Raw genomic sequence first — 57,671 nt, forward strand, 5'->3', positions numbered from 1 at the left:
CATAGGAGGATATATTCGATGAAAGCAAAAAAGGGGATTATGACAGTAACCGGTTCATTGCTTTTGCTATCAAGTGTGCTTAGCGGTTGTGGAAGCAGTTCAACCACTTCGCCAGCTTCAACCAATAATTCTTCGACTCCGGCTCCGGCAACGACAACCGGTGCGGCAAGCACATCGGCAGCAGCCCAGCCGCTATCGCTGACCTGGATGAGGTATGAACACCCTTCTCAAGCGATTGTAGCTAATTCAAAAGCTATTCAGGAAATTGCCAAGCGCAAAAATGTCAAACTCAATCTCCAAAGTGTTCCTCAGAGCAACTACGATGATAAAAAGAAAACGCTGATCGCAACGAATACCCTGCCGGATATCATGCTCGTCAAACAAGACGATATTCAGAACTTTGCCGACACGGGAACCTTTCTTGATCTGACGCCTTATTTGGACAAAATGCCTAATCTGAAGAAAGTCATTTCCCAACAGCCGGAAATCAATAAAAACAAAATTGACGGGAAGCTGTATGGATTTCCTCTCGTAGCCAATTGGCAGGGGGTTGGCGGCCAGCTTTCGATGATCCGTATGGATGTGCTTGACAAGTTAGGTTTGAAAAAGCCGACAACTTACGATGAACTATATCAAGTGATGAAGAAAATGAAAGAAGCGAATCCGGATTCCTATCCGTTCACAGCCCGTGCCGCCAATGGACTTACAGGGACAGAAAATTTAATCAATCCCATTTCGTTCGCATTTGGTAGCGGATACACAACGTTTAACGGTACGAAGGTATACTACGAGCCAAAAGATAAAACTTACAAATTCGGTCCGGCGATGCCAGAGTTTAAAGAGGCTATTACCTGGTTGAATAAACTGTACAAAGAAAAGCTTCTTGATCCGGATTATGCTACGGCTACATCGCAAATTTGGCAAGAAAAGCTAAACTCGGGTAAATCCTTCTATTTCCAAGATAATAACGGTTTCGCAAGCACATTTAACATCAATCTGCAGAAAAAGGATCCGAATGCGAAGTTTGATATGTTGGATACCATGACGACGCCAAGCGGTGCAAAACGGAACCTGATCTACGCACTTGGTCACTTGTCGGAATCCTACGTTGTTAATGCGAAAGTTAAGAATCCGGAACAGGTTGTTCAATTCATGGATTGGTTCTATTCCCAAGAGGGTATCGAAGTTACCAACTTCGGTGTCAAAGGGGAAGATTTCACCGGTGAAAATGGCGATTACAAATTGACGGACGCTGTTGTGAATAAATACAAGGACAGACAGCCGAGCGCGTTTTATGCGCTGCAATCGGAGTATGGCACAGGCTACCTGGGACTTGGTTTGAATAATGATGATCATGCCGGATTGCCGTTCAATACGAAAGAATGGGTAGATTGGAACAACAAAGCATCCAAAGGTTTGGCTGCAGGCGAGAATGTTCAATTCGTTAATGACCCGCCATTTACCAAGGAAGAACGCGAGAAGCTCAAGCAAATCCGCACACAGCTGGATGCTTACCTGGCTCAAAACATGGATAAATTCATTGTGACAGACGGTGCGCTCAAGGATTGGGATAACTTCGTGAAACAACTCAAATCGAAGGGTGCAGACGATATCGTCAAAATCTATAACGATGCCTTGGCGCGCGTGAAATAAGAAGCCCAAAGTTCAATTCATATTGTGAGAGGGTAGGTTGCTAAGGCATACCTGGCAGCCTGTCCCTTTATTTTCCGGGAAGGAGTGAAGATATTGACGCCAGCTGTTGAGATTAAAAAGAATATCCGCAAGAGCATGCCCTTATATCTCATGTTTTTATTACCGTTTGCCTATTTTGTCATTTTTCATTATGCGCCAATGGTTGGGAATCTGATGGCATTTGAAGATTATTCGATCGTCAAAGGCTTCTTTCACAGCCCATGGGCAGGGACGAAGTATTTCCGCCAATTTCTGACGGATCCGTATTTTTGGCAAGTGGTGCGCAATACTGTACTTATCAATTTGTATTCTCTCATTTTTTATTTCCCATCATCCCTTATTTTCGCCTTATTGCTGAACGAGCTGCAGCAAAAAGTTTTCAAAAAGTTTATTCAAAGCATCACGTATATTCCACATTTTTTATCGACTGTCGTAGTCGTAGGGATGTTGGTTAACTTTCTCTCCATCGACGGACTTATTAATGAAGTCGTGAAGCTTTTTGGCGGGGAAGCGAAGACATTTATGTCTATGCCGCAATGGTTCCGAACGATTTATGTAGGCTCTGAAATCTGGCAAGGGATCGGTTGGAACTCCATTATTTATTTGGCGGCATTGACTACGATCGATCCACAACTCTATGAGGCGGCAACGATGGACGGAGCAAACAGATGGCGTAAATTGCTGCACATAACACTGCCTGGAATTTCAACGGTCGTTACGATTATGCTGCTTTTAACGTTGGGCAAAATGCTTTCCGTCGGATTCGAGAAAATTTTATTACTGTACAGTGGTCCCACGTATGAGACGGCCGACGTTATCCAAACATTTGTTTATCGCCGTGGGTTGATTGACAGTGACTTTAGTTTCGCTGCAGCCGTAGGCATTTTCCAATCGGTGTTGGCTTTTGCGCTTGTCATATCAGCGAATCAGATATCTAAAAAATTGAATGGATCCCGGTTGTTCTAGCAGGAGGAATTGAGATGCGACTTCGTAACTTTTCTGTTTTCGATACGATTAACTTGGTTTTTATGTTGGCTATGATCTTTATTACGCTTTATCCACTTTACTACATGGGAATAATTTCCATTAGTTCGGGGTCATCCGTTAGCAGCGGCGAAGTATTTTGGCGACCTATAGAGATTAATTTTAAAGCCTACAATGTTATTTTTAATGATCCCGCGATTTTACGTTCCTACGGAAATACCATTTTCTATACGGCTGCCGGTGTGCTTATTAACTTGGCGATGACGGCTCTTTGCGCCTATCCTTTGTCCCGTAAGCATATGTATGGACGTTCTGTTCTTGCCTTGTTCGTGGTATTCACCATGTTCTTCGATGGTGGTCTTATCCCGCGGTATATGGTGGTTCATGCGTTAGGAATGGTCAATACGGTATGGGCGATATTAATTCCGACTGCGATCAATGTTTTCAATATGATTCTCATGAGAACATTTTTTGAAGATATTCCAGAAGCGCTGCACGAGTCTGCCATTATGGACGGCGCTGGAGAGTTTCGAGTTTTCACCAAAATTGTGCTGCCGCTTTCTTTGCCTGTTATGGCCACTATGTTTCTTTTTTACGCGGTGGCGCACTGGAACAGCTTTTTTCCTGCCCTTATTTATTTAAATGAGAAAAATCTGTACCCGATGCAAATCATCTTGCGCAATATCGTCATATCGGGAGATATGGCTACACAATCCGCACAGCTTGGGGCAGCAGAGGCAGGGATGGCTGTCATGACGGAAAATATCAAGTATGCCTGCGTGTTCGTTGCGATCTTGCCCGTGCTTGTCATATATCCGTTTGTGCAAAAATACTTTGTACAGGGGGCAATGCTTGGTTCTGTAAAAGGTTAAAGTCTACTCATTTAGGGGGATAACATGGCTGTCGAAACGAAGCTTCATTTAATAGGTAACGCTCATTTGGATCCGGTTTGGCTATGGCGCTGGCAAGAGGGATATGCAGAAATCAAGGCGACTTTTCGTTCTGCGTTGGATCGATTGAATGAATACCCTGATTTTGTGTTTACTTGTGCTTGCGCGGCGTACTACAAATGGGTGGAAGAGAATGCCCCGGGGATGTTTGCCGAAATTAAGCTGCGTGTTGCCGAAGGAAGATGGGTCATCACAGGTGGGTGGTGGATACAACCGGATTGCAATTTGCCGTCGGGTGAATCGTTTGCGCGGCACAGTTTATACGGACAACGATATTTTATGGAAAAATTCGGGGTGATGGCGCGGGTCGGGTACAACGTGGATTCGTTCGGCCACCACGGCATGATGCCGCAGCTATTGAAGTTAGGCGGGATGGATTCCTACGTATTTATGCGTCCAGGCGCCCATGAGAAGACGCTGCCGCACGATTTATTTTGGTGGGAATCGGAAGATGGCAGCCGCGTGATGACGTTCAGGCTAGCCGACAGTTACGGGAATTGGGCGAGCAATGGCATGGAAGATAAGATTCGCAATCACAGAGCTGTGGCAGCTGCAAGCGGGCATGCTTTCATGTCCTTCTACGGAGTTGGCAACCATGGCGGTGGACCGACCATTCATAATCTTGAACTCATCCATGAGCTTCAAGAACGACCTGACATGGACGGCATCCAGTTAAGTTCTCCGAATCGATATTTCTCAGAAATGAAGCAGATGAATCCGGATATTCCCGTCATTAAGGATGAAATGCAGATGCATGCCGTCGGCTGTTATTCCACGCACTCTGAATCCAAAGCCGCGAACCGCAGAGTCGAGCACCAGATGCTTACGGCTGAGAAAATGTCTTCCTTGGCTAATTTGATGCGAGGTTTGCCGTATCCTATGGAAGCGCTTAATCGAGCGTGGGAAAACGTGATGTTTAATCATTTTCACGACATTATGGGCGGCTGCAGTATTAAGGAAGCTTTTGACGATGTTCGGGATTTTTACGGCGAGGCATCCAGTATAGGAGCAAAAGCAATAAACGCCGCCCTTCAAAAGATATCTTGGTCCATTCATACGATGAAACCAGGCGTAAAATCGTTAAGCAAAGAGAAGGACTGGCAGCTCTGGGAGCAAGATGATCTAGGTTCGCCTCTTGTGGTGTTTAACCCTTTATCGTGGGAGGTGGAGGCACCCATTGTCATAAATAAGAAGGTGGCCGGTGTGACAGATGCTGCAGGCATTCCTCTGCCTTTTCAAACGGTCAGGGCCTCACGGACCAATACCAGTGATAAATGGGATACCTTCATTAAGGGGAAAGTTCCGGCTTTTGGCTATCAAGTATTTTGGGTCTATCGGGATAAAGCCTTCTACGTTGTAGAGCCAACGGATGCCGTCAGGGCAGAGGGATGTTTGCTGGAGAATAGTCAAATATGCCTTGAACTTGATCCAGCTACGGGGTATATCCGTCGTTGGATTGACAAGCGGAATGGCGGCAGAGACGTACTAGTCGGCGACGGAGCAGTGCCAATTGTCTTGGATGAGAGTCACAGCGATACCTGGGGACACGGTCTTACGCACTATCGCGATGAGCTGGGACAATTCGGAGGCGCTGAATTAAAGGTGCTGGAGCATGGACCGCTGCGAGCGACGATAAGAGTAACTAGCTATTATGGAAATTCTGTACTTCGCCAGGATATCAGCTTGCAGCCTGACAGCTCTGATGTGCATGTCAAGGTAAGGCTGGACTGGAGAGAACAGCATAAAATGCTGAAGCTTGCTTTCCCTGTTCATGTGGAGCAGCCTCATGCCGTGTTTGAAATTCCGTATGGATACATCGAACGCCCTGCTAATGGAGATGAAGTGCCTGGACAAATGTGGGTGAATCTATCCGGCGATGAGCCAGGTACAACGGACAGTACGGAGTCAACTACGTTCGGTCTTTCATTAATTAATAATGCAAAATACGGATACGACGTGCAGGACAATGAGCTAAGGATGACAGTGGTACGAAGTCCGATCTATGCCGACCATTTCGGCGAACGAGATGAAGAAGTGGAATTTATGGATCAAGGTGTACAGGAATTTGTATATGTCCTTTCGCCACATAGCGGATCATGGCAAAATAGCGGAGTTGTTCGTAAAGCCTACGAATTGCATAATCCGCTGCTGCAAGTTTGGGAAACGTATCACGATGGGGATTTGCCTCAGATTTCGGAGGGGATTTCCATATCGTCAGACCATGTGATGGCAGTAGCCTTCAAGCCAGCCGAGGACGGGAATGGATGGATTCTCCGCTGCCAGGAGATTTATGGAAGGGAAGTAGAGACGGAATTGAGCATGCCCTCCTTGAACCGCAGTTGGCGAAGCACGTTTGGAAGATGTGAGATTAAAACGTTTTTCCTGCCTTCCGTACTGCATGAGCCGGTTGTGGAAGTGAATTTTATAGAAATGAAACATACGGAGGAGAGATAGAACCAATGAAGATTAACAACCCGAGTGGCGTATGGCCGACAATGATAACTTTGTACAAGGAGTCAGGCGAAATAGATTTTGATGCGATGGGACGTATGGTTGAATGGTTTATTCAAAACAAAGTTGACGGATTATTTGCTGTCTGTCAGTCCAGTGAGATGTTTTTCTTGAGCTTGGAAGAGCGCGTGAAGCTTGCCGCTTTTGTCGTGGAGAAGGCAGCGGGAAGGGTTCCCGTCATTGCGTCGGGACACACCGCTGACTCGATTGAAGATCAAGTTCGAGAAGTGACGGCGATGTCAGAAACAGGTGTAGAGGCGGTAATCCTGATCTCGAACCGATTGGCGGACGAAGATGAGTCGGATGAAGTGTGGAAGGATAATGCTCGGAAGCTGATCGAACGACTGCCGGAGCATATTGCGCTTGGGATCTATGAATGTCCATTTCCTTATAAGCGGCTATTGACGCCATCGACATTGAAGTGGTGTGCGGATACCGGAAGATTTTTCTTCTTAAAGGATACTTCTTGTGATGTGGAGATGATCAAAGAAAAGCTGGAAGTGATCAAAGGAACTTCATTGAAGTTATTCAATGCCAATACCGCTACGCTTTTGGATACATTGAAGCTGGGCGTTGACGGTTACAGCGGGGTTATGGCCAACTTTCATCCGGATCTATATGCTTGGCTTTTGCATCATTGGGAGGAGCGGCCTGAAGAAGCGCAGTATTTGAGCGATTTGCTGAGTGTAGCTTCATTTATTGAACGGCAGTTATATCCAATTAATGCGAAATATTATCAAATGAAGGAAGGTATCAGCTCGAACTATCACTCGCGCGCGAGAAATCATGATGAGTTTACAGCCACGAATAAACTCGAAGTGGATGAGTTGTACCGTCTCTCCAAGAAGTTATCGCAGCAATTTTCTATCCATCATTGACGCATAGGCAGGCAGCACACTATCGTGCTTCCTGCCTATCCTTTTATTTTGCTAGTAGAAGAAGGATTCATGTAGAAAGATTAGAATACTAATAATTGAAACCGCTTACCATAAATAGAGAGCAATCATAATGGGGGAGTAAACTTGAATTGGAGACACCTGAAGCAAACGTTGAATAAAAATAGATTGTTTTTTAAGATCCTTCTTTATTTCCTTTCTTTGCTGATCCCTATTGTCATCCTCGGAGTCATCGCCTATTTGAATGCGGATCAATTAATTAAGAAGGATGTCTCCGGAAAGCTTACGGATAATTTGGCTGCCTCCTCCAAAACCATTGATATCTATTTAGGTATGGCACAATCAACCAACAATAGCTTGCTTCTCAGTGATACCATTCAACAATATTTACGACCTTATCCATTACTGACAGACGAAGAGAAAATTAAGTTGCCTTCGATTGTGAGATCCATTGCGGGGAATCGCAATACGATAAGCCACTTTGTCGACAATATCTTTCTATTTGTGGATGATCAGCGTGTTTATTTTAGTGATGGCATGGTTGACTTCGATGTTTTCTTTGACACTTTCTATAAATTTGATGGTTACAATAAAGATTTCTGGCGACAACAATTACACGAAAGCAGCTTGTTCGAACTTTTGACACCGACGAGAGTGGCTAACCCGAATATGAATACAAATCGTGATGTCATTCCGAGTGTTACGACCCAATATTTGAATGGTCATTTGGCAACGATGGTGACGACCATTTCTATCCCTACAATTGTAGATACGATGCAAAACAACTCCATTTTCTCGACCACCCAATATATCGTCATGGATAAAAATAATCAGATCATTTTGCAAAGCAGCGGTTTGGATGCAAGGGATGTGGAGCTTATTGTTGCTGGTTTTTCGAAGGAAAAAGCAAGTAGCGGAGCCCTTAACATCGGTCAAGAGCAGAACTGGATTGTTCAAACCACCTCCGAATATGGATGGAAGTATTATTCGATTACGCCGGTGAGTTCTTTTAACCAGGAGTCTTCGAGCATTTTTAGTTTGATCATCTGGATCTGTATCAGTTTAATCATCATTGGCATCGCTTTTTCTGCCATATTCAGCGTTCGGCTGTATAACCCGATCAAAAATATCAGAGATATTTTACAAAAAACAGAACGCATTGAGGAAGGCAACCAAGAAACCCCACGCAGCGGCGAACTTCAACGGATTGGGAATAGCGTCAGCCAATTGATCCAGCAGCATAAGGATGCAAATATGAAAATTCATACCTTTTCAGAGGAAATTCTTGAGCAGTTTTTCACGAATCTAATTAAAGGGGTTCGAGGGGGACAGCCCTATGCGGTTAACCAGATTTTAAAAGAAATTGATTTTCATACAGGTACCTATTTATGCTGCTGCTTTGTGTTTATGTTCAGGGATCAATTCTATCATGACATTCTGGAAGCGGATCGCTTATTAATTTTCGAGAAGATGAAAAATGTGCTATGGGGCATTATGAAAAAGTACGTGAATTGTTACTTGGTGGAATATGAGCCCTACTTATATGTTTGCATGGTCAATTTGAAGAGCGAAGCAGACCGTGAACAGCTGGAACAAGCTTTAGAAATGATTAAAATGACCTTTGCTTACGACACCATGTACTGTGAATTAGTTATTGGCTTAGGAAAAAGATACGACAAGATTGAGGACTATTCCAAATCTTATAGTGATGCTATTACGGCTATAGATAAGCGGACAGATTCATCCAAGACGGTCATCGTCGATGCAGCGCATTTGGATATCGATCAGAACTACTATTATTCCTTCCTGGATGAGACCAAAATCGTGAATAAGCTGAAATCAGGCGATCGGGAAGGCTTAAGGGGAGAACTGGAAGGGATTATTGCTTTGAACAAAGCAAGAGGGGTTTCTTATCACTTTCTTGGGGCTTTGCTCGTGGAATTTTTCCATACAGGCAACCGTTATTTGACCGAAAAAGGACTTCGTATGAATGACTTTTTGGAGGCTAATGAGCATGATTTTTTGAGTCAAAAGGAGCTATTGCCGACAGAGTTTGATGCAAGGTTGAAAATGATATTTGAGTTCTACGATAAAATGATCACAGAAACGTTGTATAAACCCGAAAGCAAATCGGGTACGATCGTATCGCTTATTACCGCCTATATTGAGAAGCATTATGAAAAAGATTTATATCTGGAAGTGATCGCAAACGAGATAGGTCTGTCCGCCAAGTATGTGTCCAGGATGTTCAAAGAGACGACGGGGACGAATATTTCGGACTATATCAGCCTGATTCGGATTGCAAAAGCGAAAGAACTGTTGGCCCATACGGATATGAAGATTAGTGATATTGCAGATCAGATCGGCATTTTCAGCCGCACAACCTTTTTGCGTTTATTCAAAAAACATGAAGGCATCTCACCGAATGAATATCGGCATATACACGGCAGTAAGCAGAAATAGCGTGGAAGTGGACGATTCAAGCAGGGTAGAAGAATGAATCATCGAGACTCAAGTGGAAGAATGGTTCATCGTAGGCTGATTTGGTTCTTTTAAAGCGGGGCAAGTCGCTTATACAATAAAAATGGCCAGAATAAATCCAGGTTATTGAGGGGGAACACCATGGATTTCAGAAACAGGAGATTGTTAACTGCCTGCTGTTCGCTGGTTGTAGTTAGCGAAACTTCATTTAAAAGCGCCTACTACGTACGAAGAGCTATATCAGGTACTCAAGAAGTTTAAAGAAGCTTATCCGGCATCTTATCCTTTTACAAGTAGAGCGGCGAATGGCAAAACGGGAACAGAAAATTTGATCAACCCTGTTGCTTTCGGCTTTGGGAGTGGCTATACGAATATTACGGGTACTAAAATTTACTATGAACCGCAGACGCAGCAATATAAATTTGGTCCTTTTGCCCCCGAATTCAAAGAGGCTATCGCCTATCTTCATAAACTTTATAAAGAAAAACTGCTTGATCCAGATTATGCCGTAGCGACCTCTCAAATATGGCAAGAGAAATTAAGCTCAGGCAAGTCATTCTTTTTTCAAGATAACAATGGATTCGGAGCAAATTTTAATAAAGCACTTCAGGTTAAAGAACCGGAAGCCAAATTCGAATTGTTACCTGCTCTGGCGAGTAATAAAGGAGTTAAGCGCAATACCATTTATCAGCTGGATCACCTCGGTGAAATGTACGCGATAAGTGCTAAAGTTAAAAATCCGGAAGAAGTAATTAAGCTGATCGACTGGATGTATGGAGAAGAGGGGACGAATTTAACCAGTTTCGGGGTAGAAAATGTGGATTACACGCTTGTTGGAGGCGAATATCAAATATCGGATGCAACGAAATTGAAGTTCAAAGATAAACAAGATCCTTTCCGCGCGATGCAATCTGCCCTTGGTACCGGCTATCTTGGCTTAGCGTTTCAATCCGATGACCATCCGATCCTGTTATCTTCTGCACCGGAATTGCTGAAGTGGTCGGAAAAGGCAAACCAGGATCTGGCTGACGGGATTAATTACCGAGAGGTCAATGATCCTCCATTTAATAAACAGGAACGGGATCGGCTTAAACAGCTACGCACACAATTAGATGCCTATTTAACTCAAAACATGGATAAATTCATTGTCAGTGAAGGGGCATTAAACGATTGGGATACTTTTATCAAGCAATGCAAAGACAAAGGGGCAACCGAGATTGAAAAGATATACAATACGGCACTTGCACGAGTGATGAAGTAACTTGATCAAGGGGGTACTACGGAATGAACGCTATTTTGAGTTCAATGACGACACGTTATCCTGAATTGATAGGCTGTTTACCAGATATCGAATTGGGTTTTGAGCTGTTAAACCATTCGTTTCATCAAGGAAACAAGCTGTTATTGTGCGGTAATGGTGGAAGTGCCGCAGATTGTGAGCATGTTGTAGGCGAGCTGATGAAGGGATTTATCTCCAAAAGACCTTTATCCGCAACCATAAGCGACCGTTTTGAACGTGAATTCCCGGGAGAAGGATTGGATCTTGCCGATAAGCTCCAAGGGGCGCTGCCGGCGATTTCACTCGTTAGTCACTCAGCTTTGATAAGCGCTTATGCTAATGATGTGGATCCAGAAATGATTTTTGCCCAACAAGTGTATGGCTATGGCCGTTCAGGGGATGTATTGATTGCATTTAGTACATCAGGCAACTCCACGAATATCTTGCGGGCTTTGCAGGTTGCCAAGGTGCAAGGTTTGAAAACCATTGGTTTTACAGGGGATAGCGGCGGTAAATTAAAGTCTTTATGTGATGTGACGATATGTGTGCCTTGGGAGAAAACCCTCGACATTCAAGAGAGGCATCTGCCGATCTATCATGCGTTATGCCTGATGTTGGAGGAGGCGTTTTTCCCAAAATGACGCTAGTTGCAGCAGTCGATATTGGTGGAACAAAATGCGCAGTAAGCTTGGCTGTTGTCGAGAAGGATAGCGTCGTATTCGTGGATAAAATAAGCTTTCCGACCCCATCTGGGCCAGAAATGGCAATTGGTGAAATCTGCGCATCTCTTGATACGATGTTATTGCGTTATCCAGATCGGACACCTGAAGCCATAGGTATCAGTTGTGGAGGTCCGCTTAACAGTCAAGCGGGCATCATTCTCTCTCCTCCAAATCTTCCCGGCTGGGATCAGATTGATGTCGTATCTCCTTTGCGTGAACGTTATGGTGTTCCAGTCGGATTACAGAATGATGCGAATGCCTGTGCCTTAGCCGAATGGCGTTTTGGAGCGGGAAAAGGTTGCCGCCATATGGTTTTCCTTACTTTCGGCACAGGCATGGGAGCGGGACTGATCCTTAATGGGCAGCTATATATAGGTGTGAATGATATGGCAGGTGAAGTAGGGCATGTTCGTTTGGAAGCCGATGGCCCCTGGGGATACGGCAAGGCGGGTTCATTTGAGGGCTTCTGCAGTGGCGGCGGTATTGCGAAGCTTGCTCGCACGATGTCGCTTCAAGCCATTCAGGAGGGGAAACCACCTTCTTATTGCCAAACAATGGACGATCTGAGCAGTCTGACTGCGGAAACGGTAGGAAAAGCTGCGGAAGCAGGGGATTCCATGGCGATTCAAGTTTATGAGACGGTAGGTCGCCGCTTGGGGCAAGGGCTTGCTATGTTAATTGATGTGCTTAATCCGGAGAAAATTGTAATTGGCAGTATCTATGGACGACAGCATAAGCTGCTGGAGCCTCTGGTAATGGAAACATTAAGGGAGGAAGCGCTAACGTTCTCCTTAGATGTTTGTGAGATCGTGCCCGCCGGGTTGGGGGAGCAGGTTGGGGATTATGCAGGGGTATCTGTTGCAATGGAGATGTTGAGTAACAGTTAAGCGTGGACAATAAAACCAAATTTTAACTTATTATACTTTAAAAGTATTTGTTGAATGAGGGGGAAATCATGATGGAGAGTGGGGGCAAAAAGTACGCCCTTGGCGTCGATTATGGTACGGAAAGCGGCCGGGCTGTCTTGGTGGATGTGCAGACCGGTGAGGAAATAGCGGCAAATGTAACGGTTTATGCACATGGTGTAATAGATCGTCACCTGCCTGATTCAGAGGTGATGCTCGCGAAGGATTGGGCTCTGCAGCATCCAGGGGATTATCTGGATGTGCTTCGCCAATCGGTGCCCGCAGTGCTTCAGCAAGCCGGAATTCCGCCGGAGTCCGTGATCGGCATCGGTATTGACTTCACCGCTTGCACGGTGCTGCCTGTGAATGCGGATGGCGTTCCATTATGCTTTTTCGAGGAGTACTGGAACGATCCGCACAGCTGGACCAAGCTCTGGAAGCATCATGCGGCGGCCCCGCAGGCGGAACGTATAAACCATTTGGCCAAAGAGAGGGGCGAAGATTTCCTTCCCCGTTACGGAGGCAGCATCTCTTCCGAATGGCTTCTGCCCAAGCTGCTGGAGACGGCCGAACAGTCACCGGCTGTATTCGAGGCGGCCGATCGCTTCGTGGAGGCGGCGGACTGGGTCGTATGGCAGCTTTGCGGCGAGCTGGCCAGGAGCAGCTGCTGTGCAGGCTACAAGGGAATATGGCACAAGCTGGAAGGGTACCCGTCCACGGAGTTCCTGAAGCAGCTGGATCCGCGGTTCGAGAGTTTGTACCATACCAAGCTGGCTGGTGCTGTAGTACCCGTCGGCTCCCGTGCAGGAGGTTTGGAACCACGGATGGCCAAAGAGCTCGGTTTGCTTCCAGGCACAGCCGTTTCTACTGCCATCATCGATGCACATGCGGCCGTACTCGGATGTGGTGTCACTGAGCCAGGCAGTATGGTTCTGGCTATGGGAACTTCGCTCTGCCACATGGTTCTCGGCGATGAAGAACATCTCATTCAAGGAGTTAATGGTGTGGTAGAGGACGGCATAGTGCCAGGCATGTTCGGCTATGAAGCGGGTCAGCCGGCCGTTGGCGACATGTTTGCATGGTTCGTCAACACATCGGTATCCGAAGAGATAACGCGTCAAGCTGCCGCCGACGGAATAGGCGTTCATAACTGGTTGGAGCGTGAAGCCGGTAAGCTAAGTCCGGGTCAGTCCGGTCTGCTCGCGCTCGATTGGTGGAACGGAGGGCGTTCGCCCATCTTGGACGAAGCGTTATCCGGACTCCTTGTCGGGTTGACGTTGAGCACAACACCGGCTGAGATCTATCGCGCGTTGCTGGAGTCAGCAGCTTTCGGGACAAGACGGATCATCGAAACCTTTGAAGATAGCGGAGTGCAGATAGCTTCTCTCTATGCGTGCGGCGGGTTGCCGCAAAAAAATAAGCTGCTGATGCAAATCTTTGCCGATGTTCTGGGGTTGGACATCAAGGTGGCGAAATCGACTCAACCTGTCGCGCTTGGCGCAGCTATCTGCGGAGCGGCCGCAGCGGGCAGCCAAGCAGGCGGCTACGACAGCCTGAGTGACGGTATTCGGGCGATGGGGCAAACGAAAGAGCAGTCCATTCGACCGAATCGTGAGCACAAGGCTGCTTACGACAGGTTATACGCCCAGTATCGTGTGATGCATGAGGCGTTCGGAGTACCTTCCGGTCCAGTAGGGAAGGTAATGCGTGAGCTGAAGCGTATGCGAACTGGGATTTAGAGCGTCAAGTCATGCATGGCCTGACGGCCACGACCAAAAAGTACTCGGCCTGTGAATCTGCTTGTTCCTTTGGAACTGCGGGTGACAGGCCGTTTTTTTTGGTAGGAAATGCTCTGAGTCACAAACCAGCTGACTGTATTCCGAGGGAGCATCTTCTATTTGAACTTTTGGGAGCGCTGCCTAAGATTAACGGGAAATAATACCGCAATTTTAGTGGCGTAATCAGGCTATAGCATGAATAGATGGCATTTCTCCAGTTAATGGGGGCGACTGAGCTAGGAAGCAGGGGTGTTGGGGTGAATTAACGGCGTTTTTTCCAGTTATTGGAATTATAGTTGAAAAATGCTTTGAATAACTGGAGTTTTTCCTGTTAATGGATGCAGATCCATAAAAATCAGGCTGTCAAAGGTCATCTGTGAGGTAAAGGGATTATGAGGGAAACCTAGAAATTAGTATGGAAGAAAAAGATAAGAAAGGTGCTGTGATGGCGTATGTTCTTAGTTAATTCTCGTGCGATCATTGAAAGAATACAAGATGGAACAATCGAAATTGTAGTTCAGACACGAAATAAACCTGGTGAACCTCAAAGGATTGAACTACCTGGCGGGAGAATAGAGCAATACGAATCGTTACTAATAGCACTTATAAGAGAAGTAAAGGAAGAGACTGGCCTTGATATTGTAGAAATTGAAGGTGAAGATACAAGGATTGATACAGTTGGTATCGATCCGAGTTTTGAAGTGGAGTGTCTAAAACCCTTCGGGGCTTATCAGACCCTTAACGGGCCCTTTGATTCGGTTGGAGTCTACTTCCGTTGTAAAGTGCAAGGGGAGTTAGTGCAATCAGGTGATGAAACTAAGAACCCAAGATGGATTGCCGTAGATGAATTAAGACAACAAATGAAGGACGATCCCCATCAATTTTCCAGTGTAGACAGGGCTGGAGTTATGTTTTATTTGAAGTATCTGGAGAAACAGAAACTAACGGATTAAAAGACTTTGTAAATCTATTGTCTTTTTACTAGATTCAATAGATAATAATGGTAATTTACTGGATAGTGAAATTTGGGGGAAGAGCAACATGCTTGGGATCTGCTTGCGAACAATGATTTTGATTGCTTTTATTTCCTTATGCGCTTTGAACTATGGCACATATACGACTTTCGCTTCAGTAGCGAATGACAAAACCGTCATTAAGCTTAAATTAGATGACATCCAAGCTTCAGATAACGGCAAGTCGGTTTTACTTGGAATGGCTCCTCACTTGGTGAATAACACGACGATGGTTCCGCTGAGATTTGTAACGGAGGCTCTGGGCGCCGAGGTCATATGGGATGGGAACACGCAGAGTGTGCAATTAACGTTTGCTTCACAACACATTACCATGAAAATCGGAAGTACATCAGCAAAAGTTAATGACACTGCAATTAATTTGGAACAACCGCCTGTAATAGAAAATGATACAACATTAGTGCCAATTCGGTTTATCGCGGAAAATTTCCATCAGTCCGTTTCTTTCGACGATCAAACACATGAGATTAGCATTGTAAACGTACCCGCGGTATTAACAATCCCAGATAACGTAGCGCCAGCTGCAGAGCGTTTGGAAAAGCCGACAGTTGATAATTTGACGAACATAACCATCACAAGAATTCCTCAGTTCACTGATCGTACTAAGTATGCATTTAGAGCCCCTTACGCTGAAGGCGTAGTTATGACTACGGATGGCCAAAACAATTTGTACCTTTTAGGTGAAAGCTCTCCACAAAGTTTTAACATTCAGAAAATGAGCTTAAATAAAGGTGAAGAATTAGAAATACAATTTTTGGTATCCTTCAGTAAAAAAGAATTTAATTTTGATTATAAGGACCCTAATGGAATCATGAGGGATTTTAATTACGATCAATTCATCCCGAACTCTTTATATTATGATCGCAATTCGGATAAAATCTTTGTCATGGGAAACGACTTTAATCAAGAATTGACGGTATTTTATCAAGTTTATCCTAGCGTGAAACTAATTGCCTACGATAGATCTAGCGACTTGAAAAGTAAATTTGACTTCATACAGCCGTCCGATGATGGGCAAACCTATTATATCAGCAACTCTTTCAAAGGTAGTATCTATACGGCACATGAAGGAGAGGCTCTATCAACCCATACCAATATTGATAGTATACGTACGCACCACTTAACTTCACTCGTGGATAAAGGTCATTTGTACGTACTTGATCAGGACAACAAAACGATTCAATTGGTAACTCCTGGTGTAGGTGCGAGCGTAGTTGCAACCCTTAACGTAGGTGATATTAAATCTGCAATAGCGCACGAAGGCAATTTCTACTTAATGGGGGGCAAGCAATTCTACCGTGTTGATGTGAAAGGGAAACTTGAAGAATATGCTGATTTAGACAAGGCCGAATATCATAAGGGTCTTTATAATTTCAAGACCAATACGTTTGATCCTACACCCAATCCAAATGTTTTTGTTCATCCTGAAGAAGAAGAGGATAAAATTGAGCCCAAACGAATTGTGCTTGGTCTTGCCCCGCAACGATTTATCATCGATCCAAAAGGTAACATTATCATTTATGATGATATGTATAAGATTCTCAGAAGAATTAATTTGTATAAGTAAAGACGACAAGGTGATAGGAAACTAGAATAGACGTATACGTAAAAACAAAAGCTGCCGGAATCATCCGGCGGCTTTATTCATAGTTCTGGGGTAAGTGAAGCTTCCCTGCACACCGGCCCATCATATTTGCTGCTATTGCTTGAGCGCTTCCCCCAGGCCAGGGGAACTACAGGGCACTATTTCATAGAAATAGGCCCATTTTCGCGCGGAAGGGAACTGTAGGCCGTTATTTGTCCGTTTTCCTTAAAGAAAACGGGATTCGGTGATCAAATAACGCCCTGTAGTTCCGCTGAAAGCGGAAACGGGCTGAATTTGCTAGAATAGTGGCCTGTAGTTCCTCAATGGCGCATCGTTGACCAACTTAACGCTAGTATGAGGTTACCCCCTCCGCCAATTGTCTCAGTAACTGAATTTGTAGCGGCGCTGGGTGTTCTCCACCCCAAAAATTCGCTCCTACCTGGCTCTTAACAAGCTAAGCGACGGAGGAGAAGTTAACTCCTCCAACGGTCCCTTCCTCCCCAGGCACTATTTCACCGAAATAGGCCCTTTTTCTCGTTTTAGCAGGATTCGTTGGCAATGAACCGATGCTCCAAAGCATGCACAATTCCTCGAATTGAGACATTTTTGCATTAACACTTTCTTGTTCCCACTCTCAAATCCTGGAAAAATGTGAAAATCGCGGATCGGTTCATCCCATAGAGGATTGAACGATTGTCATGGCATCTCCCTAGCGGGTAAGATTGCGGTACTAGACGTGAAGGAGGCTTGCAACAGTGGCAAAGTTGTATACGGAGGCTAAGCCCGGAATCACACACAGCGATGTGAAGCATGCGAGGTTAGCGCAAAATCGATATCTCCTTAATATGCGAAAGCATTGGATGCTTTATCTCATGATCATCCCCGGGCTCGTGTATTACCTTATTTTTAAATACGTGCCGCTCATGGGGAGTGTCATCGCCTTTCAGAACTATCAAATTTTCAAAGGCATGCTGGGAAGCTCTTGGGTAGGATTGGATAATTTCAAATTCATCTTCACGTATCAAGATTTCTATCATGTTTTAAGAAACACGGCGACGATCGCCACGTATCACCTCGTGTTCGGATTTCCTGCACCTATTATTCTAGCGCTGCTGTTTAATGAGGTGAGGCTGATGCTGGTTAAAAGAGTCGTACAGAGCATGTTCTATCTTCCGCACTTCTTATCGTGGGTCGTTGTCGGAGGCATCGTCTTTGAACTATTGTCCACACAAGGCGTGGCAAACATGGTCCGGGGATGGTTCGGTCTCGAGCCGATCTTGTTTATGCAGCAGCAGAGTTATTTTCGTACCATTGTCGTCTTGTCAGGCATTTGGAAGGAAGTCGGATGGGGCACAATTATCTACCTTGCCGCAATTACCGGTATCAATCCGAACTTGTATGAGGCGGCTGTGATGGACGGGGCGAATCGTTGGAAGCAGACGCTTCATATTACACTCCCGATCCTGTTTCCTACGATTCTGGTGCTATTCCTATTGAACATCGGCAATTTCCTTGAGCTCGGTTTTGACCAGATTTATAACCTGTTGACGCCTATGACGTATTCCGTGGGTGATATTATTGAGACGTACGTGTACCGGGCAGGGGTTTTGCAGGGCCAGTACAGTGTTACGACAGCTATTGGATTATTCCAGTCCGTCATTGGTTTCGCGCTGCTGTGGATCTTTAACCGAATGGCCAGAAAGACAGAACAGGGGTTGTGGTAATGAAACAGACGTATGGAGAAAAGGTTTTCCAAGTAGTCAACTATTTGTTCCTAGCCGCAGCTGCAGGCACGATGTTGATGCCGCTTGTCCATCTCTTGGCGGTGTCGCTCAGTTCACCCATCGCGGCTGACTCGAAGACGGTATTCTTACTGCCGGTAGAATTTACCTGGGCATCGTGGGGACATATCCTGCAAAATAAGGGATTATGGAGCGCATTCGGCGTAACGCTATACATAACAGTTGTCGGGACGCTGCTGAGCATGCTGTTCTCTGTATTGACAGCGTTTCCGTTGTCCCGCAAGGAATTTCTCATTCGCAAGCCGTTCATGCTGGCTGTGATCATTACGATGATTTTTAATGCGCCGATGATCCCATTTTTCCTGACGGTTCGGGAGCTGGGCATGATGAACTCCCTATGGTCGCTTATTTTGCCAGGGTTAATTGGAACGTTTAACATGATTATTATACGAACGTTTTTTATGGGGATCCCGGCGGAGCTCGATGATTCAGCACGAATGGACGGCTGCACCGATGCAGGCATTTTGTTCCGAATCTATTTGCCTTTATCCAAGCCGGTGCTCGCGACGGTCAGTTTGTTTTATGCCGTTGGGTATTGGAATACTTTCCAGAGGGCCGTGCTGTTCATCCGTGATCCCAACAAATGGCCGTTGCAAATGAAGCTTCGCGCTTACTTGCAGTCACCGGAGGAGCTTACTGCTGTGAATCTGTTCCTTGGTGATTATGATTTCAATACGACAACATTGAAAGCGGCAACAATACTGTTCGCAACGGTGCCGATTATTTTAGTATACCCGTACTTGCAGAAGTACTTTGTAAAGGGTTCCATGCTAGGCTCGCTGAAGGAGTAAACAGAACCGATATAAAAGCCGCAATGCGACTGGCTTCATATATGATGTGCTTAAAAAAGGGAGGATACATGCATGAAGAAACGTTTATTCGGTAAAAAGGGAGCGATTACGGCAGCGGTTTCGCTGCTTGCTGTTACAGTCCTTGCGGGTTGTGCGCAAACTGGTGACAAAACCCCAGTCGCGGAAGGCGGGGCTCAGAACGACAAGCTTGTACAGGTGAAGGTGTTCAAAAGCCATATGGGCGTAGGCACCATTCCGGATGCGAATAACGCGCACGTCAAATATGTAGCGGAGAAAACAGGCGTTGAATATCAACTGACGACTACACCTCCGGGCTCAGAACCAACAGAGTTCCTCAATCTGATGATTGCTTCGAACGATTTGCCTGACATCTTACGTCCGATTGGCGGCATCGAGCAGACGTTGATCAAACAAGGCGGAGCGCTGCCGTTGGAAGATCTTCTTCCGAAGTACGCACCTAATGTATGGAAGAACATTCCCAAGGAGGCATGGGACGTCGTTCGTTCGGCCTCGCCCGATGGCCATATTTATTATGTGCCAAAGGTGTTTCTCGTTCCCGAGCGTGCACCGATGATTCGGAAGGATTGGCTGGATAAGGTCGGACTGCCTATGCCGAAGACAGCAGCTGACTATAAGGAAGTGCTGAAAGCATTTCGGGATAAAGATCCGAACGGCAACGGATTAAAAGACGAGCTGCCGACCTCGGGGCGGGAATTCGGCAAATGGATGGATCACCTGTTTGGCATGTACGGTGTCGCCATGTGGGAAGGAAGTCCGGAGTGGGACCTGTATGACGGCAAAATTCAGTATGCGGGCGTTACCCCTAACATGAAGGCGGCCATCGGTTATATCCGGGAGTTGTATGCAGAGAAGCTGCTCGATAACGAGACGTTCCTTAACAAAGGCGACGTATGGCAGGCCAAAATCAACAATAATCTGGTTGGCAGCTGGTACCATCTCCCGGCGAGTGTGCGCGATCGCTATACAGCGATGCTGAAGGGGGCGCCTGATGCTTATATCGTTGGCATGCCGATGCCTAAAGTAGATGGTTTCCAAGGTTTTGTAACGATGAAAACGATGGGTGAGCCGGAATGGATCATTCCTGCAGCAGCAAAAAATAAAGCCGAAGCATCCCTGAAACTGCTCGACTTCTTCTATGATACAAGCAACGATGAGTTCATCCGGTTTGGGATTGAAGGACTTCAGCATCAAGTCGTGAATGGCAAAAAGGTCCTGCTTCCACCGGAGGACAGCCGACCGCTTGCTCTCGGTATGCGTAACCTGACAACCAAAGAGGATATGGATATTCGCATCAAGGAAACAATTCCAGAGAACATGCAGAAAATGGTGCAAGATATTTTCACCGTCAACACAGCGGATGCCCGCCGAATCGCAGGAGACGGACTGCCGAACACGGTATACGAGGGTTTCCCGGATATTCAATCGCATAAGCTTTTCCAAGAATATTTGACCAAAATCGTGATCGGTGAGTGGCCGATGGCGAAATTCGATGAGTTTGTGGACCGTTGGAACAAATCGGGAGGCGACAAGGTCACGCAGCGCGCCCAAGAATGGTACGCAAAGGTGAAGAAGTAACAACGTATCCGGCGTATGGTGCGCCCGCAGAGGCGGTTTCGCTTCTTGCGGGCACAAACGCGCTGAGAAGATAAATAACAGCAGGCATGGAAGGGGAATGCAACTCATGAAAAAGCGATATGCCATCTGCGGGGTAAGCGGTCGGGCGCTGGGAATGTTCGCCAAGCCCATTACGTCGACATTCTCCGCTAGAAGCGAGCTCGTCGGCTTGTTGGATCGCGACCAAGCTCGCTTCGAGCTATTTCGGACGAGATTCCCGGAGCAGCAGGAGATCCGTACATACGGCGAGCATGAATTTGACCGAATGGTTAAAGAGACGCGCCCGGACGTCATCATTGTCGCTGGGCGTGACGATACACATGCGAAATATATCATAGCGGCCCTTGAGCATGATTTAGACGTAATCACGGAGAAGCCGATGGTGACAACAGGAGAGGACGCAAGGCGCGTGATGGAGGCGGAGTCAGCAAGTAAAGGGACGGTCACCGTTACTTTCAATTACCGATATGCCCCTATTCATACGAAAATTAAGGAAATGCTCCTGGAAGGCAAGCTAGGCAGGATTACTTCGATTGACTTGAATTGGTATCTCGACACCTACCATGGTTCAAGTTATTTTAAACGTTGGAATCGGGTTAGGGAGCTGTCCGGAGGGTTATCTATCCATAAATGCACGCATCATTTCGATCTGGTGAACTGGTGGATTGGACAGCAGCCTGTCGAAGTGTTCGCATATGGCGCCTTGAATTATTATGGAGCTGAAGGGGAAGCGAACCCCAAGAAGGAGGATGGCCGTTTCTGTACGACCTGTGAGCTAACGAACGAATGTGATTATTACTCACGTTGGAACACACGGAGCAAAACTATTCAAGTGCAGGACGATCATCTCGGTTCGCTGGGTGCAGTGAAAAGCAAGTTTCCTTACTCGGACTATCGGCCTGATCAATGTATCTTCGATTCCCAAATTGATATTGAGGATACCTATGCAGCAACGGTCAAATATAACGGTGGCGCACTCCTCAGTTATTCAGTTAACTTCTCCCTGCCATACGAGGGATATCGATTGGCCATTAACGGTACGAAGGGGAGACTTGAATCGGTGGAGTACCATATGCCGAGCCGCACCCCTTTTCCGACGCCGGTGCAGACCATCGATTATTACCCGTTATTTGGCTCTAAGGAAACGATCCATGTCGTGCACCGAGAAGGCGGGCATGGAGGCGGAGATCCGTTATTGTTGGAGGATTTATTTATGGGCGAAGATCGCCGGAGGCCTTATCGGATTCTATCCGGAGCTGTGGATGGCGCATTCTCCGTGGCGACTGGGGAAGCGGTATGGCGCTCTGTGAAGGAACACCGACCGGTTACCATTGAGGAAGTGCTTAGCGGAGGATTCTCTGAGAAGGCTCTCAGTTTAAGCGGGAAAGGAGTGGCAGGACAATGACGACATCGTTAACCCGCTATATAGATCCAGAGGAAAGTATGGCCGCCCAAACGGACGGTACCTACATTCCCCATGTTCTGACCGTAATGGCCCAGCGTTACATCGGCGAGCATCCCCCCCACGGTCCAGTGTACAGAGTGACACGCGCTAGTGAAATCCGCAAGTTGGAAAATCACACATATTCGTTTCCGATTGAACGTATTTTTCCGGAGATGCATACGGGACAGCGGGTATATGCCTGGGCGAAACTGTGGATCGAAGAGCCGCAAGAGTTTATCTTTCTTCTTCGCTGTCTCGGGCCTGTCCGATTGTACCACAATGGGGAGCAGCGCTTTGGCTCTGCCCCTGAGGAGGAAGCGGAAGGGACGCCACCGCTGAAGCTGAAGATTGCGCTGGTGCGGGGCTGGAACCATTTTGTAATGGAGCTTGGCAAACGTGCGGATGGGCGATGCGGAGCGGAATTTGGCTCTGGCAATCGCAAGAATAAGCCCTATACCTTTCTTGCACCTTCACTAGAGCGTGAGGGGGAAGAGGGCTGGATCTATACGTCTCCGATGGATAGTCCGCTTACACAAATGCCAGCTGCGACGATGAGGGAACAGGTAGCAAGTGCGGTGTCTTGGCTGCCAAAGCGTGCAGACAGCAGTGACTGGCAAGGCCGGTTGGAACAACTCTATGGTCTATCCCCGGGTTTGAAGGCGATCTCATGGACGTCCGTCCGAGTTGACCCGGCGATGACCGGTCCTGTAACCGTGTCGGGGGTCGCTTATGGCCCTGTAACCTTCATTTGGAATGGACATAAAGTTTATGAAGCTGCCGGGGCAGGTTCGTTCAGTTTTAATTTAGAAGCGTGCCGGCGAAGTGGAAGCCTCGTGGCATACAGCACTTGCACTGAGGAGAGTTGGGGGTTTCAGCTGTTTGGGGACTTGTCCAATGTCGTGTTGAACTCGCCGGTTAAAGTCCATGGCTATGCAGGAAAGTGGCTGCATCTGGGGCCATTCGCTGCTGACGCCGAGCTGCGAGCCAATGACTATATGAAGATGGATACGATTGCTGCCGGTTCTTCAGGTGAGGTATTCTGGATGACGAATGAGCCTGAAGCTTTCGTTAGACCCTTTCTGGAGAACGAGCTCTTCGGCCGTTGGAACTATCCGCTTGGCGTAACCTTATTCGGGCTGCTTGAGACAAGCCGTTTGCTAGCGCGCAGCGACATGACGGATTACGTAACTCGCCACGTGGAATTTGCAACGTCAACCTATGCGTACTCCCTTTGGGACCGGAAACAATTTGGAGCAGCAGGACTAAATAATCAGTTATCGCATATTGATAGCCTGGACGACTGTGGGTCCTTTGGAGCGCTCGCCATTCTAGCGAACAGGTTACGGCAGGTGAAGGGAGCGCGTGCGGTTTCAGATGACATCGCCCATTACATCATGAATGTACAGGACCGTCTGGAAGACGGAACACTTTACCGTCGTATCGGCGTATCTCCAAGCATGCATAATACGATGTGGTGCGATGATATGTATATGAGTGTGCCGTTCCTATGCCGTTATAGCGAGCTATCCGGGGATTTGCGATATGTAGAGGAAGCTTCCCGCCAACTGCTGTTATATAAAAAGTATTTATACATGCCTGAGCAGCAAATCATGTCTCATGTGTATGACGTAAGCAGCGGCAAGCCGTCATTGACGACTTGGGGACGGGGGAACGGCTGGGTCTTTTTCTCGCTCTCCGTGCTCTTGCAAGCGCTGCCTAAAGGGCACTCCAGCTACAAGGAGATTCTCCGTTTTTATCGGGAGTTGGCGGAAGGGTATCTCCGGCTGCAGGGCAAAAACGGCTTGTGGCATCAGGTACTGACAGATCCTGAGTCGTACGAGGAAGCATCGTGTACCTCTATGTTCATGTACGGCTTTGCACTCGGTGTGCGGCACGGTTGGTTGCTGGAGCCTCAAGCGTTCACTCGAGCAGTGATGTCCGGCTGGAATGGCTTGTGCGCTCGTGTCATTGATAAGCACGGGAACTTGTACGGCGTATGCAAAGGCTCTAGCTGGTCCTACTCGAATGCGTATTATAAGCATGAGCTTGGCTGGAACCTGAATGACACACACGGGATTGGCATTGTGCTTTTGGCTGGCATCGAAACGAACGCCATGATGAACAGCTTAGGTATGAAAAGCTGAGGTGTTCCAGAGTGAGAATGAGAGGCAACCGCCGGAAAGGATCGTGTCGCGAGGGAACAGATCGCGCTATAATAGTAAGATCTCCTAATAAGGTGGGAACCCTAACGTGACGCAATCCTTGAAGAAGTGGCTGAAATACAATTTAGCCCATACGCAAACCCGGTTTGTCCTCATTTTAACCATTTCGGTGTTTCTAATTATTCTTGCTGTCAGCCTGACATCCTACTATACGTCAAAGTCTGTCCTGCAGGAAGAACTCAGCGAGCCACAGCGCCAGATGCTTCAATTGAATATGAACGTCATTGATGACGCTATCAAAGAGAGTGATAAAGCCGCTATTCAGATTGCTTTGAACGCCAATATTTATAAGTTTCTGACCAGTGAGGTGCAGAATTCGTACGGCAACATATCGGACATTTATCAATTGCTGTCAACCCTAATAGGCAATTCGAAATATATCAAGAGCATCTATGTGTATGACATGACAAAAGGGAGCTTCATTGCGATTCCGCAGGGCTACAGCTCAAGCAAACTGAACTTTGACGATTCGGATTGGATTAACGTGGTGGACGAGTTCGGTGACGGGATGACGGTTATCAAAAAACGTCAGGTGCCGGAAGGCGCGGGTAGAAAAGGCTCCGAAGTTACGCTGTTTCGCAAAATTATGATTCAAGGACAGTTTAAGGGGATTGTCACTGTCAATCTCAAGGATGAGGAATTGTTTGCTAAGCTGAATCCTCCCGTCCTCAATAATTTAAATCGGATGCGCTACATCATCGACGAGCATGATGAGATTCTGTACGCGGTCTCCAACTATGATTTCGATCAGGAGTCGATTCGGCAGGCACTGGCCCAACTGCGGGAAGATGGCAGCAGTGACATTACTCATCAGAACCGCAAACTGCTGGTTAATCAGCTTGTTTCGCCAGTAACGGGCTGGAAATACGTGTCCATTGTCGTGCAGGACAGTTTGCTGGCCAAGTCCAAGAAGGTGCGCAATGTTGTATTGACCGTTTCCGTGGCTGCACTGGCGCTTGGATGCGCGACGATTTTCTATATCAATGCCGCTGCTTTCCGACCGGTCCGCAGGTTGATGCAGCTGTTTAGCAGCTACGACCGCAAGTCCATGAATCCTGAAGGCATCGATTTGGAGAAGCTGGCCGGTGAACTGCTTAGCAACCATGCCCATCTGTCTCAGCTCGTAAGAGAGACAATGTCGGAGGCGTCATCCAAGCTGCTTTACGATATGTATACGGGGAACTTGACCGGCAAGCGGGATATCGAGGAAAAGTGGCATCGTTACTTTGGCGAATGGTCATCAGAGCCTGTTACGGTAGCGGTCATTTCAATCGACCGATATGAGGATTGGTCGCGGAAGTATACGGGCGACGATCAATCGTTGCTGAAATTCGCCATGGCGAACATTGTCGCCGAGCTGTTCGAGCAAAGATGGCGGGTCGTTTGCGCTGATTTTGGCAAAGACAAGATGGCGATATTGCTGCAACCACTTGAAGCGGGGATCGTGCTTGAGCGCAAGCTGGAGGAAGCGATTGAGGTTGTTTCCAGATTGCTCAAGTTCAGCGTTTCGGTAGGTGTAAGCACCCCTCAAACGGAAGTTGCCCGGCTGCGTCAGGCGATGCTGGAAGCGGAGAATGCGCTGAATTATCGGCTTTATCAAGGATATGGGCAAGTTATTCCGTTTCATGAAGTATCAGGACATGAAGTCAGGGAGACGGTCGTGGATGAAGGAAAGCTGGAAGAGCTTTCGCAATTGATTGAATCGGGGGACGAGACCGGATCGCTGGAAGCAGTTGAACGTCTAATCTCCGATGTTCGAAGCCAATATGGGTATCCATCAGCGGCTATAACCTTTTTACGGGCCGTGCTTGAACGCATAGAGCAGTTATGGCAGGCTGATGACGAATGTGCGGAGGGCAGCGCGTTAGAGAGATACGATACTTTTCATCTAGGGGATATTCAAGAGGATCTCTGTAAGCGGGTTCAGCCGTTGGTTCAGCGGTTCCATAAACTCGTTCAAAGCAAGGATTTTATTACATGCCACCGCATGATTGATTATATGAAGCAGCATTTGAGCGAGACCATCGGGATCCCGGAGATTGCTGACGACGTTGGAATTAGCAGCAGCTTGGCGAGTCAGATTTTCAAGCAAGAAACGGGAGAAACGATCTATAACTATTTAACGCGTCTGCGTTTGGAACGTGCGGCGGACCTGCTGCTGAAGACCGAAAACAAGATTTCGGACATTGCGATCATGGTTGGCTACCAGCATGAGAACAGCTTCATTCGAAGCTTCCGCAAATTCAAGAATATAACCCCGGGTAAGTACCGGGATATGATGAGAACACGTACGGACGCGATGCTGGAATAGACAAGCGGCGTCAGTCGAATCGGATAAGCAAACCTGGGAGGTACTATGGACAGACGGCAAATCATACAACGGCATAATCCCGAATTGAATAAATGGGACCCTTTGTCCCCATTTTCCGTGGGGAACGGTGAATTCGCCTTTAGTGCGGATCTCACCGGATTACAGTCATTCCCGAATCAATATGAGGTACCGCTGGGCACACAGTCCAATTGGGGTTGGCACTATACGGGCGGACGAAATCGATTTACGGATCAGGATGTTGAATACCAAATGTTCGAAACGCATGGCAGACTAGTCGGCTACCCCATGAAACCCGGTAGTACTGCGGAGGCTTATCACTGGCTGAGGATGAACCCGCATCGTCTGCAATTAGGACGAGTTTCTTTTCGCTTTCTGCTGGAATCGGGTGATGTGGCAGAAGCGGCCGATGTGGCGCCGATCAGCCAGCAGCTTAATCTCTGGTCGGGCGTGTTGACTAGTGCGTATGCCATTCAAGGCGTCCCGGTTCATGTTACCACGGCTTGTCATCCTTCCATTGACGCGATTGCTGTGCAAGTGGAATCCGGTTTAATTGCACAAGGCCGACTGCAGGTGTTCATGCGTTTCCCGGCACCCGATATGACGAATACAGGCTGGGCGAAGACGGTATTTCCTGACTGGGATAACGATGATAGGCACAGGACGGAACTGCGCGAAGGCAGCGGCAACGAAGCCCTGTTGGAACGTACGATGGATGAAGATAAATACGAGGTGCGCTGGGCTTGGAGTGCCGGCAGCCTTACACGGACAGGAGCGCATGAGTTCACACTGCTCCCTCCTTCAAAACAAGTTGATTTGATTGAATTTTCTGTAACTTTTACTCCGGAATCTGCACATACAGCGCCGTCATTTGAAGAGACGATTGCAGCAAGCAAGCTGCACTGGGAGACATTTTGGCTCGGCGGGGCGGCAATCGATTTCTCTGGCAGCTCGGATCCCAGAGCTTACGAGCTTGAAAGACGCGTTGTTCTGTCCCAGTTCTTGTGTGCTATGCACAGTGGCGGCTCCTTGCCGCCGCAAGAGACGGGGCTTATGTATAACAGCTGGTTCGGAAAGTCCCACTTGGAGATGCATTGGTGGCATGGAGCGCATTTTCCATTGTGGGGGCGGGAAAATATTCTGCTGAAAAGCATGGATTGGTACAGCCGTATCTTACCGGTTGCTCGCGAACTCGCTCAATCGCAAGGATATGAAGGCGCCCGATGGCCCAAGATGGTCGACTTTGAAGGAAAACCGTGCCCTTCGCCTGTCGCGCCCGGGTTGATCTGGCAGCAGCCGCACCCGATGACGCTTGCGGAGCTATGTTACAAAGCTCAGCCTACAAGGGAGCTGCTGGAACGATTCCGCGATATTGTCTATGAATCGGCGGATTTCATGGTCTCTTATGCTCACTGGGACGAAGCGAAGCAAGTTTACGATTTAGGCCCGCCATTAATCCCGGCGCAGGAGTGCCACTCGCTTGCAGGCAGTAAAAATCCTCCGTACGAGCTTGAGTACTGGAAATATGGCCTGGAGATTGCGATTCGCTGGGCGGAGCTTTTGCAGGAAACACCTCATGCGAAGTGGGTGCAGGTTGCCGGGATGATGGCCAATCCTCCGCAGGCTGAAGGGGTGTATTTGGCCCATGAGCTGTGTCCGGATACCTTTACAGCTAAGAATCATGATCATCCATCGATGCTCGGTGCGCTTGGCATTTTACCTGGCACGATGATTGACCGCGAAGTGATGCTTAATACCCTGTTGAAGGTGAAAGAGGTATGGAAATGGGGTTCCGCCTGGGGCTGGGATTTCCCAATGTGTGCCATGACGGCAGCAAGACTTGGTGAACCGGATCTGGCCGTTGACTTCCTGCTTATGGATGCTGCAAAAAACACGTATTTAACCAATGGCCATAACTATCAGCGACCTGGTTTGTCTGCGTATTTGCCAGGTAACGGAGGTTTATTGACAGCTGTTGCCATGATGGCTGCCGGCTGGGAAGGCGGCTCCAACTTGAATAACCCGGGTTTTCCGCAGGATGGCAGTTGGAAGGTGAGATGGGAAGGATTAAAGCCTTGGTTGTAGGTCAACTTGCAGGTTGAATGAAATGGATAATCAGGAGGAGAGCGTATGGGAAAAGGAACAATATGGCCCTCAGAACGCAAATCGGCAAGGGACCGATTCACTGGCCTTGAAGTGATACAACTGACGGATTACAAGTCACACAGCCATCATTTATATTTTACGGAAAGCGGTTGGTATGACGAGGAACAGCGTCTTATTTTCGTCTCGGATCGTGGCAACAGCACCAATTTGTACAGCATGCATGTGGAGAGCGGGGAGATTACACAGCTGACTAATTACCCGGGAAATGATCATATCGATGCTTGTTTGCTGCCGGATGGGAGTGCTGTATACATTAAGCTAGGAACACGGATTATTCGCCTGGATTTACTCGGAGATTTGGATGAAAAAGTGGTGTATGAAGCGCCTCAGGGATATCACCTCGGTAATGTAAGCGCCAGCGCCGATGGACAGCATGTCTGTACTTGTGTTCAAGAAGACTTATCGCACCGGATTCGACTGGACCTGGGCAACGGTTATGTGGGTCATCGTGAACTCATGGAAGCTGCTCCACACAGCATGATCATACGCATTGACGCAGTGAATGGCGGCGCGGAAACCATTTATGAAGCACATCGTTTTATTACGCATATCAACGCGTCTCCCAAAGAGCCTTGGCTGATGACATTTTGTCATGAGGGACCTTGGCATTTGGTTGATCACCGCATTTGGGGACTGGATTTGCGCACCGGCAAAGCGTGGAAAATTCGTGAGCGTCTTGAGCCGGAGGAGAAGATCGGGCACGAATTTTTTTATCCCGACGGCGTAACGATTGGCTACCACGGGTTCCGTGCGAACGGAACGAATTTCTTCGGCAGCATCCGGTATAACAATACAGAGCTGGAAGAAACGGAATTTCATTTTGATACGTGGCATGGTTATGCAGACGGTTTGGGGCAAGCCATCGTTGACGGCAAAAGTGCGGTGAAGACGCTGAGCATTTGGCGAAAACAGGACGGGGTTTACGACGGACCTCGCATGCTGTGCGAGTTGCGCTGCAGCTTTCATTCGCAGAAAGTGCATGCCCATCCGCGTTTTGATGCGAAAGGCAAACGTGTGTTATTTACGAGCGATAAAAACGGGTACGGTAATTTGTATTTGGTTCATGTCCCGGAGGACTTTACGGTATTGCCGTTATTCACGCCATAACAAATGAAGCGAGAGGGGGCATAAGCCATGAAGGTTTCCATGCTGGATACGAAAATCGAACGAATGTCCGTCAAGGTCGGCGAAGCGATTTTGTCGCATAGTCAAGACGGTTACCACCCGAAAATGGCCAACCAATGGGGGTATGTCGCAGGAATGGCGCTTGCAGCCATTGATAAGCTGGGGGATTGGACGGGCGAGGCCAAATATCATGACTTCGTCAAGCGGCATATGGATGTGTTTATTCAAGAAGATGGCTCGATACGCGGTTACAAGCTTAACGATTATAACCTTGATCATATTAATAAAGGAAAAAACCTTTTCCGTTTATGGAGGGAAACAGGCGAAGCGAAATATGAGGCTGCGGCGCGGTTGCTGATTACGCAGCTTGTCGGTCAACCCCGCACGAGTGAAGGTGGATTTTGGCATAAAAAAATATATCCCTATCAAATGTGGTTGGACGGCTTGTATATGTCTTCGCCCTATATGGCTGAATATGCCCACACCTTCCAAGACAACAGCTGGTTTGACGAGGCAGCTCATCAGTTGCTGCTGGTCGAGCGGCATACGCGCAATCCGCAGACGGGTTTGCTGCATCATGCCTGGGACGAAACCCAAGAGCAGCGATGGTGCGCTAACGGAATAGGCCGATCGAGACATGTATGGGGACGGGCAATGGGCTGGTATGCCATGGCGCTGGTGGACGCGCTAGAGCATTTTCCAATTGGGCACCCGAAACGCGGGCAGCTCATGGGTATTTTTGAAAGGATGGTAAATAGCGTTGTACGAGCGCAGGATCAAGAAAGCGGCGTTTGGTACCAGGTCATGGATTGCAATGGCCAGCAGGGGAACTATCTGGAGTCGTCGGGCTCCTGCATGCTGACTTATGCAATTGCGAAGGGAATCAGGTTGCAATATTTGGCGGAAATCGACCGAAGCGTGGTAGAACGAGCTTATGAAGGTATTTTGCAGCGTTTCGTGACGGAAGATGAGCAAGGTGTGCACCTGCATCAGATCTGTCATGGTGCGGGCCTTGGCGGCCGTAAATACCGGGACGGCTCTTACGCGTATTATTTAAGCGAAGCGATCGTAAGCGATGTGTTGATGGGGGTTGCTCCGCTGCTGCTTGCCACACTTGAGATGGAGCAGCTGCGCGAGTCGTGTGAGGAATGAGATGCCGGATCAACTGGGAAATGCTAACGAAGATAAGCTGACGATGAGCTACCCGGCCTCCTGGTGGCGGAATATGTGGCGCGAGGCACTGCCTGCCGGCAACGGTGTGCTTGGCGCGTCTGTATTCGGTGGTGTTCAGGAGGAAACGGTGCTGCTCAACCATGCGAAGTTGTGGCATTGGGGACAGCGAGATGAGCTTCCCGATGTCAGCTTCACGCTTGAGCGGACGCGGAAGTTGATGGATGAGGGGCGCTATCAGGAAGCGAGTTGGCAGCTGGCGAATGCCCTGAAGGAGCAGGGGTACGGGACGAAGCTGGCCTCCCGATTTCCACTGGCAGCCATCCGTCTGACGATGCCCAGCAAGCAGGCTTTTCGCGGGTACAGCCGCACGCTTGATATGGATAGCGGCGAAATAACGGTGGCTTGGAAGGATGGGGACTGCCGGTATAAGCGGACGCTGTTCGTTTCCCGTGCCGATAATTGCATCGTGTATGCGATGGACAGAGAAGGGGGGAGCGGCATAACCGGCGAAATCGGTTTGCAGCTTCATCCAAGCGACCGCTGGGCGGACACGCCAGAGTATAAGGAGCTGGAAAGCTCCGTGGAAACAGGGGCGGATGAAGCTTATGCGTGGTACTCGGCAGCTAACGATGACGGAACCGATTTTGGCGCTGTGCTGAGGGTTGTGCAGGAAGGTGGACAAACGGATGGCGGACAATCCGCTGGAGCAGAGGGCGCAATCCGTTTCATGGGAGCAAGTCGAGTGCTCGTGCTGGTTAAAGTATTTACACATGGGAAGCGAGCGGAAGACTGGCCTCGTTTAAAGTCGGAGCTTGCTGATCTGCTTCGTGATGAGGAAAAGGACGTTGGCGCTGTTTACGAACACTTGCTGGAACGGCATGTCGCGCTGCATCGGCCGCTTTATTACTCGGCGCAGCTTGTTCTGGGTGATGATGAGCCGGACTCGCGCTCTAACGAGCGGTTGCTGCTGGATGCTTATGAAGGAGAAGCTTCTGAGACCCTTATCCGGAAAATGTGGGCTTACGGCAGATATCTATTCCTTAGCGGCACCTCAACGGCGGAGGAGGCTGAGCCCTTCGGTTTGTATGGATTGTGGGGAGGCGACTATCGTCTGGTCTGGAGCCATAACATGGCAAACGAGAACATCCAGATGATGTATTGGCATGCGCATGTCGGTGGATTAAGCGAGCTGGCCCCTTCGCTATTCCGGTATTACGAGTCGCTGATGGAGGATTTCCGCGATAATGCAAGCAAGCTGTACGGCTGCCGGGGAATCTACATACCAGCAGGCACGACAGCAGGCGTCGGTGTACCCAGTCAGATCGTTCCGGTTATTTTAAACTGGACGGGTGCGGCTGGATGGTTGGCACAACATTATGTTGAGTACGCAAAGTTTACGGAAGAAGCCGGCTTCCTGGAAAAGCGAGCGCTGCCGTTCATGAGAGAAGCCCTACAATTTTATAAAGATTTCCTTATCCTCGACGAGAGTGGCCAATACAAGATCTACCCATCTGTATCACCGGAAAATACACCCCTCAATTACATGCCGAAGGACGGCAAGCCGCTGGCGCATCCGATGCCTACAGCGATAAATGCGACGATGGATATCGCCATTTTGAAGGAATTGTTGCGGCATTTGATAGAGGCGGTTCAAGCGGTTGGGGATCACCGGCAGGAAGTCGAGGAATGGCAGGAGATGTTGGATCGTCTGCCTGCCTATCGGGTGAACAGTGACGGAGCCGTGAGCGAGTGGGTGCATACAGACTTTAAGGACCGGTATGCTCACAGACATTTGTCACATTTGTATCCTGTGTTTCCAGGGCACGAAGTGACTAGGGAGATGGATTCCGCCCTGTTTCAAGCTTTTGAGACGGCAGTGAGAAAACGTGAAATTGGGGCGCAAACCGGTTGGTCGTTTGCACACATGGCTGCGATTTATGCTCGGTTTGGCGAAGGTGAAAGCTCGCTGGACTGCCTGGATATGATGTCGAGAGCCAGCCTGCTGCCCAACTTGTTCACGCTGCATAATGATTGGCGGGGGATGGGGCTGTCGATGAACATGCCCACGGCGCCCGTGCAGCTCGATGCCAATCTGGGTTGGGTGAACGCTATTCAAGAGATGCTGCTGCAGGTATCGCCGGGAATCATCAAGCTGCTGCCTGCACTGCCCGGAAGATTGAAGCGAGGGAAATTGTCCCACTGGAGATTTCATACGGGCAAAGTCACGTTGCAGTGGGACACTAGAACAGGGATGTTCCGAGCGGAGCTAACTGCTGACCGGGAGACGAATACTGTCGTCAAGCTTCCGGATTGGGTGCGCACCTGCACAGTTACCGGTGAGCACATTCAGAGGTCTCCGCTAGGAGAACATTATTATTCTGTTAAAATGAAGCAGGGAGATCAGTCGGTGATTTTTGAGACTGCGGGATGTTGATTCAATTTGCAATCACCGACGACGGGGGTTTATTAGGATTGCAATGATCCAACCGTTGACACCGGTTTATTCCTACAATAGAATGAATTTATATTCATTATTATGTATTAATATACAGGGCGGTGATCGCGTGACTCCTCATTTATTGTCTTTAAAAGAACTCGATAAGAATGCTTTGTTAGCCATCATTCAAAAGGGGATTGAGATCAAGCGCAATCCAACGGATTTTTACCAATCATGCGAAAGAAAAGGGCTATTCATGCTTTTTCAGAAAACTTCGACCCGAACCAATCTTTCTTTCCAGTCTGGCATAAACCAAATGGGCGGTTACGCTGTAACCATGGATTGGGATTCGAGTAATTTTAGCCTATCCCCCATTCAGTATGAAGTTCGTTATGCCTCAAGAGACTGTGACGTTATCATGGCTCGCTTAAAGAAGCATGCTGATTTACTGGAGTTAGCTAAATATTCGAGTGTCCCTGTCATTAACGGATGCTGTGATAAATACCACCCGTGTCAGGCATTAGCTGATTTGATGACGATCTACGAAGTAAAGGGCAGCTTTGATGGCGTAACTTTAACCTATGTAGGGATCCATAATAATGTTGCCAATTCCCTGGTAGCAGGTTGTGTGACATTAGGCATTAAACTTTTTTTAGTAACTCCGATAGTGAATGAAGCTTCATGGGATGAGGAGCTGATGCGTACGGCTTATGCAAGTGGGTGCGTTGAAACCTTGAGCAGTATGGCTGAGGCTATTAGCAGCACGGATTTTGTTTATACGGACACTTGGGTTGATATGGAGCATTTTCATGAAACCGACTATCAGGAGGAGAAAAATAGAAGGATTCGCACCATGATGCCATTTCAAATTAATAAGCAAAATTTAAGAGGTTATTCTCCTTATATCATGCACGATATGCCCATCCATCCTGGATTTGAGATTGAAGAGGATTTGATTGAGTCGGAGCACTCTATTATTTATCAGCAAGCGGAGAATAGAATGCATGTTCAAAAGAGTTTGTTATGGCATTTATTAGAAGCTAAAACGTTGGTGGGTGCCTGACTTTGGAGCACCTGGGGGGACTGTCTTTCCTCAAGGATTTTTCGTAGGCGAGGGGAACTACAGGGCGATATTTATGGCAAATCTGCCACTTGGGCCAGAGAATGGGAACTAGCGGCCGCTATTTCGTTGTTTTGGAGGGAATGCAGTACGTTTGAGACGGAATAGGATCCTGTAGTTCCCCTGAGGCTCTGATTTGCTGCGTTTTGTCTTAAATAAGGGAGCCCAGTTCCCCTAATTGGGGTACCCCGAGTAGGGAATTCATAACAACTGTCGAATCAATAGAGGATCCTATCGAGATGGAGGAGTAGCCATGATTCATACGTTCGACCCTCAGCTTTATTATCATACAATGGGCAATCATCCCCCTGTATTGACGGTGCATGATGGGGATACGGTCATTACCTCGACAGTCGATGCGAGAGGCTGGGACCAAAATGGTGAAAGTGCAGCTGCCCGCGGGAATCCGATGACTGGACCTTTCTATGTAGAAGGGGCGATGCCCGGCGATACGCTAGCGATTCGATTCGAGTCCATAACACCGAACCGAGAGTGGGCGTGGACAACCAATATGCTTGCTCCAACCGTTATTGATCCAGCTGTTGCGGCTACTTTGCCGGCAGCGGATATCGTGCATTGGACAGTGGATCTATCCCAGGGGGTTGCTTATCTGAAGGAACCAACGCCGGGTCTGGCCCAATTGAAGCTGCCTTTGCGGCCTTTTTTAGGTTGTTTTGGTGTAGCGCCCTCCAAAGGACAGTTCATCTCAACGGCTACAAGTGGCGAATACGGCGGAAACATGGACTATAAAGGTCTGGTCGCAGGCACTACAGTCTATTTTCCGGTGTCGACTGAAGGCGCGTTGTTTTATTTGGGAGATGGTCATGCTTTGCAAGGTGATGGCGAAATCATCGGCACAGGTCTCGAAATATCCATGGATGTTCAGTTCACAGTCAGTGTTCAAAAGGGGAAAACGATAAGTTGGCCGCGGGGCGAAACCGACACACATTGGTTTTGTATCGGCAACGCACGGCCGCTTGACCAGGCGCTTCAACATGCAACGACCGAGATGTTACGGTTGCTGCAGGAAGATTGCGGCTTAACCTCATCGGAAGCCAGCTTGTTGATGGGGCAAGCCGTTGAATATGAAATTGCGAACATGTTCAATCCCGCTTACAGTGTAGTCTGCAAATTGCCGAAAGCGGTATTATCGTCATTGGTTTACTGAAAAAAAAGCCCTCAAACCTGGCCGTAAGCTAGGTTTGAGGGCTTTTTTAAATGAACTCTCGTCCACCATCAGTCTCTGTATAAATAGAAATAAGCACGATTGCCGTGTCATCTCCTATATTTCTCACCACATGAGGCGTGCAGGCGTTCCAACTGAACGAATCGCCTTCCCCGAATTCAGCCGCATCTTCACCCTGCTCCGCATGCACTCTTCCTTTGATCACGACATGAACCTCCTCGCCTTCGTGAGCATGAGGCAGCTCCCCCGTTGAGGCACCTACAGGAAATTCTACCAACATCATCCTGACATTTTTTGTAGAGCTCAAATGCTCCACTTTTAAATGGTCGGAACCGCTTGTCGTAATTCTTCGTTCATCCTTGCGGACAATATGCATGCGGTCCTCTTTCTTCAAGAGCAAATAAGCCAAAGGCACCTTTAGAACCTGTGCAATATTTTCAAGTGTAGCAATGGAGGGGGAAGTTTTGTTCGTTTCAAGCTGACTCATGAAGCCTTGTGATAAGCCGGTTTCTTCACAAATTTGGGCAATGGTAATATTCTTACGCTTTCGAATAGCCCGTATCGTTGAGCCGATGTCCATCCCGACAGCACCTCGCATCAAATATTAGTAATACAAAACTTAATTACATATTAGCAAAATTTCTATTGACATGCTAGAGCTCCTTGTATTAAATTACTTATATAAACATTAATTTTATATTACTTATATTTTGATGAAGAGGAGAGAATTAGAATGACAAAGACAGTACTTGTTTCAATGATCATGCGTGTGTTAATGGGAATTATTTTTATCTCCCACGGAATTGCCAAGTTTCAAATGGGACTAAGCAATGTAGAAGGATGGTTCAGTTCAATCGGTATCCCTGGATTTTTGGCTTATGCGGTAGCGGGGCTTGAGCTTGTGGGTGGGATTATGCTCGTTGCAGGATTGTTTACCCGTTATGTATCTGGCTTGTTCGTGGTGATGCTGATCGGCGCAATTATTACCGCGAAGCTTTCCGTTGGACTTCTTGGCAATGCACAGTCGCCAGGCTACGAGCTTGATCTCGGCTTTCTGTTGATTTCGTTATATTTAGTTGTCGCAGACACGTCTCCACTTTCAGTCGACAGATTTATTATGAGAAAACATAGCGCGTAACATACAACAGAGGAGGATTATAATGAATCCGACGTACCCATATGATGTGCATCTACCGGCGAATATAGACACAGACAAGAAATATCCGGTCATCTTTACTTTGCATGGCAAGGGCTCCAACGAGAAAAATATGTTTAGCCTGGTCGCTCCGCTAGCTGACGACTTCATTATTATCGGCATTCGAGGCAATCTGCCTCTTGGCTCCGGTTATCAGTACTATAGTTTGAAAAGTTTAGGTAATCCCATTCGGGAGATGTTTGACGAAGCGATAAAGAACCTTGAAGCATTCATTCAATATGCAACCGAGAAGTATCCGATCGACCAGAACAAGCGTTATTTGCTGGGCTTTAGCCAAGGCGCGATATTATCGATGTCGCTTGCGCTTACGATGGGCGATAAGTTGAAGGGGATCGTTGCGTTGAACGGGTACATTCCAGACTTTGTGAAGACAGAGTATGCTCTGAAAAGCGTGAAGGAAGTATCCGTATTTGTCTCGCATGGCGAGTACGATTCCGTTTTTCCTGTTCGGATCGGCCATGAGTCGGCAGCGTATTTCAAAGATCAGACGCCGCGCTTAACGTTTAATTTATATCCTACGGACCATGGCGTATCGGAAGAAAACCAGCTTGATTTTCTAAATTGGCTTAAACAAGATCTTGAATTAATAACTACGAAGGAGCGTGAAGAGGCATGATGCCTTCCTATTTTTTCGCGCATGGCGCGCCGTCCATTGTGCTTGAGGATAACGCATATACACAACTGTTAAAGCATTTTAAGGAGCATGCACCTAAACCTAAAGCGATTGTCCTCTTTTCCGCTCATTGGGAGGAAACCGTGCAGAACGTAAGTGCTGCTGAAACGTATGAAACCATTTATGATTTTGGCGGGTTTCAGGATGAACTTTACCAAATGACGTATCCGGCCAACAGCGACCGCTCTCTGGTTGAACAGATTCAAAAGCTGTTTGAACAGCAAGGTATTCAAAATGTTCGAAATGAAGAGCGAGGTCTGGACCACGGAGCATGGGCTGTATTGAAGCTGCTGTATCCTGATGCGGACATCCCGGTCGTCGCTTTATCCGTGAACAGGAATTTGCCTAACGAGCAGCAATATCAAATCGGCAAGGCATTGGCAGCGCTCAGAGAGCAGGACGTTCTCATTATCGGCAGTGGCGGCACCGTCCACAATTTAAGGAAATTGAATTGGCGGTCTGGTGGTATTGATGAGTGGGCAGAGCAGTTCGACAGCTGGCTCCAAAACAAGCTCGAGGCATGGGACACGGAGGCGCTGTTTCGTTATCGCGAACTTGCTCCTTTCGCCCAGGAAGCCGTGCCGACGAGCGAACACTTTATCCCGTTGCTTCTCGCGATGGGAACCGGCGATTCCAATCGTCAGGCAAAGCTGCTTCATCGCAGCTATCAATATGGCAACTTGAGTTTAAGTTGCTGGCAGTTTAATTAAAGCAGGAAGGCAGTCGACGATAAATCGGCTGCCTTTTCTCAGTTAAGCCGCGCTCCCATCCGGATCAGGTTTTATCGTGAATAGAGCCAAAACAGCAGCAAGCACACAAAAACCGGTAATCGTATAGAACATAAAGTGAGGTGAGATTTTCACAAGGATTGCAGCAAGCGGAGGACCAATCGCCACACCGATAAATCGCATGGAGCTATAAATCGAAGTGATGGTTCCGCGCTCACTCTTATCAATGCCTTCCGTAATCATGGCATCCATACATGGCAAGGTTACACCGATTCCGATTCCTCCCACACTAATTAAACCTATCAGCCAAGAGATGCCGTGCAGCGTACCACTTATGATAAAAGTAACGGCAGCTAATGTGATTCCTCCAAATGTGATCCATTTCATCAGCATTTTATTTCTACCAATTCGTTTACCGGTAATGAATGAGGCTATGCACAAGGCCGCCGAGGGGATTGCTAAAATACAGCCTTTGACGATCCCTTTCACATGGTATTCATCCTCAAGCGTGTCAGACAGATAAAACAACGTTCCGAAGATTGCGAGCATACATATACATCCGATAGCAAAAATGGCCGATAACCATTTCCCGTTATGAATGAAAATTTGTTTCAGATGGGTTCGAAATTGGGTAAAGGTGACCTTTTCGTCCTTCTTTTTAGCTGGCGATTTGACCAGAAATGCCACTAATACAGCGGAAATCACACAAAGAACCGGAATGGCAAGAAAAGGAGCAAACCATACCATTAAAGCAAGAGCCGACCCTAGTATGGGGCTAAGAACTTTGCCAAAGGTATTCGCGGTCTCCACGACGCCCAGACTGCTGCTTACATCACTTTCTTTTTTGAAAATATCACCGACAAGCGGCAGTACGATTGGAAAAGCACCTGCTGCACCTATGCCTTGCAAGAATCGGCCCAGCATGATAACCAAGTAAGGATTTTCGATCCACCAAGCGCCCAATCCACATATTAGCCCGCCAATTCCATTAATGATCAGACTCGGGATAATAATGATCTTCCTGCCAAAGCGATCGGAGAGATAACCGGCGACAGGGATAAGCAGGATGGCTACGGCGGAGTAGATCGTTATCAATAAGCTCACCTGGAGAGACGTTATTCCTAATTTGCTGCGAATGGAAGGCAGCACTGGGATAAGCATTGAATTTCCTAGTGTCATAATAAGTGGTATAGAAGCAATTGATAAAAGGTCCCACTTTTTATTTTCCACCTATCACACCTAGCCTTCTTATTTGATTGCTTTTATGAGATGAGTACGACCAACTTACTATTCCCCTATTTATATGCCCAAACCAAAACTCATTTATCCCACTTGTATAATCGGAATAACTATTGTAAAATTATGAGAATTATTGTTATCTGCCCATTGGTCAACCAAAGGCTTCTAGCATAAGGTCATCGTACAAGTTCCATGTGCGGTTGTCCTTAGCCGGGAGCCTTTTCTAATTTCACACACAAGGTGGTATCGTTATGATCAAAAAACAACGTCAACTTCATCTGAACTTGTTCGTTTCCCCGATGGGACACCATGAGGCTGCATGGCGGCATCCGCAGTCGAATCTCGATCAGCTGCTTGATTTCTCTTTGTACCAGCGTCTGGCTGCAAAAGCGGAAGCATCGAAGCTGGATTCGCTGTTTTTTGCAGATCGCGTAGCGACCAGTCCGAACGCGGCCAAGTACGGGGCGATCGGCGGATATGAACCGCTGACGCTTCTGTCGGCACTTGCCGTGGTCACTCAGCGGATCGGTCTGATCGCGACCGTGTCCACAAGCTTCAACGAGCCGTTCAATCTGGCGAGGCGGTTTGCCTCTCTCGACCATCTTAGCCGCGGCCGAGCCGGTTGGAACATCATTACGTCTGGGACAGATGCGGAAGCGCAAAATTTCAATTATGAGCAAATCCCGGAACACGCTGCGCGTTATGAGCGCGCGCGGGAGTTTTTGGACGTTGCTACGAAGTTGTGGGATAGCTGGGAAGACGATGCCCTTGTCAGAGACAAGGAAGCAGGCATTTTTGCCGATAGCTCGAAGGTGCATGAGCTTAATCATAAAGGGGACCACTTCTCCGTGAAGGGGCCGCTGAACATATCCCGTGGACCGCAGGGGCGACCACTTCTCGTCCAAGCCGGTTCTTCGCAGAATGGCAGGCAGTTCGCTGCGGAATACGCGGAGGCGATTTTCACGGCTCAGCAAACTTTTGAAGAAGCGGAGTCGTTCTATAAAGATATGAAGCAGCGGGCGGTTCAACTGAATCGGTTGCCGGAACATATCGTCATCCTGCCGGGAATTTGCCCGATTATCGGACGCACCGAAGAGGAAGCCAAAGAGAAGGAAGCGAAGCTTGTGGAGCTCTCTAACCCGGCACACAGCTTGTTGATGTTATCCAATCGAATCGGCTTTGATTTGACGGGTTATCCGCTGGATGGCCCTATGCCTCAACTTCCAATACAGGAAGTGAGAGGCCATCAAAGCCGTACCAACTTGATCGTTGAGCTGGCTCATCGAGAAAATCTGACGCTTCGCCAGCTGCTGGAGCGTTTGGCCGGAGGACGGGGTCATCGGACGATAACAGGAACACCTCAACTGATTGCCGATGTGATGGAGCATTGGTTCCAGAATGGAGCCGCCGACGGCTTCAATATTATGCCGCAGCTGATGGCAGGCGGGCTGGAGGATTTCTTGGACCTCGTCGTTCCCGAGCTGCAGCGCAGAGGACTGTTCCGAACTGAGTACACGGGAACGACCCTTCGTGATCATTACGAACTTCCGTATCCGGGCAGTCAGTTTGCGGAAACTCCGGTTTCGACGATGACAGAAACGAATTGGTACAGCGCGTGATAAATGCAAGTTTCAAGCGAAGCAGAATAAAACTTTAGTTAGGAACTACAGTCCGCTATTTCGCTGAATAGCGGAGTTGGGGCCGCCCTCGCCGGAGGATGGGACGACGGGAATGGCATTTGTGAGGGGGTTTTTACATCTCCCTTGTACTTAATTTGTTTAAGAGCACGGTAGCTGCGAATTTGCATGGGGAAGCGTAAAGCTGACAGTCCGTTATTTCGCTGAATTACGGCCCCTAGTTCCCTAACAAATCTTAAAAAACCATCAGGAAGAATGAATCTGATGGTTCTTTTTTATTTTCTCCTATAGAACTTTTAAATAGATGAATAGAAGAATGCGATATACACTGCGACCATTTGTTGGGATATAGTAATCCTATGAAAATAAATCCGATTATACACATCGGTATTAATGGTAAAAGGGGAGTGACTTCAATGTCCAAGAGACAACTTAAGCTGGGTGCTAATTTGAACGGAGTCGGAAACAGCATATCCTTCTGGCGGCATCCCGAAGTGCCAACCAACGCGAGCGTCAATTTAGCGTTCTATAAAGAGCAGGCTCGCAAAGCTGAGCAGGGGAAATTCGACCTCTTGTTCATCGCCGATGGCTTATTCATTAATGAAAAGTCCAATCCGCACTTTCTAAACCGTTTTGAGCCACTGACACTGCTGTCAGCCTTAAGCGAAGCGACTAGCCATATCGGGCTGGTTGCAACTTTATCTACATCCTATAGTGAGCCATTCACAGTTGCTAGACAGTTTGCTTCCATCGATCATCTTAGCGGAGGCAGAGCGGGCTGGAATGTTGTCACATCACCCTTGGAAGGGTCGGCGCTTAACTTCGGCAAAGGCGAGCATCCGCATCATTCGCTGCGTTACGAGATTGCTGAGGAGCATCTTGAGGTGGTGAAAGGGCTCTGGGACTCCTGGGAGGACGATGCATTCGTCCGAGACAAAGCTAGCGGGGTATTCTTCGATGCCGCCAAGCTTCACACTCTGAATCATAAAGGCAAACACTTTGCGGTTCAAGGTCCGCTGAATGTCGCACGTTCCAAGCAAGGCTACCCCGTTGTTTTCCAAGCGGGATCCTCGGATTCCGGGAAAGATTTAGCAGCCAAGTCGGCGGACGCTGTGTATACGGGACACGAGACTTTCGAGCAAGCGCGAGCTTTTTACCAGGATGTAAAAGGCCGAGCAGCAGCTTATGGTCGCCAGCCGGATGATATTCTGATTTTCCCGGGTATCGGCCCGATTGTTGGGAGAACGGAAGAGGAAGCTGAGCGCAAATATCAGGAAATTGCTGAACTTGTCACGATTGATCAGGCATTAAATTATTTGGGCCGTTATTTTGAGCATTATGACTTCTCTCAGCATGCTCTGGATGAGCCGTTTCCAGAACTCGGCGATTTCGGCAGCAACAGCTTCCGCAGTACGACAGATCGCATTAAGCAGGAAGCCAAGGAGCAGGGGCTCACACTTCGCCAGGTTGCGCTGCGGGCATCCACGCCGAGAAGCAATTTCATCGGGACGCCGGAGAAAGTGGCTGATCTCATCCAGCAATGGTTCGAGGGTGGGGCTGCCGACGGCTTTAACATTCGAACGGTCGTACCGAACGGGCTCGCTGATTTTGTAGATTTGGTTGTGCCAGTGCTGCAGGAGCGCGGGATATTCCGCAAGGAATATGAAAGTGACACGCTGCGAGGCAACTTGGGGTTGCGTGTTCCCGAGAACCGCTACATCCGGCAGGCTGAAGCGGTAAGGGGGAACTAACATGTCAACCGCGATCGATGTATCGGTAAGGGAGGCCAGGCCGGATGAGCGGGAGAAGGCTGTTGCTTTAACCGTGGAGGCATACCGCCAGTATGAGCCGGGCTTTGGTCCTGCGTTCTGGGAACAGTACATAAACAACATTAAGGCGCAGTGGGAGCGTACGGAAAATACGTGGCGTCTTGTCGCCGAACAGGAGGATAAGCTCGTAGGGGCGGCGCTTCTGTACCCGCCTCAAGAGGGTCTGTATGAGAAGCTGAGCGAGACGATTCCGTATCCGGAAATCCGTCTGCTCGGCGTAGATCCTTCTGCGAGAAGCAAAGGCGTTGCTACCTCGTTGATCGCAGAATGTGCCAGGCGTGCCAAGCAAGATGGATTCTCCTATCTTGGCTTGCACACGTCGAGCCGCATGCCGGACGCCGTGCGGCTTTATCTGAGGCTGGGATTCGAACGCGAGCCCCGGTACGATTTCTTTGCAGCTGACCAAACAACGGTGGTCGAAGCTTATCGCTTGGCGCTAACAGTAGTCCAAACTTAATAAATAACTAGGAGGATGTATCTATGAAATTGTTGAAATCGACGAGCGTTATCCTGGCTTCCGCCCTGCTACTCGCAGGCTGCGGAGCTAAAGAAGATAAAACGGCCCAGCCAGCAGCAGGAGGAGCCTCACCAGCAGCTTCACCGGCAGCAGCACCAGCCGCCGCAGCGCCACAGAAGGTGAAAAAAATCGTGGTGGGTACGAGCGGCACCTTTAAAGACGTGACTTTCCTTGATGATAAGGGCGTTTTAACCGGTTATGATATCGAGCTGACGAAGGAGATTGATAAGCGTCTGCCTGACTATGAATTTGAATTTAAAACGATGGAATTCGCAAATATCCTCCTGAGTCTGGAAGCGGGCAAAGTCGATCTGGCCGTAAATCAATATGAAGTGAACAGCGAACGGCAAGCCAAGTTTCTGTTCAACGACGAAGCCTATAACGTATGGCCGAGCAAAGTCGTTGTGAACAAAGACAACAACACGGTGAATTCGATTGAAGATCTTAAGGGTAAAAAAGTGATCACCTCTCCGGGGAGCAATGGCGCTGTTTGGCTGCAGGATTACAATAAGAGCAAAGGAAACCCCTTTGAACTGGTCTTCTCCGGCAGTGGTGGAACGAATGATGTGATTAATCAGATAAAAACAGGCCGTGTAGACGCAACCATATCGACGCCGTTCCAAGTAGCAGGCCGCAATAAGGATGCGGATGCGCAGCAAAAAGTTGTTGGCCCAGTCCTTTACACATCCAAAATTTACTATGTGCTGCGCAAAGACGAAACGGATCTGAAAAGCAAGATCGACGAGGCGATAAAAGAAATCAAAAAAGACGGAACATTAGCAAGCCTCAGCAAAAAATGGTTAGGTGAAGATTTCACCGTGACACAATAATGGGAAAACCGTTTGATTTTTCACTGATTTGGGTGTACTTGCCGAAGCTGCTGTCTTACTTGCACGTCACGTTGTTCATTGTACTGGCCTCCGTTGTATGCGGCATACTGCTTGGCCTCGTTATTGCACTGCCAAGGCTATACCGGGTCCCCCTCCTTAACCGGCTCGTGATTATTTATATTTCTTATACCAGAGGCACGCCTATATTGATCCAACTATTCCTCGTCTATTACGGTGTGCCGGAACTGCTTAAAGCCGTCGGAATTGACGTGAGCGATGTTCAGCCGTTAGTCTTTGTCATTCTGACTTATGCGCTCCATTTCGCAGCCTATTTCTCTGAAATCGTCCGCTCTTCGGTCAACGCCGTAGATCGCGGTCAGGCGGAAGCCGGCTATTCGATCGGCATGAGCGGCTATGCCGTGCTGACGCGAATCGTTTTGCCTCAGGCGTGGAGAGTAGCGCTGCCAAATGTGGCCAATCTGACGATCGGCACACTGAAGGATACCTCGCTTGCCTATACGCTGGGCGTTATGGATCTGGTGGGGCGCGCGGAGATGCTGGGTACGACCTATCATTTCCTTGAGATCTGGATCGCATTGTCGATTATTTACTATATCGTGGTCCTATTCATGGAATTCATGTACCATCGTTTCGAGCGCAGAGTTCAACGCTTTGAACAAGCCGTCACGGCTTTCGATTAGAGGAAAAGGAGGAAGCTGCCATTCACATCGATTTCACGTTTATGTTTGAAGCTTTTAGAGCCATGTTGAAGGCATTGCCGCTAACGCTGGTTATCTCCATTGTCCCCTTGTTTTCCGGGTTCATTGTTGGTGGGATTGTCGCTTTTATCCGAATGTACAGAATCAAATATATTCATCGCGTGGCGCAGTTCTATGTATCCTTCTTCAGGGGCACGCCGCTTCTGCTGCATATTATGCTGGTTTATTTTGCTATTCCCATGATCTTTGATTACCTCGCAGTCCGATATGGCTGGAGTGTGCGCTCGAGCGTGATCCCGCTTATCCTGTTCATTTTCGTGGCGTTCACGTTGAATATCGGCGCCTACATGTCGGAAACAATCCGCTCGGGCATTTTGTCCGTTTCCAAAGGGCAGCTCGAAGCCGGCTACTCGGTTGGCATGACAACCTGGCAGGGAATGAGGCGTATCGTCCTCCCGCAAGCGCTGCACGTAAGCCTGCCGAACTTGCTGAGCAAATTCATTGGCTTGCTGCATGGCTCTTCGCTTGCTTTTATGATATCGCTGCAGGAGTTGAACGGCACTGCACACGTCGTAGCGATGAGGAATTGGAAATACCTTGAAGCCTACATCGCAGCGGCTGTGATTTACTGGATTTTAACCATTCTCGCCGAAAACATCTCCGCTTTATTGGAAAAACGTTTGAATACATACAACCGCAGCGGCGTCGCATAAGCAAAATCCCGGCATTTCGCAAAGGTGTATTGAATTATTAAATCGATGTATAGAAGAACTCTATTAGACGAGAGCTAATAAAGGATGATAAGGTTAGATCAGATTTAATTCTAAGTAATTACATCGGAATTATATGTTTAAAATAGGATCGCGTTGTGAAAGGAGGCACCTCATGATTCATTTATCCAATATTACCAAATCGTTCGGTCGCAACCAGGTGCTCAAAGGCATCAATCTTACGGTTAACAAAGGCGAAGTCGTCGCCATCTTGGGGCCGAGCGGTTCAGGAAAAACGACACTGCTTCGATGCTTGAATTATTTGGAAAAGCCGAATGACGGCGCGATCATGATTGATAATTTTAACGTGGAATGCAAAAAAGCAACTAAAAAGGAGATTCATCAGCTGCGCCAAAAGACGGCGATGGTGTTCCAACAGTATAATTTGTTCCGCCACAAGACAGCGCTTGAGAACGTGATGGAAGGATTGCTGATTGTCAAAAAGGTTCCCAAAGAAGACGCCCGGCGAATTAGCGTCGAACTCCTGCAAAAGGTCGGTCTTGGGGAGAAGCTGGATGCTTATCCCTCCCAACTGTCCGGCGGACAGCAGCAGCGAGTTGGCATAGCAAGAGCATTGGCGCTAAATCCTGAAGTTATTTTATTCGATGAGCCGACGTCGGCACTAGATCCTGAACTTGTTGGCGAAGTGCTCGCGGTCATCCGGAAGATTGCCAAAGAAGGCATTACGATGATTATTGTTACCCATGAAATGACCTTTGCGCAGGACGTTGCCTCTCACGTGGTTTTTATGGACGAAGGCGCCATTGTCGAGGAAGGGAAGCCGAACGAGCTGTTTAACCGTCCCAAAGAAGAGCGAACCAAACAGTTTCTGAGCCGCATTCGTCCAGAACTCTCATATTCCATCTAGGAGGTACCCCTATGACGATATCAATAGGCATTTTGGATCAAAGTCCGATCTACCCCGGGAGTACAGCGTCTGAGGCGCTTGCCCAAACCATTCGGTTAGCTCAAAAAGCGGAGGAGCTCGGCTTCCAACGATTTTGGGTGTCGGAGCATCATGACTCCGAATCTCTCGCCGGATCTTCACCGGAAGTGCTGATCTCCCATTTGCTCGCTAAAACAGAACGAATCCGCATCGGATCAGGCGGTATTATGCTTCAGCACTACAGCCCCTATAAAGTTGCTGAGAATTTCAACGTATTGGCTTCTCTTGCACCGGGAAGAGTCGATTTGGGCGTTGGGAGAGCGCCGGGCGGCTTGCCTCGCAGCACACAGGCGCTGCAGCGTGGTGTGACGGAGCCACAGACGCTGACGGAAAAGCTCGTAGAGCTTGAGGCGTACGTGAACAATCAAATTCCGGAGAGTCATCCGCTGCACGGTATTAAAGTATCGCCTGTTGCCGGCATTCCGGCTGATGTTTACTTGCTTGGAGCCAGCCTCGATAGCGCTCAGCTTGCTGCTTCGTTAGGCCTTCCCTATGTCTTTTCCTTATCGATTAACGGGGACAGATCAGCGGCAATTGAAGCTATACAGGTGTATAAATCTAACTTTCAGAGAAAGTTTAATCGATCACCGCAGGCCATACTTGCTTTGTCCGTCATTGTAGCAGACACAGATCAAGCTGCCCATGAGCTTGCTTTCGAACAGAAGCATTACAAAGTGTATTTGGCCAGCGGCAAGAAAGCGACTGTTGGTACTCTGGAGCAAGCGGAGGAATTCGGCAGACAGGCGAATGAGCCGTACACCATTGAGGAGAAAACGACGGAAGTCACCCGCGGTTCCAAAGAAACAGTTCGTGAACAGTTGGTAGATTTACAACGACTCACAGGTGTAGAGGAATTCATCGTGACAGCTAGAATCGAGGATTTCGCAGAAAGAGTTCGTTCGTACGAAAGACTGGCAGAAGCGTTGAACGACGTAGAAACAATTGCATAGGACTGCGCAGCAGATGAACTATTCATTTATTAGGAGGATAAAACGATGAGCCATTCTGACATTCAACCCTATTTGGATACGTATAACCAGTTACTTGGCGCTGTAGAAGGGTTAAGCCAGGAACAATTAAGCTGGAAAGAGGCCCCTGCTTCGTGGAGCGTAACGGAGGTTTTGACCCATCTGGCCGATCATAGCCTTGTCATTTCCTTCCGTATTCGTGACATTTTAGCGGGGACGACGGTTCGACTGCCTGCTTTTAACCAGGATGCCTGGGTTAGCGGGCAAAAGGCGAATGACGGCGCTGCTGCCGATAATTTGACGATCTTTCATCAATTGCTCCGGTATAACAGCTTATTATTTGAACGTCTAAACGACGAGGATTGGCAAAAAACCGGTATCAATGCGAAAGGCGACACCGTAAGTATTACGAACATTATTCAAGGCTTTACGAAGCATGTGAATAACCATCTTTCCCAAATCGATCGCATTAAACGCTCTTATGCCAGCGCAAATCAGCGAGAGGTGAGCTCGTCATGAGCGAAACCTATCGTCTTGCTGAGTCCAGGGATGCCGAGAGGCTGCTGGAAATCATCTACGATGCGTATATCACGATACGCGAGCTGAAGCTGCAATGGCCCGCAGCACATGCTGATTTGGCATTAATCGAAGAAAATATCGCAAAGAATGCCTGCTACGTTTTGGAAAAGGATGGACAGATTGCCGCAACGCTAACGTTATCCAAGGAGGCTGGAAACAAGTGGAACAGGGAGTACCCGTTTCTCAAATGGTTCGCGGTCCATCCTGATGCGCAGGGCGGCGGACTTGGCACGAAGCTGCTGGCTTGGGTGGAAGAAGCTATCATTCGCGATGAACTGGGCGAATCGGCTGTCACTCTTGCCACAGCGGAGAAACATCCATGGCTGCTGGATATGTACGAACGAAAAGGCTATGAACGCATTGATGCTATTGACCGGGGCAATGGCGACGGCACGATGTATTTGCTGCGTAAAATCGTGAATCCTCCCTTGCATGCCGAGGTCATTCGTCGGCATCGCCAAGGAGGTAAAGGATGAAATTCGCTTTATTCAGCTTAGTGATGAATATCCGCAATGCGGTTACGGGGGAAACGCTGACAACGCAAGAGAAGTTCCAGAACATTCTCCAGCAGGCCATTTATGCCGAGAAGCTCGGATTTGACGCCTACGGTATCGGGGAAAGACACGGGCCTCCGTTTCTTTCTTCCTCACCGGCCGTGCTTCTGACGGCTATTGCTGCACACACTTCGCGCATTCGCCTGCTGACGACGGTCGCTGTGCTTAGTGTCCTCGATCCCGTTCGCGTCGCCGAAGATTATGCCACGTTGGATCATCTATCGGGAGGCCGATTGGAGTTGATTATCGGGAAAGGCAATGACCCCCGGCATTATCCGTTATTTGGCATCAAAGAAGAAGAGCAATGGGATTCGCTTGCCGAAAGATACGCCCTGCTCAAACGATTATGGAGCGAAGAAAATGTCAGCTGGGATGGCAAGTATCGGCCCCCATTGCGGGAAGTTACCATTTTGCCTAGACCGCTTCAATCTACGATTCCAATTTGGCATGGCAGCGCCTCGTCGCCGCTCTCCACGGAGCTGGCCGCCCAATATGGCGAACCGATTTTTTCGTCCAATACGTTTCATCCCTTACCGAAGTACAAAGCGTTGATCGATCACTACCGGGAGAGATGGGCTTATTACGGACATGATCCTAAGCGAGCTGTAGTTGGAGCAGGGGCAGGCACATTATATTTGGCTAAAACAACAGAGGAAGCTATTCGGCGATATCGTCCGTATTATGAGGCATTTCATTCTACGGATTCAGCTAAACATAACCAGTCGCCTTTTACTAGTCTGGAGGATAACTTAGCAAACGGGCCTCTGCTAGTGGGCAGTCCTGAGCGTGTTATTGAGAAAATATTGACCTATCAGGCCGCTTACGGCCATCAGGTCATGTCGATAAGTGTAGACGGCCTGACAGAAGCTGAGCAGCGCGAGCAGATGGCGTGGTTTGCTTCTGAGGTTGCACCAGTGCTTCGCAGGGAGATTGCAAGCAGCGTTTGGTCCGCTTAAATCTATTTATTTGACATAGGAGTGTGCGCACGATGAGGAAATTACGTAATATACCAGTCACGTTACTGCTGGCAGTAGCCATTACAGTGATGTCGGCTTGCGCAGGAGCCGGCGGCTCAGGAAGCCCATCGGCTTCGCCTGCAAGCTCGGCTCAAACGGCAGGGAACGGGCAGGCGGTGAGCGGAGGTGAAATTTCATTTGCTCTGGCAACCTCGCCGGATACGCTCGATCCGCATCGCAGCGGTTTAGCCGTTGCCGTTCGAGTATTCCGGACGATCTATGACAGTCTGGTCGTGCAGCTGCCGGACAACACGATTAAACCGTGGCTGGCAACGGAATGGTCCATTTCGCCGGATGGTAAAAGCTACACTTTCAAGCTGCGCAAAGATGTGAAATTTCAGGACGGGACACCTTTTAATGCAGAAGCTGTGAAGTACAGCTATGATCGTATTCTTGATCCAGCCACGAAAGCAGCTAATGCTTCTGCTCTGCTTAAGCCTTACAAATCCTCGGAAGTAATTGACGAGTATACGATTAAGATCAATCTGGAGTCGCCATCCGTAGCTTTCCTGGGTAACTTAAGCCAAGCGATGCTCGGCATCGTATCTCCAACAGCAGCGAAGAAATACGGCGACCAATTCGGTAAAAATCCCGTGGGTACCGGGCCTTTCAAATTCGTTAAATGGGAAGACAATTCCGAAATTAAGGTCGAGCGCAATCCGGATTATAACTGGGCGCCTGCGCTGGTTGACAATAAAGGCAAAGCCTATCTGGACGCGATTACGTTCAAAATAATTCCCGAAGAAGCAACACGGCTTGGCAGTGTGCAGAGCGGGCAGGTCACGGCGGCAGAAACGGTGCCACCGCAAAATATCGTGGCGCTGAAAAACGATGCCAAGCTTCAGCTTCTGCAAGTGAATACAAGCGGCTTGCCGTATACGCTCTTTTTTAACCAAAGCAGAGCTCCTTGGAATGATGTAAAGGCACGTCAGGCTGTGCAATCCGCCATTGATGTTGATTCCATTGTCAAAACGTTATACCTGGGCACCTATCAGCGTGCGTGGTCGCCTTTGACACCTACGATTTTCGGTTACGATGCATCGCTTGAAAATAAGATAAAACCGGATCTGGACAAAGCGAACCGCTTGTTTGATGAATTGGGCTGGGTGAAAGGAACAGACGGCGTACGAGAGAAAGACGGCAAAAAGCTGACGCTGCATTATGTAGACGGTTCGCCGAACAGGGAGAAGCGCAATGACATTGCCGCCATCATCCAGCAGCAGCTTAAGAAAGTTGGCGTATCCGTCGAAGTTGAAATTACGAAGGACGTTCAAAGTGTCATTTATACAGCTCAAGCCTATGATCTCTACGGCAACAGCCAAGTGAATTCCGATCCAGTAGCCTTGAATTCGTTCTACCATACAACCGCACCGAACGCCCGCCCATCCCTTTCTCATTTATCGGATCCGGCTATCGATAAGCTGCTCGAACAAGGTGTTGTGGAAGCGGATGAAGCGAAACGTAAGGAAATTTACAAAAATGTACAGAACTATATTATTGACAATGCGGTCATTATTCCTGTTTACATCTTCCCCTACACCGTTGCTGTCTCGAAAAATGTAAGTGGCATCAAATTCGACGCATTAGGCTACCCACTGTTCAATGACGCGTCTATCCTCAAAAAGTAAGGAGGCCGTTCGGATGGTTAACGCAATCATCGTACGATTCATCAGCTCTTTAGGCGTTATTGTGGGTTCTTCGATTTTAGTGTTCTGCGTTCTTTATGTGCTGCCTGGAGATGTTGTAATGAACATCATTGATCCGAGCGCGATGAGTCCTGAAGCGATTGCGAATTTACGTCATCAGCTTGGGGTAGATCGACCGTTTTTGGAGCAGTTTATGACCTATTTCAGCCATGTGCTTATCGGAGATTTTGGTAAATCCTTGGTAAACTCAGAGCCTGTTCTGCCCAAAATCATGATGCACTTCCCGGCGACACTGGCACTAACAGCGGCAGCATCGCTGGTCTCTGTTACAGTTGGTCTTGTACTCGGGGTCTTATCAGCGATTCACCGCAATAAACCCATTGATATCATCGCCAGAATTGTCGGGTTGTTCGGTATTTCCATGCCGACTTTCTGGTCAGGGATTTTACTTATTCTCATCTTTTCCGTGTATCTTGGTTGGCTGCCTGCGCTTGGCTCTAACGGCTGGCAAACGCTGGTTCTGCCGGCCGTGACTTTGGGCATGCTGGGAGCGGGTTTTATTGTTCGCATGGTGAGAAACACCATGTTGGAAGTGCTTGGAGAAGCCTTCATTACAACGCTTCGTGCCAAGGGTTTGCTCGAGCGCTCGGTCATGTACCGTCATGCGCTGCGCAATGCCTTGATCCCAGCCGTTACGATGCTGGGGATTCTTCTTGGAGAGATGTTGGCGGGCACGGTTGTCATTGAGACGGTTTTCTCGCGTCAAGGCATCGGGAGAATTATCGCGGACGCGATTATGGCCAAGGATTTACCGGTCGTGCAGGGGGTTATTTTATTCTCCGCAATGATTTACATCTTGGTGAATCTTCTTGTCGATATCTCTTATGCCTATATAGATCCGAGGGTTAGACGTTTCCAAAATTAAGCTTATGCTTACGAAGTCAGTTTTCTAACGAAAACTTTAAGGAGGATGCCTAAGATGAGGGAAGCAGTCAACGCGAAACCCTTATGGCGGGTCAAACGAACCGGTCTGACCCTTCACCGTAAGAATCTGAATCTGAGCCCTTCACGTTTTATTTTATATGTGTCAACGGTTATCGTTGTCTTTCTTATCATTTGCGCTATTGTGCCCGGGTGGATTGCACCATACGTACCGACCGACATGCAAGCAGATCAAATCTTGCTTCCTCCGGGTGGCGTCCATGTGCTAGGGACGGATTATTTTGGCCGAGATGTGTTCAGTCTCATTGTTTACGGTGCCAGGGAGTCTCTGTTTATCGGTTTTGCTTCTGTTATTGTTGGCGGGCTGCTGGGAGGGCTAATCGGCGCCTACGCGGGATATTTCGGAGGATGGACGGACCGTGTGCTGATGCGACTCAATGATATCGTTATGACAGTTCCCAGCGTGTTGTTGGCGCTAGCGATTGCTGCGGCGCTTGGTCCTGGGCTTTGGAATATCGTTCTCGCTGTTGCTTTAGCGGCAGTTCCTAACTATGCGCGTGTCATGCGCGGGCAGATCCTTAGCGTGAAAAATCGTCCGTTCATTACCGCTTCCCGATCCATCGGGGCGACACAGCTTTCTTTATTCATGAAGCATGTGCTGCCGAATTCGTTATCTCCGCTGCTGGTTATGGCGGCTATAGGCGTGGGAACCTCGATATTGACCGGGTCCGGTCTCAGTTTTCTGGGGCTTGGCGTGCTAAAAGAAATACCTGATTGGGGCGCTCTGCTTTCCCAAGGCAGGGGTTATTTAACCGTAGCTTGGTGGATATGTACGTTTCCGGGTTTGGCCATTACTTTGTTTGTATTGTCTATTAATGTCCTCGGCGATGAACTACGCGATAAGCTTGATCCCAAGAAACGGCCATCATAGGGGGGACAGAGGATGGGTGCATGGTTATCTGTAGATCAACTTGGTGTAGAGTTTGCTGTAAATCGAAATGTGATGCAGGCTATCAGCGATATCAGTTTTTCGATTCAGCCGGGTGAGATTGTTTGTCTGGTCGGTGAATCTGGCAGCGGTAAGTCCGTTACTTCCAAAGCGATCATGCGTTTAATTGAACATGAGAACGGGACGATAACGTCAGGCACGATCAAGCTTGGCGATGTCGATGTCACTACACTTTCGCAGCAAAAACTGCGTTCCTTGCGGGGCAAAAGAATTGCCATGGTTTTTCAAGAACCGATGGCGGCATTTGATCCTGTTTTTACGATCGGCAGCCAAATCACAGAGACAATTAGGCGCCATGATCGTCATATCACTTTCCGAGAGGCAGAGATTGAGGCTGTCCGGCTGCTTCAGCGAGTAGGCATTCCAGAGCCGAAACTTCGACTTAAGCAGTATCCGGGCGAGCTGTCTGGAGGGATGCTCCAACGGGCCATGATCGCGATGGCGTTAAGCGGCAAACCGGAACTGCTGATCGCAGACGAACCGACAACTGCTCTGGACGTCACGATTCAGGCGCAAATTCTGCAGCTCCTGCAAGAGCTGAGGAGCGAGTTCAATATGTCCATCTTGCTGATCACCCACGATCTTGGGGTTGCAGCAGAGATGGCAGACCGGATCATTGTCATGTATGCCGGTCAAATCGTCGAGCAATCGACAACAGTGGATTTATTCACTCAGCCACGGCATCCGTACACGTTGGGGCTATTACGCTCGATTACAACACTAGACAGTGATCGCGCTCAGCCGCTCTATGCCATCCCCGGTTCGATACCCGGTATGAACAATCTCCCCTCGGGATGCCGTTTTCATCCCCGCTGTGCATATGCAACAGAGCTGTGCGCTCGTGAGGCGCCGGCGTTGGAGGATCGAGGCGGCCGTCAATCGGCTTGCTGGTATGCCGATCAGCTGCCGGAACTGCAAGATGCCCGGGTACCAGAGCAGGTTCTTGAACTTGAAGTTCATGAGCGCTCTACGCTTGGTGAAATGAACTCCAAGCAGGATGCTGTGCCGAAGGATGTACCGCTTATTGAACTGCGCCATGTTACGAAACATTATCCAGTGAAGCGCGCTTTCCTTTCAAGGGATCGGCAATGGATTCAAGCTGTCGATGATGTATCCTTCACGATTCGAAAAGGTGAAACATTCGGTCTGGTCGGCGAATCGGGCAGCGGCAAGTCGACGCTTGGGCGGATGCTGCTTCATTTGGAGGAGCCTACCTCCGGTACTGTCTTATTTGAGAATCAGGACCTGGGCGCATTGTCAGGCTCACTACTACGTCAACAACGGAAGAACATGCAGATGATCTTCCAAGATCCGCACGGCTCCGTCGACCCTCGCTGGAAGGTAGGGGATATTATCGGTGAACCGTTCGCGGTTCATGGTGTACGGAAGGGAAAGGAAAGAAGAGAATCCGTAGAGTCACTGCTGCACCAAGTGGGACTTGATGCAAGTGCTTATGACCGCTATCCGCATGAATTCTCCGGCGGACAACGCCAGCGTATCGGCATTGCGAGAGCGATTGCTCTGGGACCTAAATTCCTTTTGGCGGACGAAGCGGTTTCGGCCCTCGATGTGTCCGTGCAAGCGCAGATTATTAATCTGCTGCAACAACTGCGCAAGCAGCTAGACCTTACGATGCTGTTTATCGGTCATGGCCTGCATGTTGTCCGGTATGTCTCTGACCGTATCGGCGTCATGTATTTAGGCAAGCTGATTGAAATTGCGCCCAGCGAGCAATTGTTCCGCCATCCGGCACATCCCTACACAAGGGCGCTGGTGGCTTCCATCCCGGCTCCCGATCCACTTCGGCAGCGCTCGTTCAAAGCCATTGAGGGGGAAATTCCGTCACCGGCCAGTCCCCCGTCATTCTGCAGGTTCCGCACGAGGTGCCCTGCTGCGACCGCAAGATGTGCTGCGGAAGTTCCGCAATTCCGCGAAGTCAGCCAAGAACATTTTGTGGCTTGCCACGATCCATTATTATAAATGTGTAAATTCCGATTGACATACTTGGTATTTATCGGTAAAGTATAGAATAATTCAATAGCTGTCAACCGGGCAGCCGGAGACCTGTGAAGCCTTGATCTGTATGTTGGTCAGATGGAGTGCTCGGAGGTCTTTTTGTGCTTGGATGCAGACTCATCTTATTCTATTTGATCTGGGGTACCGCGTATGAATATTGAAAATATCGAGGCATTTGTTTATGTGTATCACTACGGCAGTTTTAATAAAGTAGCAGAAGTATTGTTCTTATCGCAACCATCGGTTACTGCCCGTATTCAATCACTCGAACGCGAGCTGGACATTCGGCTGTTCGACCGTTTGGGCAAGCAAGTGCAGCTGACAGAGAAAGGCAGGCAGTTTTTGCCTTATGCGCAGCAGCTGCTGCAGGTGTATCAGAAAGGCAAGCAGCACATCCAGCGCCAGCGAACGGATCCGCAAGAGCTTCGACTGGGCTGCACCGTGTCTGCCTCCAACTATATGCTGCCGGAATTGCTGCCTAAGCTGAAACATCAGTTTCCGGGACTTCAAATCAAATTAACAACAGCGGGGACCGACGAAATCATGTCTAAAGTTCTGAATAAAGAGCTGGATATCGGTTTTGTACGCAATATCAGCCATCCTAATTTGCATTCGGTCAAATTTTACGAAGATCCTATCCGTTTATATGCCTATGCGGACCATCCGCTTGTTGGTCAAAAAGAGGTGTCTCTTGATTTGATCGTCGACCATCCCTTTGTGTTTTTCGAATGCGGCTCGCTCGATTGGCTGCGAATTCACAGGCTGTTTCAAAGTTTGGATAAACCTCCAGCTATCGAAATCCAAACCGATAACGCAGAGACGGCCAAGAAGCTTGTGTTGAACAAGGCAGGCCTCTGTTTCCTCCCGGGTCTATGCGTCGATAAGGAAGTGCGCGAGCAGCTTCTACATCCTGTAGATTTAGCGGGAGTAGCTAGCGTCGCTCTGCAGACGAATTTGATCAGTTTGAATGGCGAGCAGTCGGAGATTCTGCAGTTTTTTCTGGCGAATCGAAGCGGGCACGAAAGATAAACAATCAGGAGGAAACACCATGGCAGAAGTTAGCATCAGCAAGCAACATATATTTCAGCAAAAACTGGTGGATATCCGGCGTCACCTTCATCAGTTTCCGGAGCTGTCCCATGAGGAGTTCGAGACAACGGCGTTTATCCGAGCGACGCTGGAGGCTGCGAATATCCGTATTGCTTCGGAGTTCAATCTGGAAACAGGCTTGATTGCCGAGGTCGGCGGGCTGCAAGGGGGGCCAATCGTCGCGCTGCGAGCCGATATCGATGCGCTGCCGATTCAAGAGGAGACAGGACTCAGCTTCGCTTCCAAGTATGGAGGCAAAATGCATGCATGCGGCCATGATTTTCACACCGCTGCTTTGATAGGCGTGGCATTACTTCTAAAAGAGAGGGAGCATGAGCTGGCTGGGAGCGTTCGTTTGGTGTTTCAACCGGCGGAAGAAAAGGCTGCTGGCGCTCAAAAGGTGATCAAAACCGGAGCGCTTAAAGGCGTTCGTGCGATCTACGGCATGCACAATAAGCCAGATCTGCCTGTAGGCACGATCGG

At 48.4% G+C, this 57,671-nt stretch carries 45 protein-coding genes and 1 pseudogene (1 of these 46 running past the window's edge); 44 read left to right on the forward strand and 2 right to left on the reverse strand.

Annotation, left to right across the window (positions count from 1 at the left end; genetic code table 11):
• Positions 1–18 precede the first annotated feature (18 nt).
• From ACUN27_RS09625 to ACUN27_RS09740, 24 genes and pseudogenes are all read left to right on the forward strand, one after another.
• Entirely contained in the window at positions 19–1,653 is a 1,635-nt protein-coding gene (locus ACUN27_RS09625) for an extracellular solute-binding protein (RefSeq protein WP_326060362.1), read from the forward strand.
• Positions 1,654–1,746: 93 nt separating this feature from the next.
• On the forward strand, positions 1,747–2,658 hold the full coding sequence (locus tag ACUN27_RS09630; protein WP_379174455.1) for an ABC transporter permease: 912 nt from the start codon (positions 1,747–1,749) through the stop codon (positions 2,656–2,658).
• Between the two features lie 14 nt (positions 2,659–2,672).
• Positions 2,673–3,548, forward strand: a complete 876-nt coding sequence (locus ACUN27_RS09635; RefSeq protein ID WP_315951753.1) for a carbohydrate ABC transporter permease — start codon at positions 2,673–2,675, stop codon at positions 3,546–3,548.
• A gap of 24 nt (positions 3,549–3,572) precedes the next feature.
• The gene (locus ACUN27_RS09640; protein ID WP_326060360.1) at positions 3,573–6,080 is read left to right on the forward strand and encodes an alpha-mannosidase; all 2,508 of its coding nucleotides are present in this window, start codon (positions 3,573–3,575) and stop codon (positions 6,078–6,080) included.
• 5 nt (positions 6,081–6,085) lie between these two features.
• Positions 6,086–7,015 (forward strand): dihydrodipicolinate synthase family protein, encoded by a 930-nt coding sequence (locus ACUN27_RS09645; protein WP_326060359.1) that lies wholly within the window; start codon positions 6,086–6,088, stop codon positions 7,013–7,015.
• Between the two features lie 144 nt (positions 7,016–7,159).
• Positions 7,160–9,496 (forward strand): helix-turn-helix transcriptional regulator, encoded by a 2,337-nt coding sequence (locus ACUN27_RS09650; protein WP_315951750.1) that lies wholly within the window; start codon positions 7,160–7,162, stop codon positions 9,494–9,496.
• Positions 9,497–9,725: 229 nt separating this feature from the next.
• Positions 9,726–10,775, forward strand: a pseudogene (locus ACUN27_RS09655) (extracellular solute-binding protein); the annotation flags it as partial.
• A gap of 23 nt (positions 10,776–10,798) precedes the next feature.
• Positions 10,799–11,434, forward strand: a complete 636-nt coding sequence (locus ACUN27_RS09660) for a D-sedoheptulose-7-phosphate isomerase (RefSeq protein ID WP_315951748.1) — start codon at positions 10,799–10,801, stop codon at positions 11,432–11,434.
• Positions 11,431–12,402, forward strand: a complete 972-nt coding sequence (locus ACUN27_RS09665) for an ROK family protein (protein WP_315951747.1) — start codon at positions 11,431–11,433, stop codon at positions 12,400–12,402. Before ACUN27_RS09660 ends, ACUN27_RS09665 begins: the two co-directional genes overlap by 4 nt.
• Before the next feature lie 68 nt (positions 12,403–12,470).
• Positions 12,471–14,159 (forward strand): ribulokinase, encoded by a 1,689-nt coding sequence (locus ACUN27_RS09670; RefSeq protein ID WP_326060357.1) that lies wholly within the window; start codon positions 12,471–12,473, stop codon positions 14,157–14,159.
• A gap of 491 nt (positions 14,160–14,650) precedes the next feature.
• Complete coding sequence (locus ACUN27_RS09675) at positions 14,651–15,151, forward strand: NUDIX hydrolase (protein ID WP_326060356.1); 501 nt, start codon at positions 14,651–14,653, stop codon at positions 15,149–15,151.
• Positions 15,152–15,263: 112 nt separating this feature from the next.
• Entirely contained in the window at positions 15,264–16,796 is a 1,533-nt protein-coding gene (locus ACUN27_RS09680) for a copper amine oxidase N-terminal domain-containing protein (RefSeq protein WP_445560610.1), read from the forward strand.
• Between the two features lie 863 nt (positions 16,797–17,659).
• Positions 17,660–18,538, forward strand: a complete 879-nt coding sequence (locus ACUN27_RS09685) for an ABC transporter permease (RefSeq protein WP_315952234.1) — start codon at positions 17,660–17,662, stop codon at positions 18,536–18,538.
• Entirely contained in the window at positions 18,538–19,407 is an 870-nt protein-coding gene (locus ACUN27_RS09690; RefSeq protein ID WP_315951743.1) for a carbohydrate ABC transporter permease, read from the forward strand. The genes ACUN27_RS09685 and ACUN27_RS09690 overlap by 1 nt, the downstream gene beginning before the upstream one ends.
• 72 nt (positions 19,408–19,479) lie before the next feature.
• Positions 19,480–21,024 carry an extracellular solute-binding protein gene (locus ACUN27_RS09695; RefSeq protein WP_315951742.1) on the forward strand — a complete coding sequence of 515 codons (1,545 nt, stop codon included), beginning with the start codon at positions 19,480–19,482 and terminating at the stop codon, positions 21,022–21,024.
• A 106-nt stretch (positions 21,025–21,130) separates the two neighbouring features.
• Positions 21,131–22,468 (forward strand): Gfo/Idh/MocA family protein, encoded by a 1,338-nt coding sequence (locus ACUN27_RS09700; RefSeq protein ID WP_326060354.1) that lies wholly within the window; start codon positions 21,131–21,133, stop codon positions 22,466–22,468.
• Positions 22,465–24,651, forward strand: a complete 2,187-nt coding sequence (locus ACUN27_RS09705) for a glycoside hydrolase family 88/105 protein (RefSeq protein ID WP_445558802.1) — start codon at positions 22,465–22,467, stop codon at positions 24,649–24,651. Before ACUN27_RS09700 ends, ACUN27_RS09705 begins: the two co-directional genes overlap by 4 nt.
• Positions 24,652–24,757: 106 nt before the next feature.
• Positions 24,758–27,040, forward strand: a complete 2,283-nt coding sequence (locus ACUN27_RS09710) for a helix-turn-helix domain-containing protein (protein ID WP_326060351.1) — start codon at positions 24,758–24,760, stop codon at positions 27,038–27,040.
• A gap of 45 nt (positions 27,041–27,085) precedes the next feature.
• Positions 27,086–29,143: a glycoside hydrolase family 65 gene (locus ACUN27_RS09715; protein WP_315951735.1), complete on the forward strand. Its 2,058-nt coding sequence runs from the start codon at positions 27,086–27,088 to the stop codon at positions 29,141–29,143.
• A gap of 45 nt (positions 29,144–29,188) precedes the next feature.
• Positions 29,189–30,331 (forward strand): oligogalacturonate lyase family protein, encoded by a 1,143-nt coding sequence (locus tag ACUN27_RS09720; protein WP_315951733.1) that lies wholly within the window; start codon positions 29,189–29,191, stop codon positions 30,329–30,331.
• 27 nt (positions 30,332–30,358) lie between these two features.
• On the forward strand, positions 30,359–31,501 hold the full coding sequence (locus ACUN27_RS09725) for a glycoside hydrolase family 88/105 protein (protein WP_326060348.1): 1,143 nt from the start codon (positions 30,359–30,361) through the stop codon (positions 31,499–31,501).
• A 1-nt stretch (position 31,502) separates the two neighbouring features.
• Entirely contained in the window at positions 31,503–33,956 is a 2,454-nt protein-coding gene (locus ACUN27_RS09730; protein ID WP_326060346.1) for a glycosyl hydrolase family 95 catalytic domain-containing protein, read from the forward strand.
• Positions 33,957–34,011: 55 nt separating this feature from the next.
• A complete protein-coding gene (locus tag ACUN27_RS09735) occupies positions 34,012–35,022 on the forward strand; it encodes an ornithine carbamoyltransferase (protein ID WP_445558803.1) in 1,011 nt (336 codons plus the stop codon).
• A gap of 310 nt (positions 35,023–35,332) precedes the next feature.
• Positions 35,333–36,247, forward strand: a complete 915-nt coding sequence (locus ACUN27_RS09740) for an acetamidase/formamidase family protein (protein WP_315951727.1) — start codon at positions 35,333–35,335, stop codon at positions 36,245–36,247.
• A 46-nt stretch (positions 36,248–36,293) separates the two neighbouring features.
• Here ACUN27_RS09740 and ACUN27_RS09745 read toward each other — a convergent pair whose 3' ends face one another.
• On the reverse strand, positions 36,294–36,845 hold the full coding sequence (locus ACUN27_RS09745) for a helix-turn-helix domain-containing protein (RefSeq protein WP_315951724.1): 552 nt from the start codon (positions 36,843–36,845) through the stop codon (positions 36,294–36,296).
• 153 nt (positions 36,846–36,998) lie between these two features.
• On the opposite strand from ACUN27_RS09745, the gene ACUN27_RS09750 reads away from it, so the two are divergent.
• From ACUN27_RS09750 to ACUN27_RS09760, 3 genes are read left to right on the forward strand one after another with little or no spacing between them, the layout of a single operon-like run.
• Positions 36,999–37,403, forward strand: a complete 405-nt coding sequence (locus tag ACUN27_RS09750; RefSeq protein ID WP_315951723.1) for a DoxX family protein — start codon at positions 36,999–37,001, stop codon at positions 37,401–37,403.
• A gap of 22 nt (positions 37,404–37,425) precedes the next feature.
• Positions 37,426–38,097: an alpha/beta hydrolase gene (locus tag ACUN27_RS09755; RefSeq protein ID WP_326060341.1), complete on the forward strand. Its 672-nt coding sequence runs from the start codon at positions 37,426–37,428 to the stop codon at positions 38,095–38,097.
• On the forward strand, positions 38,094–38,864 hold the full coding sequence (locus tag ACUN27_RS09760) for a DODA-type extradiol aromatic ring-opening family dioxygenase (protein WP_315951720.1): 771 nt from the start codon (positions 38,094–38,096) through the stop codon (positions 38,862–38,864). Before ACUN27_RS09755 ends, ACUN27_RS09760 begins: the two co-directional genes overlap by 4 nt.
• A 42-nt stretch (positions 38,865–38,906) precedes the next feature.
• Here ACUN27_RS09760 and ACUN27_RS09765 read toward each other — a convergent pair whose 3' ends face one another.
• Positions 38,907–40,061 (reverse strand): MFS transporter, encoded by a 1,155-nt coding sequence (locus tag ACUN27_RS09765; protein ID WP_445558804.1) that lies wholly within the window; start codon positions 40,059–40,061, stop codon positions 38,907–38,909.
• Positions 40,062–40,372: 311 nt separating this feature from the next.
• Between ACUN27_RS09765 and ACUN27_RS09770 the strand changes: the two genes are divergently transcribed.
• The 17 genes from ACUN27_RS09770 to ACUN27_RS09850 all read left to right on the forward strand — a co-directional run.
• Positions 40,373–41,740, forward strand: coding sequence for an LLM class flavin-dependent oxidoreductase (locus ACUN27_RS09770; RefSeq protein ID WP_326060336.1), 1,368 nt, complete (start codon positions 40,373–40,375; stop codon positions 41,738–41,740).
• Between the two features lie 434 nt (positions 41,741–42,174).
• Positions 42,175–43,509 carry an LLM class flavin-dependent oxidoreductase gene (locus ACUN27_RS09775; protein ID WP_326060334.1) on the forward strand — a complete coding sequence of 445 codons (1,335 nt, stop codon included), beginning with the start codon at positions 42,175–42,177 and terminating at the stop codon, positions 43,507–43,509.
• 1 nt (position 43,510) lies between these two features.
• The gene (locus ACUN27_RS09780) at positions 43,511–44,044 is read left to right on the forward strand and encodes a GNAT family N-acetyltransferase (protein ID WP_315951712.1); all 534 of its coding nucleotides are present in this window, start codon (positions 43,511–43,513) and stop codon (positions 44,042–44,044) included.
• 23 nt (positions 44,045–44,067) lie between these two features.
• Positions 44,068–44,934, forward strand: coding sequence for a transporter substrate-binding domain-containing protein (locus tag ACUN27_RS09785; protein WP_315951710.1), 867 nt, complete (start codon positions 44,068–44,070; stop codon positions 44,932–44,934).
• The gene (locus tag ACUN27_RS09790; protein WP_315951707.1) at positions 44,934–45,635 is read left to right on the forward strand and encodes an amino acid ABC transporter permease; all 702 of its coding nucleotides are present in this window, start codon (positions 44,934–44,936) and stop codon (positions 45,633–45,635) included. Before ACUN27_RS09785 ends, ACUN27_RS09790 begins: the two co-directional genes overlap by 1 nt.
• 20 nt (positions 45,636–45,655) lie before the next feature.
• Positions 45,656–46,366: an amino acid ABC transporter permease gene (locus ACUN27_RS09795; protein WP_315952233.1), complete on the forward strand. Its 711-nt coding sequence runs from the start codon at positions 45,656–45,658 to the stop codon at positions 46,364–46,366.
• A 172-nt stretch (positions 46,367–46,538) separates the two neighbouring features.
• A complete protein-coding gene (locus ACUN27_RS09800; RefSeq protein ID WP_326060331.1) occupies positions 46,539–47,291 on the forward strand; it encodes an amino acid ABC transporter ATP-binding protein in 753 nt (250 codons plus the stop codon).
• An 11-nt stretch (positions 47,292–47,302) separates the two neighbouring features.
• A complete protein-coding gene (locus ACUN27_RS09805; protein WP_326060329.1) occupies positions 47,303–48,319 on the forward strand; it encodes an LLM class flavin-dependent oxidoreductase in 1,017 nt (338 codons plus the stop codon).
• A 45-nt stretch (positions 48,320–48,364) separates the two neighbouring features.
• On the forward strand, positions 48,365–48,856 hold the full coding sequence (locus tag ACUN27_RS09810; protein WP_326060327.1) for a DinB family protein: 492 nt from the start codon (positions 48,365–48,367) through the stop codon (positions 48,854–48,856).
• Positions 48,853–49,392 carry a GNAT family N-acetyltransferase gene (locus ACUN27_RS09815; protein WP_326060325.1) on the forward strand — a complete coding sequence of 180 codons (540 nt, stop codon included), beginning with the start codon at positions 48,853–48,855 and terminating at the stop codon, positions 49,390–49,392. The genes ACUN27_RS09810 and ACUN27_RS09815 overlap by 4 nt, the downstream gene beginning before the upstream one ends.
• Positions 49,389–50,426 (forward strand): LLM class flavin-dependent oxidoreductase, encoded by a 1,038-nt coding sequence (locus ACUN27_RS09820; RefSeq protein WP_315951698.1) that lies wholly within the window; start codon positions 49,389–49,391, stop codon positions 50,424–50,426. Before ACUN27_RS09815 ends, ACUN27_RS09820 begins: the two co-directional genes overlap by 4 nt.
• 32 nt (positions 50,427–50,458) lie before the next feature.
• Positions 50,459–52,114, forward strand: a complete 1,656-nt coding sequence (locus ACUN27_RS09825; protein WP_326060323.1) for an ABC transporter substrate-binding protein — start codon at positions 50,459–50,461, stop codon at positions 52,112–52,114.
• A gap of 13 nt (positions 52,115–52,127) precedes the next feature.
• The gene (locus ACUN27_RS09830; RefSeq protein ID WP_315951693.1) at positions 52,128–53,057 is read left to right on the forward strand and encodes an ABC transporter permease; all 930 of its coding nucleotides are present in this window, start codon (positions 52,128–52,130) and stop codon (positions 53,055–53,057) included.
• A gap of 54 nt (positions 53,058–53,111) precedes the next feature.
• Positions 53,112–54,005, forward strand: coding sequence for an ABC transporter permease (locus tag ACUN27_RS09835; RefSeq protein ID WP_326060320.1), 894 nt, complete (start codon positions 53,112–53,114; stop codon positions 54,003–54,005).
• A 12-nt stretch (positions 54,006–54,017) separates the two neighbouring features.
• A complete protein-coding gene (locus tag ACUN27_RS09840) occupies positions 54,018–56,063 on the forward strand; it encodes an ABC transporter ATP-binding protein (RefSeq protein ID WP_445558805.1) in 2,046 nt (681 codons plus the stop codon).
• A 186-nt stretch (positions 56,064–56,249) separates the two neighbouring features.
• Positions 56,250–57,128: a LysR family transcriptional regulator gene (locus tag ACUN27_RS09845; protein ID WP_315951688.1), complete on the forward strand. Its 879-nt coding sequence runs from the start codon at positions 56,250–56,252 to the stop codon at positions 57,126–57,128.
• 19 nt (positions 57,129–57,147) lie between these two features.
• Positions 57,148–57,671: the beginning of an amidohydrolase gene (locus ACUN27_RS09850; RefSeq protein ID WP_326061801.1), read on the forward strand. The gene runs 646 nt beyond the window's last position; only the first 524 of its 1,170 coding nucleotides appear in the window; its start codon is at positions 57,148–57,150; the stop codon falls past the right edge of the window.

This window comes from Paenibacillus sp. WC2504 (assembly GCF_052682475.1).

Bases quoted from the DNA above. Each gene is read 5' to 3' on its own strand.
- ACUN27_RS09625 (WP_326060362.1), top strand. From the start codon at position 19: ATGAAAGCAAAAAAGGGGATTATGACAGTAACCGGTTCATTGCTTTTG.
- ACUN27_RS09635 (WP_315951753.1), top strand. From the start codon at position 2,673: ATGCGACTTCGTAACTTTTCTGTTTTCGATACGATTAACTTGGTTTTT.
- ACUN27_RS09640 (WP_326060360.1), top strand. From the start codon at position 3,573: ATGGCTGTCGAAACGAAGCTTCATTTAATAGGTAACGCTCATTTGGAT.
- ACUN27_RS09645 (WP_326060359.1), top strand. From the start codon at position 6,086: ATGAAGATTAACAACCCGAGTGGCGTATGGCCGACAATGATAACTTTG.
- ACUN27_RS09660 (WP_315951748.1), top strand. From the start codon at position 10,799: ATGAACGCTATTTTGAGTTCAATGACGACACGTTATCCTGAATTGATA.
- ACUN27_RS09665 (WP_315951747.1), top strand. From the start codon at position 11,431: ATGACGCTAGTTGCAGCAGTCGATATTGGTGGAACAAAATGCGCAGTA.
- ACUN27_RS09670 (WP_326060357.1), top strand. From the start codon at position 12,471: ATGATGGAGAGTGGGGGCAAAAAGTACGCCCTTGGCGTCGATTATGGT.
- ACUN27_RS09675 (WP_326060356.1), top strand. From the start codon at position 14,651: ATGTTCTTAGTTAATTCTCGTGCGATCATTGAAAGAATACAAGATGGA.
- ACUN27_RS09680 (WP_445560610.1), top strand. From the start codon at position 15,264: ATGATTTTGATTGCTTTTATTTCCTTATGCGCTTTGAACTATGGCACA.
- ACUN27_RS09685 (WP_315952234.1), top strand. From the start codon at position 17,660: ATGCGAAAGCATTGGATGCTTTATCTCATGATCATCCCCGGGCTCGTG.
- ACUN27_RS09690 (WP_315951743.1), top strand. From the start codon at position 18,538: ATGAAACAGACGTATGGAGAAAAGGTTTTCCAAGTAGTCAACTATTTG.
- ACUN27_RS09695 (WP_315951742.1), top strand. From the start codon at position 19,480: ATGAAGAAACGTTTATTCGGTAAAAAGGGAGCGATTACGGCAGCGGTT.
- ACUN27_RS09700 (WP_326060354.1), top strand. From the start codon at position 21,131: ATGAAAAAGCGATATGCCATCTGCGGGGTAAGCGGTCGGGCGCTGGGA.
- ACUN27_RS09705 (WP_445558802.1), top strand. From the start codon at position 22,465: ATGACGACATCGTTAACCCGCTATATAGATCCAGAGGAAAGTATGGCC.
- ACUN27_RS09715 (WP_315951735.1), top strand. From the start codon at position 27,086: ATGGACAGACGGCAAATCATACAACGGCATAATCCCGAATTGAATAAA.
- ACUN27_RS09720 (WP_315951733.1), top strand. From the start codon at position 29,189: ATGGGAAAAGGAACAATATGGCCCTCAGAACGCAAATCGGCAAGGGAC.
- ACUN27_RS09725 (WP_326060348.1), top strand. From the start codon at position 30,359: ATGAAGGTTTCCATGCTGGATACGAAAATCGAACGAATGTCCGTCAAG.
- ACUN27_RS09730 (WP_326060346.1), top strand. From the start codon at position 31,503: ATGCCGGATCAACTGGGAAATGCTAACGAAGATAAGCTGACGATGAGC.
- ACUN27_RS09740 (WP_315951727.1), top strand. From the start codon at position 35,333: ATGATTCATACGTTCGACCCTCAGCTTTATTATCATACAATGGGCAAT.
- ACUN27_RS09745 (WP_315951724.1), bottom strand. From the start codon at position 36,845: ATGGACATCGGCTCAACGATACGGGCTATTCGAAAGCGTAAGAATATT.
- ACUN27_RS09750 (WP_315951723.1), top strand. From the start codon at position 36,999: ATGACAAAGACAGTACTTGTTTCAATGATCATGCGTGTGTTAATGGGA.
- ACUN27_RS09755 (WP_326060341.1), top strand. From the start codon at position 37,426: ATGAATCCGACGTACCCATATGATGTGCATCTACCGGCGAATATAGAC.
- ACUN27_RS09760 (WP_315951720.1), top strand. From the start codon at position 38,094: ATGATGCCTTCCTATTTTTTCGCGCATGGCGCGCCGTCCATTGTGCTT.
- ACUN27_RS09765 (WP_445558804.1), bottom strand. From the start codon at position 40,061: ATGACACTAGGAAATTCAATGCTTATCCCAGTGCTGCCTTCCATTCGC.
- ACUN27_RS09770 (WP_326060336.1), top strand. From the start codon at position 40,373: ATGATCAAAAAACAACGTCAACTTCATCTGAACTTGTTCGTTTCCCCG.
- ACUN27_RS09775 (WP_326060334.1), top strand. From the start codon at position 42,175: ATGTCCAAGAGACAACTTAAGCTGGGTGCTAATTTGAACGGAGTCGGA.
- ACUN27_RS09780 (WP_315951712.1), top strand. From the start codon at position 43,511: ATGTCAACCGCGATCGATGTATCGGTAAGGGAGGCCAGGCCGGATGAG.
- ACUN27_RS09785 (WP_315951710.1), top strand. From the start codon at position 44,068: ATGAAATTGTTGAAATCGACGAGCGTTATCCTGGCTTCCGCCCTGCTA.
- ACUN27_RS09790 (WP_315951707.1), top strand. From the start codon at position 44,934: ATGGGAAAACCGTTTGATTTTTCACTGATTTGGGTGTACTTGCCGAAG.
- ACUN27_RS09800 (WP_326060331.1), top strand. From the start codon at position 46,539: ATGATTCATTTATCCAATATTACCAAATCGTTCGGTCGCAACCAGGTG.
- ACUN27_RS09805 (WP_326060329.1), top strand. From the start codon at position 47,303: ATGACGATATCAATAGGCATTTTGGATCAAAGTCCGATCTACCCCGGG.
- ACUN27_RS09810 (WP_326060327.1), top strand. From the start codon at position 48,365: ATGAGCCATTCTGACATTCAACCCTATTTGGATACGTATAACCAGTTA.
- ACUN27_RS09815 (WP_326060325.1), top strand. From the start codon at position 48,853: ATGAGCGAAACCTATCGTCTTGCTGAGTCCAGGGATGCCGAGAGGCTG.
- ACUN27_RS09820 (WP_315951698.1), top strand. From the start codon at position 49,389: ATGAAATTCGCTTTATTCAGCTTAGTGATGAATATCCGCAATGCGGTT.
- ACUN27_RS09825 (WP_326060323.1), top strand. From the start codon at position 50,459: ATGAGGAAATTACGTAATATACCAGTCACGTTACTGCTGGCAGTAGCC.
- ACUN27_RS09830 (WP_315951693.1), top strand. From the start codon at position 52,128: ATGGTTAACGCAATCATCGTACGATTCATCAGCTCTTTAGGCGTTATT.
- ACUN27_RS09835 (WP_326060320.1), top strand. From the start codon at position 53,112: ATGAGGGAAGCAGTCAACGCGAAACCCTTATGGCGGGTCAAACGAACC.
- ACUN27_RS09840 (WP_445558805.1), top strand. From the start codon at position 54,018: ATGGGTGCATGGTTATCTGTAGATCAACTTGGTGTAGAGTTTGCTGTA.
- ACUN27_RS09845 (WP_315951688.1), top strand. From the start codon at position 56,250: ATGAATATTGAAAATATCGAGGCATTTGTTTATGTGTATCACTACGGC.